The organism is Vibrio sp. 10N.222.55.A1 (assembly GCF_041473835.1).
GTDB lineage: Bacteria > Pseudomonadota > Gammaproteobacteria > Enterobacterales > Vibrionaceae > Vibrio > Vibrio crassostreae_C.
In genome coordinates this window covers 1-57,671 of sequence record NZ_JBFRSX010000083.1, presented here as the reverse complement: position 1 = coordinate 57,671, position 57,671 = coordinate 1, and the positions used below count along the sequence as shown (strand labels likewise).

The window sequence follows — 57,671 nt, the reverse complement described above, 5'->3', positions numbered from 1 at the left end:
ATCGAAGCTGACGCTGAGCACCAGTATGACCTACCAGTTCACCACTCTGGCCAGATCATCCGTACTGACTTTGATTACAACATGGAAAAAACGCTTAAGCCGCTAGGTGAAGATAACGGTTACCAACATCTATGGAACGTGGCTTCAGGCAAAGTAAACGAAGAAGGTTCTTTAGTAAGCTGGCTACATGACAGCAGCTACTACAGCCTAGTAACTAGCGCGAATGCGGGCAGCGAAGTGATTTTTGCTCGCACTGGTGCTAACGATCCAGACTTCAACCTTAAGAGTGAGCCTGCGTTCATCTTACGTCAGTCTGGTCAAAACCACGTGTTTGCTTCTGTACTAGAAACGCATGGTTACTTTAACGAGTCTATCGAAGCCTCTGTAGGCGCTCGTGGTCTAGTTAAATCAGTATCTGTTGTGGGCCATAACAGTGTCGGGACTGTTGTTCGCATTCAGACTACTTCTGGTAACACTTACCACTACGGTATCTCAAACCAAGCTGAAGACACGCAGCAAGCAACTCACACTGTTGAGTTTGCTGGTGAGACATACTCGTGGGAAGGATCATTTGCTCAACTGTAAATGATTAATACTAATCACAGTAAGTAAGTGAGCAGAAATAGCGCAGGAAAAAAGCTTGAGAACAAGGCAGAATTTTTCGATAAGTAGTTATTCTACAATCAAAAATTCTAACGAAGTTATCGAGCTTTTTAACAAGCTAGGGTGATCAGTTATTTACTACGATTGGTATCACATGCAAGTTATTTAACGATGGCTTGTGTTGATGTGGTGCTTTGCGGGAACGAAGCGTCACATTGAATTCAGTCGTGATTGCAAAATCGTTCGTTGATACCAACAACGACTGAATACATCGGGAATAAGTCAAACCGAGTAACTCATTGCGAGTTGCTCGGTTTTTTTATGCGTGTAGGAAACAGAATAGAACGTTTCAACAAACGAAAAGCCTACTCAGTGAGTAGGCTTTGATCTTAGCTAACCGTCTATTTGACGTTGTTTTTAGTATTTAGATAAGGGCTTTTCTTGCTTTGGCTGCCACCCATTCAGAGAAGATGACCGTCACTAGAATCGCACAGAAAATGACAGTCACTTGAGGCCATGCCAGCATTGCCATCGACTCTTGCAGTTTTAAGCCGATACCGCCAGCGCCCACCAAACCTAAGACGGTAGACTCACGAATATTGATATCCCAGCGGAACAAGCTCGTGCCGATGAAACTTGGCATCACTTGCGGAAGAATACCGTAGTTCAATACCTGCAGCGGAGAAGCTCTAGTCGATTGGATTGCAGACATCTGTGTTGCATTCACTTCTTCAATCGCTTCATACATTAACTTCGCCACAAAACCAATTGAACGTAGCGCTATCGCAATGATACCGGCCAACAAGCCTGGGCCGATGATTGCTACCAATAACAATGCCCAAATTAACGAGTTAATTGAACGACTTGCCGCGATGATGAACAGCGCGATAGGTCTGATAAACGTCATGCTTGGCGTTGTATTACGTGCAGCTAAGAACGCGACTGGAAACGCTAGTACTATCCCCAACAGTGTGCCAAGTGTCGCGATGTTAATGGTGTCCCACAACGGACTCCAAAGAGACTCTAAGTAGCTCCATCTTGGTGGCCACATACGTGAAGAGATATCAGTAAATTGGTTGGGTGAGTCAGTCACAAAGTACCAAATCGTATCCTTGTTCATGACTTGCCATGCGAATACTGTCAAAGCAACAAAGCAAAGCCAGCCTAGCCAAAGCATGAGGCTCTGTTTACTGTCGTAACGCTGCCATTGGGTACGATTGATGGCGCTTGTCGGTGTTTCATTTAGCGTGCTCATTGGTCGTTCCTTACTGCACATGCTTACGGATGATGGTTGAAAGGTATTCACACAACATCACAATCACGATAATAATCAATAGAATAGCGGCTGATGCGCTGTATTCGTAACGGTCCATTGCTGTGTTTAACGTTGCGCCGATACCACCTGCGCCAACAATGCCAATCACGGCTGACTCACGAAAGTTGATGTCGAGTCGGTACATCGAAAGTCCGATGAAGCGCGGCATTACCTGCGCTTGAATCGCGTAATTGACCTGTTGTAACCAACTCGCGCCCGTTGCGCCCGTTGCGCGCATTGCGCGCATTGCGGTGAGTGGTGCTGGGTCAATGGCTTCAATTTCATCAGCAAACAGTTTTGCGAGAAAGCCGATGGTGGCGAAGGTGAGCGTGACAAAGCCCGCAAACGTACCAAAGCCAAATAGAGCAACACACAGAATCGCTACGATGATTTCTTGTAAGCTACGCGCAACCGAAATAAACGCACGACAGAATAAGTAAACAGGCGTAGGGGCAAGGTTTTTCGCTGCGCCTAATCCGAATGGGATTGAAAGAAGGACACCCGCCACGGTCGATGTCAGGGTCATGGTTAAACTTTCAATCAAACCTTGTGAGATGTTGTTCCATCGGCCACCAAAATCTGGGTTCATGAAAGCCAAAATGAACTGCCAGCCGCGTTCGCTGCCTTCGTAAATTCGAGTCCAGTTGACGTGTACCGATTGAGTCGCAAAGTACAAGTAAACCGCGACAATGATGATTAAGCTCCAGCGTAGCCATGGGCTAGAAATCAGTGGAGGCTTTGTCCACTGTGTCGGGTATTGTTTGGAATTCAGTTTTCCTGACTTTAAATGTTGTTGTGCTGACTTTAAATGCTGATGAGCTTGATTTGGATATGGTTGAGTCATATTGTTGCCTCAGACAGGCGAGGGCTCGTGATGATGAGGTCATCGGCCTCTTCTTCTGCTTGTTGACTCCAGTCTTCTTCACCGTAGATTTGCGTTAAAACATCTTCAGTGAGCAGGTTTGGTTTGTCATCAAATACGACACAACCTGCATTTAATCCGACCACACGGTCAACAAACTGCTTTGCTAATTGAACATCGTGAATATTGATGATGGCAGGGAGCTGTTGCTCTGAACAAATCTCACTGATCAGTCGCATGATTTGGCGCGCTGTACGTGGATCAAGTGCGGCCGTTGGTTCATCAATCAACAGTAATTTCGGTTTCTGAGCAAGTGCACGTGCAATACCAACACGTTGACGCTGACCACCCGATAGAGCATCGGCCCTTTTATTGGCGTGTTCTAACAACCCAACACGGTCGATTAGCGCATAAGCGGCTTGGATATCCGATTCAGGGAAACGACGAGTAAAGCTCTGCCAGAAGTTCACGTAACCCAAACGCCCTGAAAGTACGTTTTCCATCACCGTTAAACGCTCAATCAGCGCGTACTCTTGGAAAATCATCCCGATTTCACGGCGTGATTGTCTCAGTTGTCGCTTAGACAGCGTTTCTAGATTGGTATTGGAAAAGATCACTTCGCCGCTGGTGGGCTCGGTGAGCCGATTAATACAACGGATAAGCGTTGATTTACCCGCACCAGATGGACCAATTAAACCAACCACTTCACCGGCATTGACCGACAAGCTAACGTTGGTAAGGGCTTTATCAGAACTGGAGTAGTGCTTGGTAAGCCCTTTAAGGGTAAGAGTAGACATAGAATTTCTATAAGAGCGGTGTACTAAGAGTTCGCCTGAGACAGGCATGGAAAGTAAACCGGAAAGAGTGGTGAATAACTGCAGGCGATTACACCTGCAGTTAGTTTTATCGGTGTGTGATTGGCTTTTTAGTTCGGTTGAACTTAGCTACACGTGTAAGAGACTTTATTGGCTGTATCGATAGTGCGGATCACTTCCCAGTGCTCTTGGTAAGTGATCGGAACGAACTTCGCTTCACCGTTACGCTCAAATTCTTCTTGAAGCTTTGTGCCTTCCCAGTCGAAAGTGAAGAACGCTTTTTGAATCTTCTCTTGAAGCTCTGGTGTTAGGTTGTGCGCTGTGCCGTAAGCTGTTGTTGGGAAGGTTTGTGACTTGTAGATGCTCTTGATTTGACCTTCTTTCACGACTTCACGTGAAAGCATACGGTTCAATACTGAGTTAGCGACGGCTGCTGCGTCATAATCTTTGTGTGCCACACCCAAAATAGAGTTGTCGTGCGCGCCAGAGAAAGCCGGTTTGAAATCACGTTTAGGTTGAAGCTGGTATTCAGCATCCAGAATCGCAGAAGGGGCTTTGAAACCAGAGTTTGACGTTTGCGATGTGAATGCTAGGTTTTTGCCTTTTAGGTCTTCAACCTTTTCGATGCCTGAACCTGGGTGCGTGATGATTTCCATTTCGTAACCGAAAGAGCCATCTTCAGCCGCCATCATGGTGAATGGAGCAAAGCCAGCACAGTTAACTGCTAGTGGCGTTGAACCTGTGTTGAAACCTGCGATATGCAGACGACCTGAACGCATTGCTTCAATTTGAGCTGCGTTATTTTGAACAGGGAAGAAACGAACCGTTTTTTCCGTTGTTTTTTCAAGGTGGCTCAAAAACTCGCTCCACACATCAGCGTATACTGCTGGATCTTCAACTGGCGTGTAAGCAAAAATTAGCGTGTTTGGATCCACCCATTGTGATTCATCTTGAGGTACATCGGCGACCAAGTTACCAGAGCGGTCTTCGTATCGTGTATCCATTGCTAATGCAGAACCAGAAAAAATCAGCGCAGCAGTAATAGCGCTCTTAAGCGTGAGATTTGTTTTTGTCGGTTTCATTATTTCAGTCCAATTGAGTGATTTTTTGGGAAGGGAGTATAGAAATCGAGGATGACAGAACCGATGCGTTTTGATGACGGATTTATGAATGGTGTAACATAATGTTTCTAGCTGTGTGGAGTTAGATGCTTTATAAGTGTTTGATTCATTGAGTAAATTAATAGAACGCGACTCGTTGCTAATTTACTCAATTGGCGCTAGGTTGAAATCCTGTTATAGTGATCCTTAAATAATACATAAACATAACATATAAAATAAGTGAACTTATGGTTAGCACTTTTAATTCAATCTCGGGCTCGAAGCGCAGCCTGCACGTGCAAGTAGCGCGTGAAATCGCTCGTGGAATCTTGTCTGGTGAACTGCCACAAGGTTCTATTATTCCTGGTGAAATGGCGTTGTGTGAACAGTTTGGTATCAGCCGAACGGCACTTCGTGAAGCAGTTAAACTATTGACCTCTAAAGGTCTATTAGAGTCCCGCCCGAAAATCGGCACTCGTGTAGTCGACCGTGCATATTGGAACTTCCTTGATCCTCAACTGATTGAATGGATGGACGGCCTAACCGACGTAGACCAATTCTGTTCACAGTTCTTAGGTCTTCGCCGTGCGATTGAACCTGAAGCGTGTGCACTGGCGGCTAAATTTGCGACCGCTGAGCAACGTATCGAGCTTTCAGAGATCTTCCAAAAGATGGTCGAAGTAGATGAAGCTGAAGTGTTTGACCAAGAAAGTTGGACAAACATCGACATTCGTTTCCACAGCTTGATCTTCAATGCAACAGGTAACGATTTCTACCTGCCATTCGGCAATATTCTGACGACCATGTTCGTTAACTTCATCGTGCACTCTTCTGAAGAGGGCAGCACATGTATCAATGAACACCGTAGAATCTATGAAGCGATTATGGCTGGCGACAGTGAAAAAGCTCGTACAATGTCAGCGGCTCACTTGCAAGATGCTAACCACCGTTTAGCCACTGCAAGCTAAACACGGTTTTCAACTTCATTTGAACCAGTCAAAAAGGTATGCCAAGTGCATGCCTTTTTTGTTTTTAGAAAGCGTGTTGCACCATGTGTGGCACTGTTTTGGTTCACCCCCGCTTAACTCCTTCTTAAGTCAGTTCCTTCTTGTATACGCCTAGCGGTCGTTCTCTTTACCATCAAAATAAAAATAATATTACGCTCGATATTCGTTTTAGACACTCGAGCTCCCCCCAAATAATTATGCGTCATCCATGATTTTTCATTTTTGTATATTTTTAATCCGCCATCGTTTGAACAGGATATGCCGCTTCAATATGGATTAATTTAAGTTGAATTCTAATGAAATTGTCCACTCTCAATAGATAAAAACACTGGTTTATTGTGTGATAAATGAGGGGGATTTAGCTCAGATTTGGCTTTTATTATTTTTGAGAATTTTATATTTATATGTGTTTGGTTGTATTTGTTAATAAGTGTGCAAAGTCTCATTTTTTTTATAAGTCTTTGATTTTAATGGGTGTGATGTTCTTTGGTCTTGGTTTTTTGAGTTTTCATCTCAAACACCAGTAATTTCCTTAATGGATTGGCCATATTCCATCCTATGTCATATATATAATTAACTTAATCAATCAAAATAAGATCGCCATCACTTATTTGGATTATTGTACTACAAATAAAGTTTGAGATTTCCTATAGTCCTCGTAACAAAATACAACGGACAAAGGATACACGATGGAACTCAACACGATTATTGTCGGCATTTATTTCCTATTCTTGATTGCGATAGGTTGGATGTTTAGAACATTTACAAGTACCACCAGTGACTACTTCCGCGGGGGCGGTAACATGTTGTGGTGGATGGTTGGTGCAACCGCCTTTATGACCCAGTTTAGTGCATGGACATTCACCGGTGCGGCAGGTAAAGCGTATAACGATGGTTTTGCAGTAGCGGTCATCTTCGTAGCCAACGCATTTGGTTACTTCATGAACTTCGCATATTTTGCTCCAAAGTTCCGTCAACTACGTGTAGTAACGGTAATCGAAGCAATTCGTATGCGTTTCGGTGCGACTAACGAACAAGTGTTCACTTGGTCTTCAATGCCAAACAGTGTTGTTTCTGCCGGTGTATGGTTAAACGCACTAGCAATCATCGCTTCTGGTATCTTCGGTTTCGACATGACAGCAACTATCTGGATTACCGGTTTGGTTGTATTGGCAATGTCTGTAACGGGTGGTTCATGGGCGGTAATTGCATCTGACTTTATGCAGATGGTTATCATCATGGCAGTAACCGTGACATGTGCTGTTGTTGCTGTTGTTCAAGGTGGCGGTGTTGGTGAAATCGTGAATAACTTCCCTGTAGCGGAAGGCGGTTCTTTCCTTTCTGGTAACAACATTAACTACTTAAGCATCTTCAGCATTTGGGCATTCTTCATCTTCGTGAAGCAGTTCTCTATTACTAACAACATGCTTAACTCTTACCGTTACCTAGCGGCTAAAGACTCAAAGAACGCGAAGAAAGCGGCGCTACTAGCGTGTGTGCTAATGCTTTGTGGTGTATTTATCTGGTTCATGCCTTCTTGGTACATTGCAGGTCAAGGTGTCGACCTAGCAGCAGCTTACCCAGATGCAGGTAAGAAAGCGGGTGACTTTGCCTACCTATACTTCGTACAAGAGTACATGCCAGCAGGTATGGTTGGCCTTCTAGTTGCGGCGATGTTTGCAGCGACAATGTCTTCAATGGATTCTGGTCTAAACCGTAACTCGGGTATCTTTGTTAAGAACTTCTATGAACCAATCGTTCGTAAAGGTACGGCTAGCGAAAAAGAACTAGTAACGGTTTCTAAGATTACTTCTGCCGTGTTTGGTATTGCTATCATCCTTATTGCACAGTTCATCAACTCGCTTAAAGGTTTGAGCCTGTTCGATACCATGATGTATGTAGGCGCACTGATCGGCTTCCCAATGACAATTCCTGCATTCCTTGGCTTCTTTATTAAGAAGACTCCGGACTGGGCTGGTTGGGGTACGCTAGTGGTTGGTGGTTTTGTTTCTTACTACGTGGGTTTCGTTGTTAACGCTGAAATGGTGTCTTCAATCTTCGGTCTAGAAGAGCTAACAAGCCGTGAATGGTCTGATGTTAAGGTTGCTATCGGTCTGATTGCTCACATTACGCTGACAGGTGGTTTCTTCATCCTATCAACTCTGTTCTACAAGCCATTAACTGAGAAGCGTCAAGCAGACGTTGATAAGTTCTTCGGTAACCTGTCTACTCCATTAGTTGCGGAGTCAGCAGAACAGAAAGTACTGGATAACAAACAGCGTGAAATGCTTGGTAAACTGATTGCGGTAGCGGGTGTCGGTATCATGCTAATGGCTCTACTCACTAACCCAATGTGGGGACGTCTAGTCTTCATACTTTGTGGTGTGATTGTTGGTGGTGTTGGTGTGCTATTGGTTAAAGCGGTCGATGACGGCGGCAAGCAAGCGAAAGCAGTAACTGAAAGCTAATACATAGAAAACGATTATAATAGAATGCGACGACTCGAAAGGGCGTCGCATTTTTTTTGCTCTGCGAAACGGAAAAACGGTCAGGTGGAAGATATCTGACCTAAATCACGAAAACTGTACAAAATGGTTCAATCGAACCGAAATAGATTTAATTGTCCTACAATAAGACGTATATTATTGCTAATTCCTTTCAATCAACTTGAAAAATAAGTGAGTTAGAATGAGCGACCAAAAATCTCTTGATGCAATCAGGAAGATGAAGCTGGAGAATGATACTTCAGCAGGTAATCTTGTAGACCTACTCCCTATCGAAGTACAGAAACGTGACTTCGACCTATCATTCCTAGACAACTTGAGCGAAGCACGTCCACGTCTTCTTGTTCAAGCAGATCAGTTAGAAGAATTCAAAGCGAAAGTGAAAGCTGATGAAGCTCACTGCATGTTTGATGATTTCTACAATAACTCGACAGTTAAGTTCCTTGAGACTGCTCCTTTCGAAGAGCCTCAAGCGTACCCAGCTGACACGGTAGGCAAAGCTTCTCTATGGCGTCCTTACTGGCGTCAAATGTACGTTGATTGCCAAATGGCACTAAACGCGACACGTAACCTAGCAATTGCTGGTGTTGTGAAAGAAGACGAAGCGCTAATTGCTAAAGCAAAAGCTTGGACTCTAAAACTGTCTACGTACGATCCAGAAGGCGTGACTTCTCGTGGCTATAACGATGAAGCGGCTTTCCGTGTTATCGCGGCTATGGCTTGGGGTTACGACTGGCTACACGGCTACTTCACAGATAAAGAACGTCAGCAAGTTCAAGATGCTTTGATTGAGCGTCTAGACGAAATCATGCACCACCTGAAAGTGACGGTTGATCTATTGAACAACCCACTGAACAGCCACGGTGTTCGTTCTATCTCTTCTGCTATCATCCCAACGTGTATCGCGCTTTACCACGATCACCCGAAAGCAGGCGAGTACATTGCATACGCACTAGAATACTACGCAGTACACTACCCACCATGGGGCGGTGTAGACGGCGGTTGGGCTGAAGGTCCTGACTACTGGAACACGCAAACGGCATTCCTAGGCGAAGCATTCGACCTATTGAAAGCATACTGTGGCGTAGACATGTTCAACAAAACATTCTACGAAAACACAGGTGATTTCCCGCTTTACTGCATGCCTGTTCACTCTAAGCGCGCGAGCTTCTGTGACCAGTCTTCAATCGGTGATTTCCCAGGTCTAAAACTGGCTTACAACATCAAGCATTACGCAGGTGTTAACCAGAAGCCTGAGTATGTTTGGTACTACAACCAACTGAAAGGCCGTGATACTGAAGCACACACCAAATTCTACAACTTCGGTTGGTGGGACTTCGGTTACGATGATCTTCGCTTTAACTTCCTTTGGGATGCACCTGAAGAGAAAGCACCATCGAATGACCCACTGTTGAAAGTATTCCCAATCACGGGTTGGGCTGCATTCCACAACAAGATGACTGAGCGTGATAACCATATTCACATGGTATTCAAATGTTCTCCGTTTGGCTCAATCAGCCACTCTCACGGTGACCAAAACGCATTCACGTTGCATGCATTCGGTGAAACGCTAGCGTCAATCACTGGCTACTACGGTGGTTTCGGTGTTGATATGCACACGAAATGGCGTCGTCAAACGTTCTCTAAGAACCTTCCACTATTTGGCGGTAAAGGTCAGTACGGCGAGAACAAGAACACGGGCTACGAAAACCACCAAGATCGCTTCTGTATCGAAGCGGGCGGCAACATCTCTGATTTCGACACTGAATCTGATGTGAAGATGGTTGAGGGTGATGCAACGGCATCTTACAAGTACTTCGTTCCTGAAATTGAATCTTACAAGCGTAAGGTCTGGTTTGTTCAAGGTAAAGTATTCGTAATGCAAGACAAGGCAACGCTTTCTGAAGAGAAAGACATGACTTGGCTAATGCACACAACTTTCGCAAACGACGTGGCAGACAAGTCTTTCACTATCCGTGGCGAAGTTGCGCACCTAGACGTAAACTTCATCAACGAGTCTGCTGATAACATCACGTCAGTTAAGAACGTTGAAGGTTTTGGCGAAGTTGACCCATACGAGTTCAAAGATCTTGAAATCCACCGTCACGTTGAAGTGGAATTCAAGCCATCAAAAGAGCACAACATCCTTACGCTTCTTGTTCCTAATAAGAACGAAGGCGAGCAAGTTGAAGTGTCTCACAAGCTTGAAGGCAACACGCTAATGCTAAATGTTGATGGTGAAACGGTTTCAATCGAACTGTAATTCGCTGAAGCAACAGAAGCTAGATACTAAAAACTCCGAGTGAAAGCTCGGAGTTTTTTTGTTTGCACAGAACAGGCAGTAGCCTACGAGGTGGGAAGAGGTTGCGTTGGTTAGTTAGAGGCTAAGTAGCAAGAGTGCCAGGCTTAGTAAGTGGCGACAAAACTTGGTTTAAAACCCGTGTTCAGTAAACCTTACTAAGGCTAGGGCAGTGACTGTCTTCCAATAATTTGTCAACTACTGACAGTGGGCAGCCTTAATCTTGTCTGAAAAAAGGGACGGCAGGTTAATAATCGTTATTGGAGTGGCTTATTCTCATTAATCGTATGACATTTAGAGTGCATTATTTCATCAATAGGTTATTTTTTGATTGGGATATCGCTCTTGTAAGTACAAAGCGTGACCATATTTTCTCGTAAAGTGAATCCCCGTCACAACTTGCGTCTAAGCATTGAAGGATTACCCTAAAACTATTGCGTAACGGAAAAGACGTCGTTATTATAATGACCATATAATCATACAATACTATATTTGGAGTTTGAACATGACTAAACCTGTAATCGGTTTCATTGGCCTAGGTCTTATGGGCGGCAACATGGTTGAAAACCTACAAAAGCGCGGCTACCACGTAAACGTAATGGATCTAAGCGCTGAAGCTGTTGCTCGCGTTACAGATCGCGGCAATGCGACTGCATTCACTTCTGCTAAAGAACTAGCTGCTGCAAGTGACATCGTTCAGTTTTGTCTTACAACTTCAGCTGTTGTTGAAAAAATCGTTTACGGCGAAGACGGCGTTCTAGCTGGTATCAAAGAAGGCGCAGTATTAGTAGACTTCGGTACTTCTATCCCTGCTTCTACTAAGAAAATCGGCGCAGCTCTAGCTGAAAAAGGCGCGGGCATGATCGACGCACCTCTAGGCCGTACTCCTGCACACGCTAAAGATGGTCTTCTGAACATCATGGCTGCTGGCGACATGGAAACTTTCAACAAAGTTAAACCTGTTCTTGAAGAGCAAGGCGAAAACGTATTCCACCTAGGTGCTCTAGGTTCTGGTCACGTTACTAAGCTTGTAAACAACTTCATGGGTATGACGACTGTTGCGACTATGTCTCAAGCTTTCGCTGTTGCTCAACGCGCTGGTGTTGATGGCCAACAACTGTTTGACATCATGTCTGCAGGTCCATCTAACTCACCATTCATGCAATTCTGTAAGTTCTACGCAGTAGACGGCGAAGAGAAGCTAGGTTTCTCTGTTGCTAACGCTAACAAAGATCTTGGTTACTTCCTTGCTCTTTGTGAAGAGCTAGGTACTGAGTCTCTAATTGCTCAAGGTACTGCAACTAGCCTACAAGCTGCTGTTGACGCAGGAATGGGTAACAACGACGTACCAGTAATCTTCGACTACTTCGCTAAACTAGAGAAGTAATCGACGTACGACCTCGCTAGGGTATTGCCTGTCTTTTTAGGCGGCGATACCTCAGCGAGGTTCGTTTTTATCTGCCATACCCAACCCTTTGTTCCCTCGTTAAACTCTTCTACTTCTACTTCTACTTCCTCAGCTACACCTACTCAAAACTCTGTTCAACTTTGTTACTGCCTCAATTCCTATTTTTGTTTCTATATCTATATCTACTTGTAAATTCAAAGCCTTCTAGCACCAACTCACTCACTTTTCCTCGCAAGCTTAAACCAGTGCACTTAACTGATTGTTGGCGATGGCTTAACACCGCTCGTATATCGGGTCTGAAAAGAAAGTAAAAAAAACCCACACAGCTGGTGACTGTATGGGCATGTTCGGACGAGCCGTCTGGAAAAACAAATGATCAATAGAAAGTGAAAAAACGAATAACGAGATCCCCCGACAGTTTCTACGTTAAACGAGTTCAATGACCTTAAAGCGGCTGCTTCAATTATCACTTTGAACTGAACAAAAGCATCCAGAAAGAACTTAAGTTATGATTCAAATACACCATAACTTAAGGCTTATTGTATTACAAATAAATTTTAAGATTGAATGCCTTGAGTGAATGGTTGGTTAGTGAAAATGTGACCTAAGGCTCACTTTCCTAGTCAGGTGACCGAAAGTGATATGAATAATTTGAGTGGAGGCATTATCGGCGAAGTTGTGAGGTAATCATCTGAAAGTTGATCATTTTTAATTGGTTAATTATTCCTTTCTAATCATGTTAAAAGTTCAAACTCATAAATGATACCTATGTCACAGGGTGATTTTAACCAGTTTTGATATGTCAAGATTGCTCACAGAAAGTGCAGTAAATTAAACATACAATATTAATTAAATTGATGGTTGTGACGATGGAACGGCATGAACAAGTTTTGCTTCCCGTATCTTCGAATATCTAAAAAATGACCATTTCATTCGGATAAAAATAATAGACATAGGTTGATATGGATTATGAGTTTTATGAATTCAAAATTGTCTCTAGGGTTTAAAGGAAAATTGATTTTAATGGTGGCGATCGTCAGTTCCAGTGCCTTGGCATTTACGAACTGGTTCACGCTTAACTTGGCGACTGATCAAGTAAACCAAACGATTTATAACGAGATTGATCACTCGTTAACGATAGAAATTAATCAGATTGAAAGCACCGTCCAGCGCACCATCGATACGGTCAATTCCGTTGCACAAGAGTTCATGAAATCCCCATACCAAGTACCAAACGAAGCGCTGATGCATTTTGCCGCTAAGCTCGGTGGTATTGACAAGATTGTAGTGGGTTTTGATGATGGTCGTTCTTACACTTCTCGTCCTTCAGAGTCTTTCCCAAACGGTGTTGGAATCAAAGAAAAATACAACCCAACGACTCGTCCTTGGTATCAACAAGCGAAATTGAAATCAGGTTTATCTTTTAGTGATCTGTTTTTCACCAAGAGTACTCAAGTACCTATGATTGGTGTGACTTACACCTATCAAGATCGCGTCATCATGGCAGACATTCGATTTGATGATTTGGAAACTCAGCTCAAACAGCTAGATAGCATCTACGAAGCCAAAGGTATCATCGTGGATGAGAGAGGGATGGTAATTGCATCCACAATAGAAAACGTGCTTCCACAGAGCAATATATCTTCTGCTGACGCCTTAATGAAACTCAATGAAGCTATTGAACTACCTGACCAATTCATTGAAGGTATGATTGATGGTAATCAGCGAATCTTGATGGCTAAGAAGGTCGATATTGGCAGCCAGAAAGAGTGGTACATGATTTCTAGTATTGATCCTGAACTTGCGCTCGATCAGCTGAATGGTGTGATGTCGGATGCTCGAATGCTGATTATTGCCTGTGTGTTGGGGTCGGTCATATTGATGACTTTACTCCTGAATCGTTTCTACCGCCCAATCGTGTCATTGCGTAAGATTGTTCACGACCTTTCTCAAGGTAATGGCGACCTGACCCAAAGGCTCGCAGAGAAAAGTAATGACGACCTAGGACACATCGCCAAAGACATCAACTTGTTCATCATTGGCTTGCAAGAGATGGTTAAAGACGTGAAATTCAAGAACTCAGATCTTGATACCAAGGTATTAAGTATTCGAGAAGGCTGCAAGGAAACCAGCGATGTACTGAAAGTTCATACCGATGAAACGGTTCAGGTGGTCTCTGCGATTAATGGATTGTCCGAGGCTTCAAGTGAAGTCGAGAAGAACTCACAGTTTGCGGCAGAAGCAGCGCAAGATGCGGCCGTGTCCAGTGACGAGACTAAGCAAATTAACACTGTGACCGAAACGTACATCAGTGATCTTGAGAAGCAAGTTTGTACGACGTCGGATGATATTCGTTCTATGGCCAATGAAACACAGAGCATCCAGTCGATAGTGTCTGTGATTGGTGGTATTGCTGAGCAAACCAACTTGCTTGCGCTGAATGCATCCATTGAGGCGGCGAGAGCAGGCGAGCATGGTCGAGGTTTTGCTGTCGTGGCTGACGAAGTCCGTGCGCTAGCAAACCGAACTCAAATCAGCACCTCTGAAATCGAAGAGGCGTTATCTGGGTTGCAATCTAAATCGGATGGCTTGGTTAAATCGATCGAGTTAACGAAGAGCAATTGTGAGATGACTCGTGCTCAAGTTGTGCAAGCGGTAAACATGCTAGCGAAGCTGACGGAACAGATGAAAACCGTGAGTCGTTTCAACAACGATATCTCTGCTTCTTCTGTCGAGCAAAATGCCTTGATTCATAGTATCGCTAAGAACATGCATAAGATTGAAAGCTTCGTTGAGGAACTCAATAAGCTAAGCCAAGATCAACTGACAGAGTCGGCTGAAATCAAAACACTGAATGGCAGCGTTAGCGAGCTAATGAGTAGCTTTAAAGTCTAACGTTTCTATTAATAAACACTAAAAATCAATGTTTTAATTGTGGCTTTTAGCCTGAGAGCCACTCCAAACCTGTCGAGTTTAGAGTGGCCTTTCTGCGTTGTTTTTGTCTCTAAATCCTCGGTAGCGCCACCTCATATCACCTCATTTGTCGCATCTCACATTATGATAAATAGATAATTGACATAAAATAGTACAAATATATCTTATCACTCTACTCTTATGGATAAGTGAGATAAATGTGAATAAGCCAACCCTCATCGTCGCTCTCGCTTCACTCACCTATGGCTGCGGTTGAAGCAGTTCAAATAGCTCAAGTGATAGCGATGACCCTTCTGATAACACCAGTCCAGGAACGTCTTATGGCGTTGTTGCGCCTTATGATATTGCTAAGTATCAAAACATCCTCTCCAGTTCTGACCTTCAGGTATCGGATCCTAACGGCACAGAGGGCAACAAAACCTCTGAAGTGAAAGATGGCGATTTCGATGGTTACATCAGTAATTACTTTTACGCAGATGAAGAGACGGAAAACCTAATTTTTAAAATGGCGAACTATAAGATGCGTTCTGAGGTTCGTGAGGGAGAAAACTTCGATATCAATGAAACGGGCGTAAGACGAAGCTTGTATGCGGAAATAAGCTTACCTGATATCGAGCATGCAATGGCGAGTTCACCTGCCGACCATGATGAAGTGACGTTGCTGCAGATACACAATAAGGGGACTGATGAGAGTGGCACCGGTTACATTCCTCATCCATTATTGCGTGTGGTTTGGGAGCAGGAGAGGGACGGCCTTACCGGTCATTATTGGGCGGTCATGAAGAGCAATGCGATTGATTGTAGCAGTGCGGCTGACTCTTCGGATTGTTATGCCACGTCATACAATCGCTACGATTTAGGTGAGGCGGAATTGGACAGTTTTACCAAATTTGATCTTTCTGTTTATGAGAACACACTGTCGCTCAAAGTGAATGATGAAGTAAAAGTGAATCAAGACATCGCTTACTGGCAGCATTTATTGAGCTACTTCAAAGCGGGTATCTATAACCAATTTGAGAATGGTGAAGCGATTGCTTACTATCAGGCGTTGAGATACACCACGACTCAAATCGATGGATCAAACGATTGGGACATTAATGATTGGAAGCTGACTATTCCACCGAGTAAGAATGATTGGTATGGAAGCGGTGGTGACAGTGCTGCTGAGTTAGAACCAGAACGTTGTGAATCGAGTAAAGATCTTCTTTCAAATGACAGCGATGTGTACGACAGTGATATTGATCTTTCTTACTTCAATACTGATGAAGGAAGAATGCACTTTAGAGCGGATATGGGATACGGCACCTCTACCCAAAACTCTAGCTATATTCGCTCTGAGCTCAGGGAGTTGTATCAAAGCAGTGTTCAACCGGATTGTAGCACTAGCGATGAAGATACAAGTTGGTATTTGGACGACACTAGAACGAACGCTACCAGTCACGAGTTAACCGCAAGCTTGCGAATTGAAGATTACCCGAACATCAACAATCAAGATCCAAAAGTGGTACTTGGACAAATTCATGGTTGGAAGATCAATCAAGCATTGGTGAAACTGTTATGGGAAGGCGAGAGTAAGCCAGTAAGAGTGATACTGAACTCTGATTTTGAGCGCAACAACCAAGACTGTGATCATTGTGACCCGTTCAGTGTCGAGTTAGGGACTTATTCGGCAAGTGAAGAGTGGCGATATACGATTCGAGCCAATCCAGAAGGTATCTACTTGGCGACTCATGATTTAGATGGAACCAACACCGTTTCTCATTTAATCCCTTGGGGACAAGATTATACAGACAAAGATGGCGACACTGTGTTGTTAACCTCCGATTGGACATCGACAGATATTGCTTTCTATTTCAAAGCGGGCATTTACCCTCAATTTAAACCTGATAGCGGCTATGCTGGTGAGGTGTTCGATGTCAGCTTTAGTTCTCTTAGAGCGGCACACTATTGATTGAGTCGAGATTTAAGCCGTTCCTACATTAAATTAAAAGATCACATTAATGTGGTCTTTTCGGTTTTTAGGGAGAGATAAATCGGCGTTTTCTGATTGCTGGGAACTCGTCTTATTGAGTTTATAGCTCGCACATTCAGTGGAGGAGAGCCGTAGATGACGAGCTTATTTTGTATTCTAAATTTCTATATATTGTCTTTTATCAATAGGAAGTGTGATCCAGTTAAAGCATAGAAAAATCGGAAAGTGTTCCCAGTCTCATTTATTCAATGAAATATTTTATTTGTATTATAAGATTACGTAATATTTTCATGTTATCGCAAATACTGAGAGGGGAACCGCCTTATAGCTCGTGTTTGCTGATTTAGCTTTCACTTACGAACGCTGTCTTTGTATTATAATAATGGATTAAATATGAAACAAATTACTCTAAAAACCTTACTCGCTTCTTCTATTCTACTTGCGGTTGGTTGTGCGAGCACGAGCACGACGACTGCTGATTTTCCAAATAACAAAGAAACGGGTGAAGCGCTTCTAACGCCAGTTTCAGTTGCCGCTAGTAGCCATGATGGTAACGGCCCAGATCGTCTTATTGACCAAGATCTAACCACACGTTGGTCTTCAGCGGGTGACGGTGAGTGGGCAATGCTAGATTATGGTTCAGTTCAAGAATTTGACGCTGTTCAAGCATCTTTCAGTAAAGGTAATGAGCGCCAATCTAAGTTTGATATCCAAGTGAGTGTCGATGGTGAAACCTGGACGACGGTACTTGAGAACCAACTGAGTTCTGGTAAAGCTATCGGTCTTGAGCGTTTCCAATTTGAGCCTGCGGTAAAAGCACGTTACGTAAGATATGTTGGTCACGGCAACACCAAAAACGGTTGGAACAGTGTGACAGGATTAGCCGCAGTTAACTGTAGCATTAACGCATGTCCTGCTAGCCATATCATCACTTCAGACGTGGTAGCAGCAGAAGCAGTTATTATCGCTGAAATGAAAGCGGCAGAAAAAGCACGTAAAGCAGCGCGTAAAGATCTACGCTCTGGTAACTTCGGCGTAGCAGCGGTTTACCCTTGTGAGACGTCAGTTGAATGTGATACTCGCAGCGCACTACCTGTTCCGACAGGCCTACCAGCAACACCAGTTGCAGGTAATGCACCGAGCGAAAACTTCGACATGACTCATTGGTACCTGTCTCAGCCATTCGATCATGACAAAAACGGCAAGCCTGATGATGTGTCTGAGTGGAACCTTGCAAACGGTTACCAGCACCCAGAAATCTTCTACACAGCGGACGATGGCGGCCTAGTATTCAAGGCTTATGTGAAAGGTGTACGTACCTCTAAAAACACTAAGTACGCACGTACTGAGCTTCGTGAGATGATGCGTCGTGGTGACCAGTCTATCAGTACGAAAGGTGTTAACAAGAACAACTGGGTATTCTCAAGTGCACCTGAATCTGATTTAGAAGCTGCGGCAGGTATCGATGGCGTTCTAGAAGCGACATTGAAAATTGACCACGCGACAACAACGGGTAATGCGAATGAAGTAGGTCGCTTTATCATTGGTCAGATTCACGATCAAAACGATGAGCCGATTCGTTTGTACTACCGTAAATTGCCAAACCAACCAACGGGCGCAGTTTACTTTGCACACGAAAGCCAAGACGCAACAAAAGAGGATTTCTACCCTCTAGTGGGCGATATGACGGCTGAAGTGGGCGAAGATGGTATCGCGCTTGGTGAAGTGTTCAGCTACCGCATTGATGTTAAAGGCAACACGATGACGGTAACGCTAATGCGTGAAGGCAAAGACGATGTTGTACAAGTGGTTGATATGAGCAACAGCGGCTATGACGTTGGCGGCAAGTACATGTATTTCAAAGCGGGTGTTTACAACCAAAATATCAGCGGCGACCTAGACGATTACTCTCAAGCGACTTTCTACCAGCTAGACGTATCGCACGATCAGTATCAGGAATAATGAATAAGTTGAATTTACAACTAAAATGGCAGCTATTATTAGCTGCCATTTTTTCATTACCGATAGGACTACTTTTATTTAATCCTAAGGCTTCGCTCTACAAGTTTTGGGTTTTAGGATACTTCGTCAATAAAAAAGGTTCAACGCGGATTAGCGGGAACTAAAAAAAACGGCAGTAAGTGATATGGTTTAGTCGCCAAACAAAAACCATACACAAACGACCGTTTTCATGCCGAATCATACTTTCCTACCTTCATTCTGGGAAGGTTTTCAAATAATAAAGTCTCATCAGACAGCATCACTTATTACCCTGACTCTTAAACCTAACTCTGAGGCTAAGTGCCTTTGTGGTCTTGAAGCCGAGGCTATTCATGAGTATCAATGGCGTCATGTAAAAGAGGCCATGTTGCTCGGTGTTCCTGTTGAACTTTCCGTTCAAACACGAAGAATTAAGTGTCGTGACTGCGGCATAAAAACAGAATCTCTATCTTGGTTGGAGCTTTAAGCTCGTATAACGGAGTGCCTAAAAAGATATATAGAACAAATGCTTACTGAAGATAAAAGCGGCTTTCCCCGGAAAGCCGCGATGAACCATAAAAAAGGCTTAGAAATTTATAAGCCTTTTTAAAGAATGGATAGTCACCATGTTTAAAATGAGTATGTAACACCAACGCGTGTTTTTAACTGACGTTCATTCTCTTCCGCTGAGCCGTAATCTGATGTCCAAAATTCAACATAAGGTCTTAGGTTATCGAATTTATAGCCGATTTTTACACCTAAATCCCATTCCCAATCTTCACCATTCGCTTTGACTTGATCTTCGTAGCTTTTGACGTAGTTCGCCTCATAACTTAATTGAAGGTTTTTTAAATCTTCGTCTTGGAATTTATAAGCGCCAGTCAATGTAAATTTACCTTGCTGAACAGTCTCACCAGCTAATGCTATTTTGTCGCCGTTAACTTTTGTGAGAGAACTGCTTGAACTGTCTGTGTAGTTTTGGAATTCATGACGGTAACGAAGAGCCGTTGTTAGACCGAAGTCAGCTTTATACCCAACACGAAACTGTGGTTTAAATGTTGTTTTTTCATCGCCGAACGTAATAGGCATACCTGGCTGCAAATACCACTTTTCATCTAACGCATAACGAACACCCCAATCAAACTCAGAATCTCCGCGTTCCAATTGGTTATATATATCGCCTTCTGCATTTGGAGCGAACTTTTGTTCAACGCTAAAATATAGCTTTGTCTCGTCTGCTATTTTCGTACTTCCGCCAATTTTAATACGATGCGCGTATTTATCGTCTTCATGCTTATGTTCTGCACGGTAATCAAGAGTTGCGCCAGTCGCTGTGCCTGCAAGAAGAGTTGTAGCAACAATTGCAGCAATTTTTGTAACAGAGTTCATACCTTTGTCTCACTATTATTTTTTATTTTGGATACATCCAATATACCCATGGCTCACAATTTAACACTATAAATGGTATTAAATTAATGTATGACAAATATGGTATTTATTACCGCTTAGTATTTCTGTGATATCTATCAAGAAGTTCTGAATAATGGAGTGAATATATAGTTAAATGTAATGAATGTCCCAGTTTTGCGCCTATTTATTAGGTTGAGCATGACTCGCTTCTCATATTTATAATGCTTGAGAATATACGAAATTAAAAATGTTAAAATAAGACAAATATTCGATTTATCTTTGGGGTTTGGTGGTGATGGCAACCTTGGTTGTTACGAGTGGCTGCTTTATCCAAGAGATCTTGTTCGAAAAGATAAGAGCTGTATTTGAGTGTGTTTAACAAGCTGTTAACCCTAATTTTTGTGGTTGGACTATTTAAATTGAAGAAAATATTTAGTACTAATTCGTGTTCAAAAGTGGTTTCTGTACTGAGTGTGTACTCGGTATCTGTTAACAATAAAGGATGAGTCATGTTTAAGAAAAACATATTAGCAGTGGCGCTATTAGCGACTGTACCAATGGTTACTTTCGCAAATAACGGTGTTTCTTACCCCGTACCTGCCGATAAATTCGATATGCACAATTGGAAAATAACCATACCTTCAGATATCAATGAAGATGGTCGTGTTGATGAAATAGAAGGGGTGGCAATGATGAGCTACTCACATAGCGACTTCTTCCATCTGGATAAAGATGGCAATCTTGTATTTGAAGTGCAGAACCAAGCGATTACGACTAAGAACTCGAAGAATGCACGTTCTGAACTGCGTCAGATGCCACGTGGTGCAAACTTTTCGATTGATACTGCTGATAAAGGAAACCAATGGGCACTGTCTAGCCACCCATCTGCCTCAGAGTACAGTGCGGTTGGTGGAACGCTGGAAGCGACATTAAAAGTCAATCATGTCTCTGTGAACGCTAAATTCCCAGAGAGATATCCAGCTCATTCAGTCGTTGTTGGCCAAATACACGCTAAGAAACACAATGAACTGATTAAAGCGGGAACAGGGTATGGACATGGTAATGAACCACTGAAGATCTTTTATAAGAAGTTTCCTGATCAAGATATGGGTTCAGTATTTTGGAACTATGAACGTAACCTAGAGAAGAAAGATCCTAACCGTGCTGATATTGCTTACCCTGTTTGGGGTAACACATGGGAAAATCCAGCTGAGCCGGGTAAAGCGGGCATTGCACTAGGCGAAGAGTTTAGTTACAAAGTGGAAGTAAAAGGTACCATGATGTATCTAACGTTTGAAACAGAGCGTCACGATACGGTTAAGTATGAAATCGACCTGAGTAAAGGTGTCGATGAACTTGACTCACCAACGGGCTATGCTGAAGATGATTTTTACTACAAAGCTGGCGCATATGGCCAGTGTAGCGTAAATGACACTCACCCTGTTTGGGGCCCAGGTTGTGCTGGCACTGGCGATTTTGCGGTCGATAAAAAGAATGGCGACTACAACAGTGTTACTTTCTCTGCTCTAAAGTTGAACGGCAAATAGTACATAAGGCTAGTTAGAAACAGGCCTTAAGGAATGTTTTCGAAGACCACTGAACCGAATGTTGAGTGGTCTTTTTGTTTTCTATGAGATTTAAGATGAGCCGGGTATCAGCGAGAGTACAATGAAGCTTACCAATGAACGGTACAGCTGAAACAATACAACCTTGTCAAAAGACAAGGTTGTAATCAGAAAGCGTAGAAAGATTTTAGGACGGCGACTCGATACCGGACTTAGTCATACATCAACTCTTTAGCTTTGTCGGCATCAAACTCCTTTAGAGACTTTCGAGCTAAGTGACGGAATGGGAAAGCTTTAACGACTTCTTCGAATGGTTGGATAGCAAAGGCCCAAAAGATAGAGCCATCTAAACCAAAGATGATCAATGCACACAATGGAATTGAAATTACCCATTGACCAGTAAAGTTGATTTTGAAGACTGCGGTCGTTTTTCCTAGTGCTCTTAGTACATTCCCATGAACCGTGTTGTAGCCACGAACAATTGGCAAGAATATGTAGAGTGGGGCGATAACGGCCAATGCTTGATAGGTAGATTCATCCAAGTTCGGGTAAATGTCACCAATGACCAGACTTAATCCTGCGAATAAGAGTGCACAAACGAAAGAAATGACGACTGCAATATCGATACTGGTATCGACGTTTTTGACTAGGTCATCCATCTTTTTGGAGCCAATCGCTTGGCTGATAGTAATCGCGGAAGAGTGAGCCCAAGCGGTAATAAATTGAGAGACAGCCCTGATCCAAGGCATCACCAAAGTAATCGCTACGTAAGCGTTGATGTTAAGTTGCGAATACAACAATTGATATATCGTTGCGCCAATCAAAAGCATGGTCACGTTCGCTGCTACAGGGAATATTTCGATAAAGTGACGGCGAACGTTGGTAAAGAATTCAGAGCGCTGAGCGTCTAATTTGAGTGAAATCGCTGAGCTTAAATGCACGCACAAAACCAAATACAGCAAGCGGATCGTTATTGCAATAATGCTGCCTAATGCAGCGCCTTGTACTCCAATCCCTTCAAAATTAGAAAAACCATGAATCAGCACATATGAGAGTACAGCATTGATAGGCAGTTCAATTAAGTAACCTTTGAATGGGACTTTAGTTCTGCCTAGCGCATTAAATAAAGCAATGATCACCTGCGTTAACGCGGTAAAAATAACGATGTATTTCGAGATGTCTAGATAGCGGCTGATTTCTAAGTGAAGGGAAGCGTCATCTGTTAAAGCTTGAATCAAGGGTTGTTCGAAAAAAGTAAGTAGAAGCCAAAATAGTGTTGCTACGCCAAGGTTGATAAATAACCCTGCCCAAAATGCTTTAGATAATGATGCGGCGATGCCAGAGCCCACTGCGCGGCTTAATACTAACTGAGTACCGTTTGCCAGCGCCATTTGAATTCCCAGTACAAAGGCAACGATAGTCGTCGCAATCCCCATTGCAGCTAAAGGGATTTCACCAAGAGGAGAGACAAGCAGTGTGTCGATCATCAACATCGACTGCATCAAGATACCGTTTAAGGCGAGGGGCCAGGCGAGAGAGAAATTTTTCCTTACGTACGATTGTGAAGACACAAACAACACCTTATGTGTATAACCGTAAGCTTTCTCTGAGGTGGCGGAGTAGAGCGTTTAAAGAAGAAAACACTACGGTAGTTGATGGTTAAAAAATGGGTGCTAAAACAAGACTGACTTGTGTCTTTGAAAAACAAGTCAGTTTGGTTAATCTCGGTTATGCGATGGCTAATTCAACCCTAGAGAGCTTTTGGTTCTCATCGTCTAGCAGGACTTGAGAAGCAATTCGAGCTTGCTTGGCATCGCCAGACATTATTGCGTCGTAAATCGCTTTGTGTTCTTCTAAACAGAAGCGACCGCCTTCAGCGGAGTGGTCGATAAACTGCTTGAAGATAGTCGACAGAATGTTCGCGAATGGAATGTAAAATTGATTACCTGTCGATAAGAAAATCGTTTGGTGAAACAGGTGATCGTTGGTCGTCCACTCTTCATAATCGAAGCTATTTGCTGCGATGGTCATTTTCTGGAAAAGAATCGAAAGCTCTTTGCGTTGCTCTACAGTTGCATTGGTTGCAGCGAGCGCACACGCTTCCGGGTCAATCGCTTTTCTTAAGCCTAAAAATTGAGACAAGAAGGGTTTAGTATCTTCTAAATCTTGGATCCAGTACAGCAATTGCGGGTCCAAGAAGTGCCACTGTGTTCTCGGTTTGATACGAGTGCCCACTTTTGGCTTCGACTCGATTAAACCTTTTGCCGAAAGTAGCTTAGTTGATTCTCGAAGGGCAGTTCTGCTCACTCCAAAGATTTCGCACAGCTCCATTTCGCTGGGTAACTTTTGATTTTCTTCTAACTCGCCTGACAAGATCTTGCGAGCAATTTGTCTCGCCACTTGAACATGAATTCGGCGGCTTGAATCTTCCACCAATGTAAATATTGACATTTAAACCACCTGAAATTGAAACTTTGAAAACACTAAAAGCCAGACGAATCTGGTGTTTAGTGTCAGTGTATACGTCGAATTTAGTGTGAGGTTTTCCCTCATCTACTCGGGTCTGTTAACCTTATATAGTGTGGCGAACTTAAATCGCTGAGTGAGCTTATATAAACCAGCTAACTAGGGCGTTATTTGTCCGCCGTTAACATCTAGGATTTGACCTGTGATGTAACCGCTGCAAGCGTGCGATGCAAAGAAAGCGAATGAAGGGGCAACTTCATCAATATGGCCAAAGCGTCCCATTGGAATGTTGTTAGCAATGGTCGCTTTCAAATCGTCGCTCTTGCCATCGTGAAATGCGGTGTCGATAGTGCCCGGTGAAACAATGTTGAAACGGATATTGTCTTGCGCGAACTCTTTCACCCAATTGCGGTGAATGTCGTGTAACCAAGCCTTAGACGCGGCATAGATGCCTGCACCAACACCACCGCCTTCGCGAGCGGCGATAGATCCTGTGCTAATCACACAAGATGTTTGCCCGGACTCAGCAGCAGAGGCGCGTAAGTGCGGGATAGAGAACTTGGTTGTCATCAGCGCAGAGCGAACATTAAGGTTCATTACGCGCTCATAAAACTCATCATCGATATTTTCTAGATTGGCGCGACCACCAAGGCCACCGGCGTTGTTAATCAACACGTCCATGCCACCAAAATGATCAGTGAACTCTTTGACTAACCTTTCGCACTCTAATGTGTCCATTAGGTTTGCAGGAAAAAAGGCAACATCGCCACCCAGTGCGGTAAGTTCAGATAGAACGTCATCGACTTTTGGGCTGAAAGCACGACTATTGATGCCGATTTTTGCGCCGTATTTTGCAAAGACACGTGCGGTAGCTAAACCCATACCAGCAGTAGAGCCAGTAATTAGAATGCGTTTGCCTTTTAAATCGTTAAACATCAGAGCCGCCTATATTGTAGATTATTCACACCAATAAATCATACAATAACACTTGCTATATTCAAGGGTGTTTATCTAAAAACGGGTTATTACCGACATAAATAGTGAGAGTAAGGGTGGTTTTGTGAGTTCACGCATACATTGAAATAGTAAATGAGAACTATTTGTATGAATTAATAGGTTGAATTGGTTTTATAAACCTAAAGATGAGCAGGTTTGTGAAATATTGCTCCAACTTTTACTGGTAGTGACCTCACGTTATTCTGATGCTGTGTTGGTGAAGATATAAATCAGTGCTATAGTCCGAGAAAAATAATACATATCTAATCGGTAAGTAGACACATGGCTGGCTCTTTCAATTCTATTTCAGGCTCTAAGCGAAGCCTTCATGTGCAAGTTGCACGTGAAATCGCCCGTGGTATTTTGTCGGGCAATTTGCCTCAAGGTTCTATTATCCCTGGTGAAATGGCTCTGTGTGAGCAATTTGGTATCAGTAGAACAGCATTAAGAGAAGCGGTTAAGCTTCTGACTTCAAAAGGTCTATTAGAATCTCGTCCTAAGATTGGTACTCGCGTTGTTAACCGCGCGTTCTGGAACTTCTTAGATCCACAATTGATCGAATGGATGGACGGTTTGGCCGATACAGACCAATTCTGTCATCAGTTTTTGGGTTTACGCCGCGCAATTGAGCCAGAAGCGTGTGCTTTAGCTGCTCAGTTCGCGAGTGCAGAACAACGTATTGAGCTGTCTAGTATTTTCCAACAAATGGTAGAAATCTCTAGCGAAGAAACGCTTGATCAAGAGCGTTGGCTAGATATTGATATGAAATTCCATAGCCTGATCTTCAATGCAACAGGTAACGACTTCTACCTTCCATTTGGTAACATCTTGACGACCATGTTTGTTAACTTTATTTCTCACTCTTCTGAAGAGGGAAGTACTTGTATTAACGAACACCGCCAGATTTATGAAGCAATCATGGCAGGTAATAGTGACAAAGCACGCCACGCGTCAGCAAGTCACCTGTTAGAAACAAATCACAGATTACCAGCCGTTAGTTAATTGTTTTCACTGTTATTTTAGCTTTGATCGTTTTGCATTATCGACGAGAGGTCATTCTCGCAAAACTAGGGTAGTCAAAGTTAAAATTACGGTTGTACAAAAGCTAACTTCAGCAGTGACCTCTAAAAAGCACGTTCCATACGTGCTTTTTTTGCATCCAAATTTGATGAAAACCTGACTGGTGTCCAATATTTAATCTATTATTTGCTGTTTCGTTAAAAGCACTAGTAACCAGTATTTTAAGTTATATAATAATACTAATTAAATTATTGTGAGTGTGATTATGCCCCAGTCTCTACTGCCAAATATTCTTCAATTCATAGGTCAAATCGACCCATTCGATAAGATCCCTAAACAAGCACTTCGCGAACTTGCCTCTAACGTGCAAATTACTTATCTCGGCAAGGGAGATGTGGTCGATTTGTGTGAGTCTGGGAAGGAAAAATCGCTCTATATCATTCGAACGGGCTCTATGGAGCAACGAAAATCGGATGGTGTGCTTCGTGCCCGTCTAGGCAGTGAAGATTTGTTTGGCTTTACGTTCTTAGATTCTGAAGTCAACGACGAAAAAGGCTATAGAGCTGTCGCAATCGAAAACACCTTACTTTATGTGATTCCACACTCGGCACTTCAAACGCTTTTCAAAGCCTTTCCAAGTTGCGCAGAACACTTTGCTTCACAGGCGCAGGTTCGCTTGAAGTCGGCACTGGATGTGGTCTGGTCGAATAAAGAGAAAGGCCTGTTCATTCGTAAAGTTGAGGAAGTGGCAAGCGGGCAGGTGGCAATTGTTAAGTCTGAGCAAACCATCCAGTCGGTTGCGGTTGAAATGCTTCATCAACGCTCACCGTGTGCCGTGATCTATGAAGGTGAAACCATTGTTGGTTTGATCACCGACCGAGACATGACTAAGCGAGTGATTGCCCACGGCGTGAGTACTGATAGCCTGATCTCAGAGGTAATGACGCACTCTCCACTTACTGTAAAACCGGATGATCTGGTGCTGCATGCGGCCTCTATCATGATGCAATTTAATATCCGTAACTTGCCCGTTGTGAAAGAGAATAAGGTCGTTGGTCTTCTTACTACGTCTCATTTGGTTCAAAACCACCGTGTTCAAGCGATATTCTTGATCGAGAAAATCAAATACGCGGGCAGCGTGAAAACCATGTCTTCGTTCACCTCAGAGCGACAAGCTATTTTTGAAGCGCTGGTGGAAGGTAAAGTGGCGCCTGAAACCGTCGGCAAGGTAATGACCATGATTATGGACGCCTACACCCGTCGATTGATTCAAATAGCGATTGATAAGTTAGGCCCACCACCGTGTGATTTCTCTTGGATCGTAGCCGGATCGCACGCACGTAATGAAGTGCACATGTTGTCGGACCAAGACAGCGCGATTGTTCTTGCTGACGATGCAACCGACAGTGACCGTATTTACTTCAAACACTTAGCGATGATGGTGACCAACGGCTTAGCAAGCTGTCACTACCCATTATGTCCAGGTAAATTCATGGCTGCGACGCCAAAATGGTGTCAGCCACTCAGTGTATGGAAGCACTACTACAAGAAGTGGGTGGCTAACCCAGAGTACGAACGCTTGCTTAATATCAGTGTGTTCCTAGAAATTCGTACTATCTACGGCAACAGTGAGTTCGAAGGTATTCTGCGCGATGAGCTGCATAGCAATATTCGCGGTAACCGTGAGTTTTTAAGCACGCTAGTGAAAGACGCGGTCAATACCAACCCGCCACTTGGCATCTTCAATAGCTTAGTGCTAGAGAAGTCAGGTGAGAATAAGAAAACGTTGAACGTGAAGAAGTACGCGATCAACTTGATTATCGACTTAGCGCGTATTTATGGCCTTGCTGTGGAGTGCGATTTGTCGGCGACTGACGAACGTTTCGCTGCTGCCAATGAAAAAGGCATGCTGAGCGACGATGCATTCAAGAACATTCTGGGTGCTTACCAGTTCATTCTCTCTTTCCGTTTTGGCCATCAACTTGAAGCGCTGAAGAACGGGGATGTGCCTGACAACAACATCAACCCAGATAGCTTTGGTAGCTTTGAGCGTAAACACTTGAAAGATGCCTTTAGGATCATTGCTGACCTTCAAGAAGCGGCGAAAATTCGTTTCGGAGCACGTTAATGAAGCTATGTTCAACTAATAAATGTTTAAAACGAATGCTAAACTATTTTCACCCGCTTGAACGAATTAAACGCAAGCGTAAGCAATATTTGGGTACGGTTAAGCTGCCAGAAGCGTTACATGATCTGGTAGAACAGCCTTGTCCTGAAATGACGGATTTGGCCAAAGACAGCGACTATATCGTGTTGGATCTCGAAACCACAGGCTTAGACAGCGAACAAGATCTTATCTTGTCTATGGGATGGGTCGATGTGGTGAAAGGACGAATCGATTTGGCTTCTGCCAAGCATATCTACCTGAACAATGATTCTCAGATTAACGCTGAAACTGCGGTGATTAACCACATCACACCACAGATGCTGGAAGAGGGCGCATCTATTCATGATGCGATGCTCGCTTTCTTCGAAGCAGCGAAAGGCAAGATTATCGTCGCGCACGCGTGTGTAGTCGAAGAGAAGTTCATTAGCCAATACCTTCTTCGCTGCTACGGTTTAAGAGCGATTCCTCTGCTTTGGCTTGATACCTTGTGTATTGAGAAAAGCATGGAGAAAGCGATCAGCAATCATGAAGAAGTCGATTTAACCTTGGCAGGGACTCGCGAAAGGTACGGGCTTCCTGAGTACAACAGCCACAATGCATTAGCCGATGCCGTTTCGACAGCGGAATTGTTTTTGGCTCAGCAGAAGCGAGTTGTGCCTAACGATAATGTGACCGTTGCCTTTCTCTATCGGATTAGTCACTAGGAAAAAGAGCTGCAAGTGCGCGGCTCTTATTTTACTGATTTTAAAGGAAAAAAAGCCAGCGATTAAGCTGGCTTTTGTTTAGGTCTTAGAAAATTAGGACAGTAATTATCTTAGATTATTTATGTAGCTATCGATTAGAAGCTGTAAGTTAGACCAACACGGCTACGCAGTTCACGAGTCGCTTTAGTTGATGAAGTGCTCACATCACCAAACTCTACATATGGTGCCCATTGACCCATAATATGGCGAATGCTTGCGTTCAACTCGTAGTTGGTATCGTCGTTGTCGTAGATGTCATAGCCATCCGCTTTGTAGTAGTTACCTTCTAGACCAAAGCGCCAGTTTTCCATTGAGTAGTTAACGTTTGCCGTTAGACGGTGACGACGTTGATTAGAAACATTTTTATCAACCGTGATTGGAACACCGTCACTATCAACAATAACATCACCATTGTCATCGAATTGATACTCTGAGCTGCTAGTGTTCTGTCTCATATCGTAACGGTAACGAGCACTTAGGCTTAGACCATCAACGCTATCCACTTTGTATGTTGCACGAACTTGAGGCTTGTATGTAACGCCAGATTCACGACCTTCAATTGGCATACCGTAAGTCATTGTCCAGTTATCGTTTAGTACATGACGGTAGTTTAGACCAAGCTCCCAACCATTGTTCTTCAAATCTTCCATGAATTTACCGTCTTCTCCCTTGAATTTCGCTTCGATATCTACAAGGAAGTTGCCAATGCTATCGCCAAGTTTTACACGAGTAGCGTGTTGATCTGTATGACTCTTGTATTCGTGTCTCATATCGAAAGACGCAGCAGATACAGAGCCAGCAGCGAGTACAGATGCCACAGCAATCACGATTTTAGTTTTATTCATGGTATTAATTCCATATTTATAGGTTGAGTATTGGCCATAATTACAAGCCAAATAGAGTAGTTCTTGTCTTAAATGCATTTTGTTTTTGAAATTATTTCTTGGTTATTTCAAATTTATTTTGCATTTAAATAATACAAATATGGTAGCGATCCGAGGCGTGATGATCTGTGAACTTGATCGTGTTGTTAGGACAAAACCACTATTTACAAAGGGTTACAAAATCGAGTTGTTTCGTTAAGTTGATGTTTTTTAGTGATTTGTTTGGATGTTGATAATGGTTTTGAAGAGTTTTGTTCATCAATAAATGTGCGCTACAGCAAAAAATTGAACCTTTAGATATCATTTTTATTTGTAATACATTATTATTTACTAACTTTCTGTAGCAATACATAACTTTGCTGTGTTGATTGCATGAACAGACGGTGTGAAGCCGAATAAGTAAGAGTGGTCTTGAAGCTAAATGGATTAAATCCACCGCTTTAAGAACATGAGACATTTACTTGAGGTGATTTAAAGCTCAATCAGAGAAGGTTTGAAATGTAGTAGGCAAGGTAGTGACATAGCCTGCTATATAAGTATGAACTTGATAGGAATGAACTGGGTTCGAATCGTTACCCGTTGTTCTCATCAGCGACAAAGAAGAAATCGTTGAAGTGCTTGCGAAAGCATTTTGATTATTGCTCCCAACTATTCTAATTATAACTTCTGCTTTCATCTAGAAAGGTAGGAGGTGGTAGTCGAAGATCTACCCTTGCGCTCATGTTGATACAGGCAACATGAGCGTTTTTTTATTTGAAATTTGAGTAGAGAGTCGTGTGCGGCTCAATAAGCGTGTAAACCGCGGCTTAAGAATAGGCTTTTAGGTTGATGACAACACGCTCAAGTGAGTCTGTTACAGCATCAAAGCCACGAACATTCACGCTTAATCACATGAATGTTCGTTTCCCTTCTCTTCTCTTCTCTTGTCTCTTAGTTGCAGACGTGTAGCTGCAAACTTTAACAGCAGGCGTTTAGTTATATCAAAGAGCTCCGTGAGAGCTGTTCTTGAGGCTTAGCTTTCTGTAGGCATCCACACCTGTTTAGAGGTGACTTTGTGATCTTTAAAGGTCAGTTCTTCAACTTTGTCACCGTTAGTATTCCAGCGAGTAAGTTTTCCGTTCGCGACTTCACCTTCATCAAACTTCGCTTGGCTGGCCTTATTGCCATTAGGGTAGTAGTCCGTTACCAATCCATCTTTTTGCCCGTCACTGAATTCGGCTGTTAGGCTTTGTTCGCCATTGGGATACCAGCGAGAGGCAACACCAGACAACTCATTGTCTTTATAGTTGAGCTCTGCTTTTTTCTGTCCGTTTGGATACCAGGTTTCAGCTTTGCCTTGCAGTTCACCTTTTACGTAATTCACTTTAGAAGCGACTTGGCCATTCGGATACCAGTTAGTTTCTAGCCCAAGTTCTAAGCCATCGGCAAACTGAGCTTGGGTCGCGACTTGGCCGTTATCGAACTTCTCTTCAAATTGACCAGTGAAAGGTTTTGAATGGTTTACTTGGTAAGCCACGCCTTTACGCATCTGTAAGTAGTCAACAGCATCTTCACGCGGTGTTGCTGCATAGCTCATAGAAGATACCGTACTAAGAGCAATTAAGATTGGAACGTATTTCTTCATAATGACACCTTTTTATTGGACGGGGAAAGTGTAACGGGTGTGTTAAAAGCATTTCACTTCCGTGTATCCCTGTCAGTATCTAATAGTGGTTTTCAAGTTTTCATTATTGGCTGCCTAATATAGGGAACTTTTAAAAGCAAATTATCGATCTTATTTGTAATACAAATATGTTGGTTTAATTCATTTTTATAAATTATATCTAACGATATTTTTGCTGCTCTTCTTTAAGCTTTGATCGTCAAGAATAATAGTTTTTAACGATGAATCTTCGATTTTTAGAGACTTTGTTCATGTTTTTCGGGGTTTTGGTCGAAATTTAGTGCGGATAACTGCACTGACTTGAGGAATTGCGCTCCTAGGTGGTGCAACTTTGAACTCGATCACTTGTATGATTAATTGAGTGTCAGACTGTAAGATCACTGTCACGCATTTGGATTATTGTAGTACAAATATACTTGCCATTTATTTATAGTGACCTCAACAAAAAAACATAAATAAAAGGTCTAACGATGGAACTCAATACCCTGATAGTTGGCATCTACTTCCTATTCTTAATTGCGATAGGGTGGATGTTTCGAACGTTTACAAGTACGACAAGTGATTACTTCCGTGGGGGAGGTAATATGCTGTGGTGGATGGTAGGTGCAACCGCATTTATGACCCAGTTCAGTGCTTGGACATTTACTGGTGCAGCAGGTAAAGCCTTTACCGATGGCTTTGCCGTAGCGATTATCTTCATCGCGAACGCATTCGGTTACCTAATGAACTACCTTTACTTCGCTCCGAAGTTCCGTCAACTGCGTGTTGTGACGGTAATTGAAGCGATTCGTATGCGTTTTGGTAAGGTGAATGAGCAAGTATTTACTTGGTCTGGTATGCCAAACAGCGTTATCTCTGCAGGTATTTGGTTGAATGGTCTAGCAATCATCGCATCGGGTATCTTCGGCTTTGATATGACAACGACGATTGTCCTAACGGGTCTGGTTGTACTGGTGATGTCAGTGACGGGCGGCTCTTGGGCGGTAATCGCATCTGACTTTATGCAGATGGTTATCATCATGGCAGTAACGGTGACATGTGCAGTCGTTGCTATTTACCACGGTGGCGGTGTTACGCAGATCATTAGCGACTTCCCAACGGATTCGTTCATCACGGGTGACAACCTTAACTACATGAGCATCTTCAGCATCTGGGCTGTGTTCATCTTCTTAAAGCAGTTCAGCATTACCAACAACATGCTTAACTCTTACCGTTACCTTGCTGCAAAAGATTCAAACAACGCACGTAAAGCAGCACTGCTTGCTTGTGTACTAATGACGCTTGGTCCAATCATCTGGTTCATGCCTTCTTGGTTCATGGCTGGTCAAGGTGTTGATTTAGCAGCTGCTTACCCAGAAGCTGGCAGCAAAGCCGCTGACTTCGCTTACCTTTACTTCGTTCAAGAATACATGCCTGCAGGTATGGTTGGCCTTCTGATTGCCGCTATGTTCGCAGCAACAATGTCTTCAATGGACTCAGGTCTAAACCGTAACTCAGGTATCTTCGTTAAGAACTTCTACGAGCCGATTCTTCGTCCTAAAGCGACAGAGAAAGAGCTAATGGTTGTTTCTAAACTAACGTCTACCTTCTTCGGTATCGCGATCATCTTGGTTGCTCTGTTCATCAACTCTCTTAAAGGTCTGAGCCTTTTCGACACCATGATGTACGTGGGCGCATTGATCGGCTTCCCAATGACAATTCCAGCATTCTGTGGCTTCTTCATCCGTAAAACACCGGATTGGGCAGGTTGGGGCACGCTAGTTGTAGGTGGTGTGGTTTCTTACTTCGTTGGTTTCGTTATCACTGCGGACATGATTCAAAACTGGTTCGGTCTAAATGAACTAACTGGCCGTGAGTGGGCTGACCTGAAAGTGGCTATCGGCCTTATCGGTCACATCATATTTACTGCTGGCTTCTTTGTTCTTTCAACACTGTTCTACAAGCCTCTTGCTGAGCACCGTGAGAAAGACGTAGACAAGTTCTTCAACAACCTAGCGACGCCACTAGTTGCTGAAAGTAATGAACAGAAGAAACTGGATAACAAGCAACGTCGTATGTTGGGTTCACTTATCGCGGTAGCGGGTGTGGGCGTAATGACTATGTTCGTACTGCCAAACCCAATGTGGGGACGCATGGTATTCGTTCTGTGTGGCTTGATTGTGTTCTCTGTTGGTCTGTTACTTGTTAAAGCAGTCGATGACAAAGTCGAGCAACAAGACGAAGTGACTCCAGCCGAAGGCTAATTTAATACGCATCCTAAATAACATCACGGCCACCTGAACGGGTGGTCGTCATTTTTATAATCCAAACTTTAATGTGAGATGTACGATGAACAAAAAACTATTATCGGTAAGCATTATTAGCGCGTTCACACTCGCTTTTGCAACAGGCTGTACAACACAAGAAAAAACAGCACCCGTAGTCAGTGTCGCTGAACAAGCTACGCCTGCTGTTAGCGAAATTGACCGTAGTTACCTATTGAGCAGTGACCGCTTAACAGAGGTAGATGGCGACACTTTAGCCGTTGCTTCGGAAGAGCAAGTGGCTGCGCTTAAAGCACAATTTGAAAACCTAAAAGATGGCGACGAAGTGGTTATCCCTGCCGGTAAATACGCGAACTTAGGTCAAGTGACGATCACGGCGAATGACATCACTATCAAGGCAGAGCAAGCAGGTTCTGCGTGGATCACGGGGTTGATTCAGTTTGAACTGAAAGGCGATGACATCACGCTTGATGGCTTGGTATTTACTGAAGGCGGCCCTAAAGAACGCTTTGGTGCAGTTCGTATGATGGGTAATGGCAATACGCTTCAAAACTCAACATTCTACTACTTCAACCACGATTACACGTACGAGCCAGACGAGCGTCGTTCTGAGTATCCAAAGTACCTTTGGGTATCTCTATGGGGTAAAGACGGCAAAGTCATCAACAACCGTTTCGAAGGTAAGCAAAAACGCGGCACTTTGATTGGTGTACAAAAAGATGACACAGCTGACAACCACCTGATCGCAAATAACATCTTCATGGATCAAAAGCCTAACCAGTTCAACGAATTCGACATCAAAGAAGCGATTCGTTACAACGGCAACAGCTGGGAAGCGATCCGTATTGGTGATTCTAAATCTTCACAGTGGGATTCAAGTTCTAAGTTCGTGAACAACCTAATGATCGATATGGATGGTGAGCGTGAGCTTATCTCGATTAAGTCGGGCGACAACACGATCTCAGGCAACACGATCTTCCAAAGTGCAGCTCTTATTTCACTGCGCCACGGTAAAGGCAACACAGTTGAGAACAACATGATTCTTGGCAATGGAAAGCGCCTAACGGGCGGCATTCGTATCTACGATGAAGATCATGTAATTCGCAATAACTACATTGCCAACACTCGTGGTCGTGATGGTGTGATTGAAGGCAACGCTGACCTACGTGGCGGCATTGTTATTAACACGGGCATCATCGACGTAGCGAATGGTGAGCAGCTAGATCAATCGGTGAAAGGCAAAGAGCTTAATAAGCAGTGGACACCGAAAAACATCACGATCGAGAATAACTCTCTAGTTGATACTGAGTGGGGCATTGTTTACGGCAACCAAAGTCACCGTGTAAGCCTGTTCAACAACGCAGAAGTGGAAGGCATTTATGCGGGTGTTGATGTGGCGTTTAAACACAATGTGGTTGATAACTCGCAGTCACCTGAATTTGTAAGTGTCCGTGCAACGCAAGACTTCCCATTAGTTGGCGCAACCTACACAGACGAAACTTACGTAGGTCAAGTAACGGATTCTGAACTGATCGAAGGCTACTCGGTTGAGCTACCAAAAGTCGTTGTAGAAAATGGCATTAACGCTTACCAAGGTGAAGGCGCAGACGTGTCTAAACTTGCGGTCGTGACGGCTGAAACAGCGGGTCCGGACTACGTGCTTGAGAATACGACTAAGTAAGTTATTGGTTATGGGTTATTGCTTAATGGCTAATGGCTAATGCTTAATGGTTTGAGTTATCAAATCAATTCACGATAACTGTCTTGACCATTAACACCTAAAAAGCCTCAACAGATAATGTCTGTTGAGGCTTTATCGATCTTAGGTCGTGATCATCTCAATCTTACGTCGAGACTACTGTGATTTATACTTATGCAGTAGATCCCAAGGGATATGACATAAGTGGTGATCTTCAGGGAAGTGACTTAAGTGATGCTGGTGGATGTCGTCGCTGGCAACATAATTGGTCAACGGCAACACCTCAACAGCGATACGGTCGGCATCATCTCTTGAAGAAATATAGTGCTTAGCTTCGGTTAAGTGTTCTGCATTAGTGCTGTATACACCTGTGCGGTATTTCTCTCCGACATCGACACCTTGTTTATTCAAGCTGTAAGGGTCGATAATCTCAAACAAGTGTTCCATCAAAATCGTGACTGACGTGATGTTTGGATCAAATTCAATTTGTACGCACTCCGCGTAGCCATTGTAATCGCTTTGTGTGCCGTCGCTTTGTGTCGTTTTGTTCTCTGTTGGCTGGGCGCTTCCATTAGCACGGCCTGCTTCTGTGCTGATAACACCAGGAACGTACTTAATAAATTCTTGTACACCCCACAAGCAGCCGCCAGCTAAATAAATTTGTTCCATACTTCTCTTTGAGCTCTCTGTGTTTGTTGATGTTCGTTAGGTACCCGAATCAATACGATGATACCCGTACGTATAAAAAAGCGTCTATAAAAATGAGCGCGCAAATAAAAACAAGCGTTTAGGCATTGTAAACCTGTGCGACTGAACAAACATAAGTTTAATATGATTTGTGATTATATAAGTCAGTATTGCTTTGTCATCAACTCGAATCTCAACATCAAGTGAGCGTTACTCTAAACATGTTTGATCAAATAAAAGACTTCATCAATCCGAGCAAGAACCCAGATCTTACTCAGGCCCATGAATACCAGCGTCAGCATCTGCCGACATTGTGGCTGTTGGGCAAAACGGGGGCGGGCAAGTCATCGTTTATTCAAGCGGTCACGGGCGACTCTTCTGTAGAAGTGGGCAATGGTTTTGCGCCTTGTACCATGACGGCGATGTCGTATGAGATTCCGCAAGACAAACCCGTGATGAGGTTTCTTGATACCAGAGGACTCAGCGAAGCGAATTACGATGCGAAAGAGGATTTGGAAGAGATTGGTCAGGCAGGTAATGCGTTAGTCGTTGTAATGAAAGCCGACGAACCTGAACAATCCGCTGTGCTTACGGCTCTAAAACAGATTAAGAAACAGAAGAAGATTAAACACTTGTTGCTGCTTCATACGGCGGTGTTGTCTTCCAGTGAACCAGATCGAGCAAGGCAAATTCAGTTCAACAGCAACCAAGTAGAGAAGGCTTGGGGTAAAGAGTTTGAATCGGTAGCGGTCGATTTCGAAACGGATGACAACGCTATGTCTAACAGCGAAGCGGTTTACAACTATGACATCTTGTTAGAAAAGCTGAGCAGTATTCTTCCGGTGATAGGAATGATGGTGCAAGACAAAGAACATTCCACGCAAGAAGAAGCCAACTTTGATCAAGTAGAAAACGAAGTGCTTTGGTTTGCAGGAAGTGCCGCAGCGAGTGACCTGATTCCGGGTGTTGGTTTGGTGTCGGTACCTGCGATTCAAGCCAAAATGCTTCACAGCTTGGCCAATCAATATGGGGTCGAATGGAATAAGAGAGTCTTTAGTGAGTTGATAGGCACTCTGGGAAGCAGCTTTGCTTTGCAATACGGAATGAAGCTGGGCACTCGACAGTTGATAAAGCTGATTCCAGTTTATGGTCAAACGGTAGGTGCGGTGGCTGCAGCGGCAATGAGTTTCGGCACCTCTTATGGTTTAGGTCGCGCGGCTTGTTTTTACTTCTATCATAAGAACAAAGGTGAAGAAGTGTCTGAACAAGAGATGCAGAAGATCTACAAAGAATCTCTGAAAAAAGGAAAGGCGGCGTCGGGTTATGAAGAAAATTAGAAACCTATTTCGATTACTGGCGGTGCTATCGAGCGGACGCTGGGGCATTGCCCTGATTTCGGCGATCTTCCCAAGCATTATCATGATGGGTTTTGGTGTCTTCTTGGCGATCAAATACGGTTATCTACTCGAAATGTCGATTGCCATTGCCGTGAGTACCTTGGTGTTCACCATTCCTTTATTCATTTCTAGCCGTTCTTCAAGCCGCTCTTCAAATAAAGAGTCTTTCTCGAATAAAGAGAGTGGCGGCCTTGGCGAGGATACTGCTGAAGCTGAATCACAGCATAAAAAAGCTGATATGGTTAAGGCTTCGGCTGATTGGTCTCAAAAAGAACTGTCGATCTGGAATGATTCAAAACACCATGTACGCCAACAATTAATGGGCGACATAGAGTGGGGTAACCTAGACCAAACCGGTTTAGAGGTACTTGAATTTGTTGCGAAAAAGTTTGATAAGAAATCACTCGATTTTTCGATTCCTGAAGGGCTAAAGCTGTTCGAAGAGGTCAGCCGACGCTACAAATTGGTAGTGCGAGAGCATATCCTCGGCATTGAGTATCTCAAGGTTTCTTACATCAAAGCGGGCTACGAAGCCTACGATAAATACGGTGAGCTAGGACAGAAGATCTTCAAAGCGGCTATTTGGGGTAACCACCTTAAAAACTTGTATTTGAATCCACTCAAGGTGATTTCTGATTTAGGACGAGAACAAGCGACAGCAACGATGACAAGGGGTGTGGTTGATGACATGCAATACGCCGCCAAACAAGCCTTGTTAGATGAAGTTGCGGCGGTGGCGATTGACCTCTACAGCGGACGTTTCAGCATTGAAGATGAGGCACTTAAAGTGTCTGATGTTTCTGAACTCGACGAACAACGCTTTGCTCCAGAGCTAGAGCCTGTGCGAATCGTGCTGGTGGGACAAACCAGTTCGGGTAAATCTTCACTTATCAATGCACTCAAGCAAGAGTTGGTTGCAGAAGTGGATGTGCTGCCATCAACCGACACTTCAACGGTGTATAACGCGTTTGTCGACGACAATGATGTTCGCGTTGTTGATCTTCAGGGGCTTGATGGCAATCCTAAAACCGAAGCCTTAATGCTGAAAGAGATGACCCAAGCGGATGTGGTGCTATGGGTGCTTAAAGCCAATCAGTCTGCACGTGATTTGGATAAGCAATTGAAAGATAAATTTGATGCTTTCTATGACGATCCTAAGAACATCTCACGCAAGAAACCGATTGTGGTGTCGGTTGTGAATCAGGTAGACAGATTAAAGCCTGTAGACGATTGGCAGCCACCGTATGACTTAGAGAATCCAACATCGACCAAAGCGAAGATCATTGCTCAAGCGCTCGAATACAATCATATATTGCTGCAAACCGATATCGTGTTACCGCTGGCGATTGCGCCAGAAAAGGTACAGTTTGGTTTAGATACTTTAAGGCAGACGTTGATAGAGCGTATCGCTGACGCAAATAACGTTCAGAGAAACCGCCAACGTTTAGAAGCCATGAAAAGAGGCTCGTCGGTTAAAGGCCAACTGAATAAAGCAGTCAAAGTGGGTAAGAAGGTGGCACCCAGCGTATTGAAAGCGGCGACACCAAAACTGGCTGAAATGGCCATCAAGCAAGCCGTGAAGAAGAAGTAAGTCATTCACTGCGAATACGGTTCTGGTGAGGTTTGAGCCTCATCAGAATTTATCTTTTCTAGATCGGCGAGTTTTGGATCTTGGCTTTATTAGATGATGGCTTTTTTAGAAAACAGCTATCTTCTCCCCTTATTAGAGAGGTGTTGATTTCAAAAGAGATTTGATATTATTAAGGTTCTCGCTGAACTAGTTTAATAGTATGTAAACGGCTGTGATTCACAGTTTATATAACATGCTATCGTATTTAATTACCATTCTAAATATTGATCACATTTATACTTTTCTAAGCTGTATTTATAAAACAATTACACTATATTTAAATTTCGGATCATCTTGATTTCAACGTAGGGATATATTGTGAACATGTATCTGAAATGGCAATCAACAACATGGCTAACCTTGTTAGCTTGGTATACCTTAGATCACCAGCTCTCGTTCCGCCTTTCTTCAGAGTAGTACCCTCTAGGCGTCACGCGCCAGCAAAGCAGCGTGCTTTGTTTACCTATTAGCAGCTTTGATAACCTTTGAACGCATGAATGTCGCACTTATTATTTCGTGCAGAATATTCGTTGTTTTGTCGTTCTCGCTAATTATCTCAGCCTCTGTTTAGGTTCGATTAATAACTAATTATTTAACTTGTTTATTTTCATTGTTAATTTCCGTCTATCTTTATGCGGAGCTATTAAATTAATGGTGAGGATTCGTGACATCTAAAGAAAATAGATTTCGACCTGATCGGAATGTATTGAAAGGTACTATTATGGAAAATTTCAAACATCTACCAGAACCGTTTCGTATTCGTGTTGTAGAACCAGTAAAAAGAACAACCTCTGCATATCGTGAGCAAGCCATTGTTGAAGCGGGCATGAACCCATTCTTACTGGATAGTGATGATGTGTTTATCGACTTACTGACAGACAGTGGTACAGGTTCTATTACTCAGCGTATGCAAGCCGCGATGTTAATGGGTGATGAAGCTTACAGTGGTAGCCGCAGTTACTACGCATTGTCGAATGCGGTGAAAGATATCTTTGGCTATGAGTTGACGATTCCAACACACCAAGGGCGCGGCGCAGAGCAGATCTACATTCCTGTTCTTATCAAGAAGCGTGAAATGGAAAAGGGACTCGATCGCAGCAAAATGGTCGCCTTGTCGAACTACTTCTTCGATACAACACAAGGTCACACCCAAGTGAATTGCTGTGTGGCGAAGAACGTTTATACCAAAGAAGCGTTCGATACATCAGTGAATGCGGACTTCAAAGGCAACTTCGATGTGGTGAAGCTGGAAGAAGCGATCTTAGAAGCGGGCGCGGCCAATGTTCCTTACATTGTGAGTACCATTACTTGTAACTCTGCTGGTGGACAGCCAGTGTCCATCGCCAATCTAAAAGCCGTTTATGAAATCGCTCAGAAGTACGATATTCCTGTGATCATGGACTCGGCACGCTACGCTGAAAATGCTTACTTCATTCAACAACGTGAATCGGGTTATCAAGATTGGACAATAGAACAGATCACGCGTGAATCCTACAAATACGCGGATGGCTTAGCCATGTCTGCCAAGAAAGATGCCATGGTACAAATGGGCGGCTTGTTGTGCTTTAAAGACGACTCTTTCATGGATGTGTACACAGAGTGTCGAACCTTGTGTGTCGTGCAAGAAGGCTTCCCAACCTATGGTGGTTTAGAAGGTGGCGCGATGGAGCGTTTGGCGGTTGGTCTGTATGACGGTATGCGCCAAGACTGGTTGGAGTACCGTATTGGTCAGGTTCAATACCTTGTTGATGGCTTAGAAGCGATGGGCATCGTGTGCCAGCAAGCAGGCGGTCATGCTGCGTTTGTGGATGCGGGTAAACTGCTTCCTCATATTCCAGCAGGTCAGTTCCCAGCACATGCTTTGGCGTGCGAACTCTATAAAGTCGCGGGTATCAGAGCGGTTTAGATTGGGTCTTTGCTGCAAGGACGCGACCCAGCAACAGGTGAACAACACCCATGTCCTGCTGAGTTGTTGCGCCTTACCATTCCTCGCGCGACCTACACACAAACACACATGGACTTCATTATCGAAGCATTCGAAAAAGTGAAAGAGAATGCAGGACAAGTGAAAGGGCTCGATTTTACCTACGAGCCGCCGGTGTTAAGACACTTCACTGCGCGCTTGAAAGAGGTAGAGACCAGCGAGAAACAAACAGAAAAAAAGAACGAACAAACGCTCGAAGAAGCATTTTAAAATAAAAACATAAGCGAATAGTCACTAGAACCCTAATCAAAGGCTCCCTCGGGAGCCTTTTCTTTTTTTGGATGGTAGGGGAGTTAGGCAGTTAAGCCTTTAAGTAGTTAACCCGTTAAAAGCTGAACTACGCTTGTTTGTTTTTCAGGGTAGACTTCAACATTTGGAATAACCACTGATTCAAAGGTGCGTCTTTTTGCGAGCGGCGGCAGCTCATCACATAGCTCACATCTATGGTTCATGTTCGATTGTTAAAGTTACTCCAACAAAAACACAGATACCAAACGAACAAAGAATTAGAAATACAACGAGGTGATGTATGAACAAGTTAATCGCACTTGGATTGATGGCTTTATCTATGAACACGGCTTTCGCGGCTGACGGTACTTATGCGAGTACTCTCGATATGACGAGAAGCGAAGGTAATCAAGTAAAGGCTGAGCGTGTTGAATCTGAGCCAGTGCTTGAAGGAAGAAATGACGCCGCTAATGGCGGAATAAAATTCCACAAGAGCGTCGATCAAGACCAAACGATCCAGCTTACAGGTCGTCGTGATTAACGTTAAAACGTGCTTACCATTGTCATGAGAAATGCTGCGCCCTTGGGTGCAGCATTTTTGTGTTGGGATTTGGGTTATTTTATAAAATCCAGCGTTCTAGCCTTGGCATGTTGTGTAACGTGTGGCATTTTGTTCTCCTCTAACTTAAGAACGCGACTCGGTGTTGGTTAAGCATGACAAACGAGCAAGCGAACGATTCGAAAAGGGATAGGAATGACTCGAAAAGAAACGGGAATGATTCGTCACATTTTACTGATTAAGTTTAAAGAAAACGCTGAGGCTTCAGAGGTTCAAAAACTAAAGATGTTGTTCGAAGCGATGCCAAACAAAGTTGAAGGGGTCACTTCAGTCGAGTGGGGGCTAAATGACAGCCCTGAAAACAAGAATCAAGGTTATACCCACTCAGTGTTAATGACATTCGCCGATGAACAAGGCCGTCAGAATTACCTTCCGCACCCAGAGCATGATGCGCTGAAAGATGTGTTTCGTCCGTTGCTAGACGACATTATCGTGTTTGATTACTCCCTGTAATTAGGTTCTGAGTAGGCCTCTTGTGTTTTACTTAGCTTCAATAATGAAGGGTTAGGGCCTAGCAATTAAGCCCTAACTCAATAAGAAACGTCTTACTCTGTTGGCGAAATAGTGACTGGTGCAAACGATGCGACAGCATTCCCGCCTGCGCCCCAGCGGTAGCGAGGCCAGAAGATAACTGTCTGATTGGGGTAGTACGTCTGTTTGTCGTAGTCCAGATAAGGCATCTCAACGAGGTCTATCTGTGGTTCTAAACGACCTTTATGTCATCTACTGTTTACGCTCATTTTTATTCCGTTAACCTGCCAATAGGCAGTAAAGTTAACGCAAAGCGTGAATAAGAATGGCATTACTTTTAAATAATGCCGTTGTGCCACGGTTAAGCTCTAGTCAATTTGATAGCCACTTCTGATTCCAGTTCACTTAATGGTCGAGGTTTACTGAAGTAATAACCTTGCAGCAGATCTATCCCCAGTCCGTTTAGGCGTTGGTTATGATCAGCAGTTTCCACCCCTTCAGCTACAACACGATAGCCCAAGCTTTTACCCATCATGATCATAGTGTTGACGAAGTCTAAGTTGGTCTGCCCTTGAGTTATGTCAGAGATAAATGAACGGTCGATCTTTACTTCACTTAGTGGAAGTTGCTTTAGTAGAGATAGAGAAGAGAATCCCGTGCCAAAATCGTCAAGAGAGATAGAAATTCCTACATCGTGTAGTTCTTTAAGTGAGTTTATGCATAACTCGTAATCGACAATTGCTGCTGACTCGGTTATCTCAATACAGAATAACGTCAAAGGAAGCTGGTATTGGCGAATAGTTCGAATGATTTCTTGAGCGAAGTGAGGCTGTATCAGCTGTTTTGCACTGATATTAATGGAAATATGGCTCATGGTTTGTAGCCATTCAGATCCTTCAACATCCTTACAAACTCGATGAATGATACATTCACCAAGCTTGCTGATTAGGCCAGCTGATTCAGCAACCTCGATAAACTGGTCAGGAGGGACATCCCCCAATGTTGGAGATTCCCATCTTGCTAGTGCTTCAACAGCAGTAATCTTTTCATCTTGCCCACAATATTGAGGTTGGTAGTGCACCTTTATTTCTTGTTGAGCGATGGCACGACTGAGTTGGTGCTCTATTTCGATTATGTTTTCCGTCTCTTTTGCCATTGACCTTTGAAAGTTGAGATAGCTTTGTCCTCCCAGCTTTTTAGCTTGATACATGGCAATGTCGGCCTGCTTAATTAATTCTTCGGCACTTACTCCATCATAAGGATACATAGCGATGCCTAGGCTTCCTTGGCTGATAATCTCAATATCATCAACGATCAATGGGTTTTGAACGGCATTTAAAATCTGCGTGGCGAGTGCGTTGATGTCTGCTTCGGAACTGACATTACACAAAAACAAGAATTCGTCACCTCCCAAACGTGCGACAAGGTGTTCACTTGATAGCACGTTCTGAATATGTTTGGTCACGTGGCAAAGAAGTGCATCACCGACGTGATGACCAAAAGAGTCGTTGATAATCTTAAAACGGTTAAGATCCATCAACATGACCGCGCGTTTTTGGTTAGGTCGATTCACAATGTGTTGCGCGATGCTTTCCATTATTTTCCGGCGATTAGCGATGCCAGTAAGCGCATCATAATACGCCATGTGTTGAATCTTTTCCGCATCTTCTCGCTCTTGAGTTACATCCGTCATTGAGCCAATGAAGCGCACAGCCTGCCCTTCTGCATTATGAACCGCTGAGCCATTGGCATGAACCCAGATATATCCGCGATGTTGCGTCTTCATCCTGAATTCACATTTGAACGGTACTTCTTCGTTTAAGTGGTTATGAATGGCGGACTCGAGAAGTTCTAAGTCTTCTGAGTGTATATATTGGAACAGATGGTCACATCCTAACTTACGATCAGAAAAGGTATCTTGACAGCCAATCATTTTGGTTAACCGACTGTTCCAGACAAGAGTATTGGTTAGTAAGTCCCAATCCCAGATACCATCGTTTGAGCTGTTAGATACTACTTTGAGCTGTTGCAACAACTGTTGGGAGTTCTTCTGACGATTGTTACTTGTATTGATAAGCTCGTCGCGCTCGATGAACAGTGCGAGCATATCTAAATAATTGTTGAATACCGATTGTGTACCGATATCTTGGTGATCTTGCAATGAATCAACAACAGCGACGAGCTTCCAGTGATCTTCTTGCCCTGAGTTGATAGGAAGAATGGAAGCAACGAAATGATCATAGCGTTCGAAAAATGGGAAATTGCGAATATCGTCTTGAATATCTGTTTGTTGCGGTAGGGTAGTTGGCTGAGTCATGCCTTTTTCTACCCATTTCCTAATAGTGTATTGCTCCGAATTACACTCAGCGAGACAGGCCCAGTCAAGATTGTTTCCGTAAAGGCTTTGAGCATCTCTAATTGAGTCAAAACCTCCTTGTGCTTGTGAATAGAAATTTTCGAATATCTCAGCGGGAGAACGCCCTTGCACATTTAAGAGGATTTGGCGAGTTGAGTTGATATCTTCTTTATGTTCGAGATCTGGGTTTGTGTTACCGCAAGACTGATGAACGATGAGCTTTTGCGGGACACTATTATTGGCATTATTAAAAGGCTTCCCAGAAATACGTTCCAACACGCGGTGAAATACTTGCGTCGCTAGAAGCTCAAGCTGTTGGTCTACTGTTGTTAACTTGGGATTGAATTGTTGACCGACGAAAATATTATCAATGCCTACGATGGCGACATCGTCAGGTACCGAGATATTGCTGTGAGACAGTTGCTCCATCATACCTACAGCATTGTGGTCAGTTGCGCAGATAACCGCAGTGCATTTGGATTTACGCTGTATAAATTCTATTGCGGCTTCTCGTCCCCCAGATAGAGAACAATTCGACACGCGGAAGAAATGGCGTTGGTTGAATGAGCCTTTATGATCAATCACCGTGCGTTGATACGCTTTGAAGCGAGACCTGATATCATTAACAGTGAGATCGCCACAAAAGCCGATTTCTTCGTGTCCTTGACTTTGTAACCATTCATAGAGCTTAGTGACACCATCGCTTTGCACACTATAATACTGCTCAACGGGCAGCGGCGCATAGCTTGCTCCAATAGAAATGACTGGAATGTTTGCGTTTATAGCTTCTTCGATCAACTTTACTGTCGCTGCATGGAGAACGACCACAAGGGCATCGAGATGATTAAAATATATAGGAAGTTTAAAATCTCTTCGCTCACCCGAGCGGATGAAGATCAGATTGACTTTATGGTTTTTCGCAAGCCTTCTAAGGGTTGCATTTAGCTCGCCCATGTAGAAGCCACTGAGCATAGGCAGCACAATGCCAACGGTAGGACGTTTTTTAGATGTAACAATAGTCATGTTATTAGCCGGTCGAAAGTTGTGTTGAGTAGAACTGTTTTCGGGGGAGAATAGGTATCTTTTTATTATTTCTTCCATGCTCTACTAAGCGAGCTTGAAAATAAACTTACGGCAAAAGGAAATGCAAAACCACGCACAATCCGAGTAATTCTAACTCATATATTTGAGAGGTTACTCAGAAGCGGTCCTCAATTTATGGACATGACTTAAGCGACTGATCTGTTCTGACAGTACCTAGAATAACCGGAACGGATTATGAATAGAAACGCAGAAACCACTCTCCTGAATTTAATTGCAACAATAAATGGCATACAAACGTAGAGGTAGCGCACAGAATCGAAAAAGGGGATATCGTGATCACATAATCATTGATCTAGCCGAGAGTGAGATAGTGGCGAGAGTTCGATAATTCGTTGTCGGATCTAAATTAGAACTGTAAATCTAATTTCTAAGTAGTTGTTATCTCAGGAAGAGTTTTTGTGCTATGCGCCCCTATATTAAATACATTATCCCTATTTTAATTCCTTTCATTATCCTCGTCATGCCGCTATCAGCGTTTCCATTTGAAGGCCTTACGATTATTCAACAACGCGTTATTGCGATCTTTTTGTTAGCGGCATTGTGCTGGGTGTTCGAGCCCATCCCGATCTACGCGACGTCTGTTGTTATTATCGTTCTGCAATTATTGATGTTGTCGGATAAAGGGCTGATCTTTTTAAGGTTTGAGCATGGGGAGGAACATTTTGGTGAGCTGTTAAAATACAGCGATATCATGGCGACATTCGCTAGCCCAATCATCATGCTGTTTTTGGGTGGTTTCTTCTTAGCAATGGCCGCCACTAAATATCGATTAGACGTAAACTTAGCTCGCGTGTTGTTGAAGCCATTTGGACAAGACCCAAAGTTTGTGATGCTCGGCTTAATGTTGATCACTGGTATCTTTTCGATGTTTATGTCTAACACGGCAACAACGGCAATGATGCTCTCTATTTTAACGCCGGTACTGGCTGTGTTTGGTCCGAAAGACCCCGGTCGTGTAGCGTTTGCGCTTTGTATCCCGGTTGCCGCTAACATCGGTGGCATTGGTACTCCGATCGGTACCCCTCCGAACGCTATCGCACTTAAATATTTAGTTGGCGATAACCTCATTACGTTCGGTGAATGGATGGCATTTGGTGTGCCGTTTGTTGTGATTATGATGGCGTTAGCGTGGTTTTTAATAGGCTTTATGTACAAAGCTGACCAAAAGAAAATCGAGCTAAGCATCAAAGGTAAATTCCTTAAAACGCCTAAAGCCATTGCGGTGTACGTCACTTTTGCGCTGACCATCATTCTTTGGTTAATGGGTTCAAGCCATGGCATGAACTCTTACACCGTCGCTCTGATTCCTGTCGCTGTGTTCTCACTCACAGGGATCATCAATAAAGAAGACCTGAAGAAAATTTCTTGGGACGTATTGTGGCTTGTATCAGGTGGTATTGCGCTTGGTTTAGCGCTCGATAAAACTGGCTTAGCAAAGCTCGTGGTACACAGTATTCCGTTTGATAGCTACTCACCCTATGTGGTGTTGTTCGGAGCGGCGTTCTTGTGTTTGGTAATGGCAAACTTTATGTCTCATACCGCAACGGCTAACTTGTTAATGCCAATTATGGCGGCATTAGGTTCGTCTATGGCTTCACTCACGCCACTAGGCGGTGAGCTAACGTTAATTTTGGTTGTGACTTTTGCCGCTTCATTAGGTATGTCGCTGCCAATCAGTACGCCACCGAATGCGTTGGCTCATGCCACTGGTCATGTGCAAAGTAATCAAATGGCCAGAATCGGTATTATTTTGGGTGTGGTTGGTGTGCTACTGAGTTTTGTTATGGTGTGGGTGCTACATTCAATTGGTCACATAGGATAACGATACGTGTATCAACAAAAGCTAGAAGCACTGATCGAGCGCTATTTTAACCAAACAGAACGTCGGGTGACGTGCTGTGCCGGTAACACCATTATTGAACAATCAGCGTTAAACACTCGTTTATATTATGTGTTTAGTGGAGAACTGGAAGGGTTTTATACCGATGCGAATACACCGCAAGTGCGAGTATTTAGCGCGGGTAGTGGGGCTTTTATAGGCGTTCATAGCTTCTTTTCAGGTAATTGGACAGCATCTTCAACGGTTGTTGCTAAAACCGATGTTGAGTTAGCGTGGATCGATAAAGACACGCCTGCAGAAGATGAACGTAAATTTGGTCCTCTTACCGCACAGTTCACACCTGTAATTGTCAATGAGTTGTCGCGTCGTCAACGCCGCGCAACACAAGAAGCGATAGCGAAACAAAAAGCGCTAGAGAAGTTACATACTGCTGAGCAAATGACGACCTTGGGTCAATTGGCTGCAGGGATTGCTCATGAGCTTAACAACGCTATTGGTGTCGTAAATAGTAAATCTGGTCGACTTGAAACGGTCATCATGGATCTGCTTGAAGAAGTGCATCCAGAAGCCAGTCAATTTTTCGATTTTGGGTTAATGCATGGTCAGAAAACGTCGTCGTCAGAAGCACGAACACGTGGGCGACAATTTGAAAGAAAATATGGTTTAGACAAAAACATTGCTCGCTCTCTTGCAAAGGCGATTCCAATTGATGCTTTATCTGCAACAGACGTTATTTCAAAGCATTGGCTGAAAAAACCAGAAGAAGCGATTCGTTTTTGGCAGATGGGCTGTGATTTACATGATTTGCGTTTGGCATCTAGACACACCGTCGGCATCGTAAAATCGGTTAAACAACTTGGCAGAGTTGATATCGACACCGAAGAAGCGGTTGATATTAACGACTCCATTAACCATGCCTTATCGTTGCTACAAAGTGAGTTACGTAGAGTGTCTGTGCGATTGAGCCCTGCGGATTTACCGTCTTTTAAAGGCTCGAAAACAGAGCTCGTTCAGATTTGGGTCAACATTGTAAAGAATGCTTGTGATGCAATGTCGAATTCAGACGATGCCGCAATAGAGATTCAAACCAGATTAAGTAAGAAAAGGATATTAGTTACGATCGCGAATAACGGCCCTGAGATAGACGAGGCGACTCGTAGAAAGGTATTTCAGCCCAACTTCACCACTAAAAAAGGTGGTTTATCGTTTGGATTGGGCTTGGGTTTATCAGTAGTTAAGCGGATTGTGGCGGGTTATGGCGGAAGTATCATTGTGAAAAGTGATGCTTCTAAAACTGTATTTAGAATCAAGTTACCAGTAGAGGGTGAACATGGAGAAGCTTAATTTAATCTGTGTCGATGACCAGAGAGAAGTACTGAGCGCAGTGGTACAAGATTTAGAGCCGCTGGCGAGTTGGCTGAATATTGAAGATTGTGAATCAGCACAAGAAGTGCTTGATCTCATTGATGAACTTGACGCAGAAGGCGAACACATTACCGTCATCGTGTCTGATCATGTGATGCCAGGGAAAACGGGTGTGGAGTTACTCACTGACGTGTTCCATGACAGCCGCTTTCCGAATACAAAGAAAATTCTTCTTACAGGGCAGGCCACTCATACCGATACCATCAATGCGATTAATGCAGCAGGCATCGACCGTTACTTTGAAAAGCCTTGGCAAGCAAGCACATTAGTTGAGTGCATTCGCACTCTTGTCACTGAGTACATATTTGATCAAGGGCTTGATTACACGGACTATCAGAATGAGCTCGACCAGCAGGTTGTGTTGAGACGCTTACGTTAGTCTCTTATGTTAGCGACTTACATTATTCACTAGTGTAAGTCGCTTGAAATTCTATGCACCGAAGGACGCTTTCTGAAGGGTTTTTCTTTGAAAGATGTAATCTTTCGCTGCTTATTTTACCTACCTCTTTTAGTCGTTCAGGTTTTGGTACTCAGTTATTAACACACTGGTTGCTGGCTTTAGTCTAAAACTCATACGCTACGCCAACGCCAACGCCAACGCCAACGGATGCATTGTGTTTTCTTCAGGAACGATTCCCTGAACATACAGCAGAGCTAAAATGTGTCGCAGAGTTCCCGTGTCGTTTGTTAGAAAAGTAAGTCGAAATTATTCAAAAGTGATTCCTAACGCGTGGGACGTGGAGTTCTAAGCCAAATCGGTACTTACAACGTAAAGGACTAGGCTTTTGACGGCTTACTGCGTAATAATGCATTCGCCCACAAGTGGGGGTTTATAGTCAGTAGGATTTTAAAATGAGTGAGATTGCTCGCTTTATATCTGGTGAAGCGCCGGACAAATTTGGTCGAAATATAGAACAGTTATTGGCTTACAATCATTTTTGGTTGGAGCATGACCATAAGTACATTCAAGTGTTCTTCCCAATAGATGAGGGGACTAAGTTTAATCAACATGCCCCGTTGGTTACTCAAGAAGATAAGGTGCTTTTTGCTAATTCAGAAGCGCTCCGCACAGCTCATCTACAAGTGCTTGACCTGATGCTTGAGTTTTGGGGTATGCAGCGAAACGGGAGTGAAATATCTTCATCGTTACCACTTAGCCCGGCTAATCACGTATGGTTAAAGAATCATGACCATAACCAGCTAAGGTTAACGCGAGCCATTCGCAGTTTATACTTGTTGGGTAATGAAGAGGTTGCGGCTCGGTTATGTGACTTTTTAGTATCAGCGGCGACCGAGACAGGGTTGGTGTCGGATAAAACCGTTCAGTATTGGCGCAATGCCTTGGAAGGTTAGGGTTTTTCTGTGCAGAGCTTCCGGCACTGCTCATAATTGATTCTCAATGCGCGGTATTTTGTACGATGCCGCTTTCTCTATATTCAACATTTGAATGCAATTTGTGGAATATATCAAAGTTAATTAAACTGATGGTAAGTTATTACTTTTCATTATGTTAGGGTTCTTTTCTTAAGGTCAGCGGATTAGGAAGAGGCTAATGAAAAAGGGATTTGTGATAGCGATATCAATCGGCTTTGTTGTCTTCTTCCTTGTTGGTCGTGAGCTTCAGTGGTTCGGGTCCAGTAATTCCGAGTCGTTTCCTAAACTTCCGGATAGTCCCCAATTTGTTCCTTCTATCGATTTCGACGGTGAGTGGCTAGGCCGCCGTATTAACACCACTGGCAATAATATGTGTGAACGCACAACCATCACCGGAACTATTCGTGAGGGTAAGGCTACTCTAAGGCTTACCTACAATGGAACACCGTTAGAGGGTTGGGTGACGGAAAACGGCGACTTACGTTTATATGCTAAACATCGCCAATGGGATTATCGTTTTTCCGCACGTGGCAGTGGCAGTAGATTTGACGGCCGATGGCACTTAACCAATGGGCCGTGCCAAGGAAGTTGGTTTCTAGAAAAGGTCGATGGCAAGTAGGGTTGTTACTACAAGACGCCGTTTAAAATTAACCAGCACAAGGTTCTTTTAGGAGAGATAAGTGATCAGATTAATCGCCGTGTTCATTGTGGCTTTCGGGCTAGGTGCATATGCGAGCTTACATGTTTTGACAGACTATGTTGTGAGCATTGAAGACAGTCATAAAGCTGCGGTGCGGCAAGGTTTTGAAACCTATAAATATGCAAATACAAAAGACCTTGCCCCATTAATTAAAACATCGAACTTGTTAGCTCGTTATAGTGCTTGTGAATTAGAGGGAGATGAAGGCGATGCGATTGCATTAGCCCTGTCTATTAACGCTATTTCCTTTGGGATGTTATCGAAGCAAGCGTCTGACCTCGATCAAGACACCTTTAGGACTGGTTTGATGATGTACGGAAAACTCAAAGACAACGAAAAAGCGTCTGGTCAGTTAACTGAAATACTTACTGCGTACTGTAAAGATAGTCTTCGCTATCTATACGACTGTGAAAAACTTTCTAATTTGTTAGGCGAAGAATGGAATACACAATGGAAGGAAGTGAAACCAGTATGTACCTAAAAATGATTCAACATATACGGCATTTTGCTATGCCGTATTCAGATGTGATTTGAAAACAAAGGACACAATATGGAAGTAAGGTTGGTCAAAGGTTCAGAGCCTAAGTTCGCTGAATCGATCACCAAAACGAATATGGCGAGTTACTATCAAGCTCGTGGAATCGCTTGGGGTCATAGCCAGTTTTTACGCAGCTGGGATGAGCTGGATAACTATGAAATTTATGTGGGGGATCGCCGTATTGGTGTTGTTCGCTTCAGTTACGCTAGTGGTACAACGTTTCTTAGGGACTTGCAGATATTAGCTGACTGTCAAGGTCAAGGTTTTGGCTCTAAGTGTCTCGATTTGGCTATTGAACATGCGAACAATCAAGCATCGGCTCAGTTAGTGTTGCGCGTGTTCAGTGAGAACCCCGCCATTAAGCTTTATCAATCAAAAGGTTTTACTCAGTTGTCTGAAGTGAAAGGGCTCGTTGAAATGGAGCTGCCTTTAGGGTCATCATTGAGAGAGTGTCATGGATAACCGTATCCAACTAAATTTTGTTAAATACTTATTTTCAGAGTTGCTGTTTATTGTTATTGCACTAGGTCTTGTCTATTGGATATCAGACGGTGATCGTTCATCGCTGCTAACCATAGGGCTGATAATTTGTGTTCCTCCATTAATAAAAATTCTAATGTTGTGGTGGAAGCTTCGCGATAGCTCGTTTGAAATCACGAACGGTCATGTACGTTTAAATGGCGTTGCTTGTGATGTGACTTTACAGCGTAGCTTTCTTCCGTTTGAAATTGGCTCATTCATCAAGCTTTCATACACGAAAGGTGCAATGCAGAAACACAATATTTACCTTTCTAAAGGCGCAATGAGCAAAGAAGAATGGAGCCGTATGTTAGCGTGTCGAACTAGGTCGCCATAAAGAAGCGACATCGCTGTTACTTGAGCTTTTAGTTTCCACGACGAATAGCGATGCGATTAAAGAGTACCAACGAGCGATCTCTTTATATGCTCAAGACCTAGATAAAACCTGGTAAGCAGCGCGTAAAGCTCATTAACTCACATAACAAAAAGCCTAAGCATCAATATGATACTTAGGCTTAAAGGCATAGTTTTTGTTCTTTAGGAAAGCGTTACGCTGAAAGCTCTTTACGAACGATCTCTGCGCCAGCACTTAGCGCATTAAGCTTCGCTGAGGCTATCTCGCGAGGTAGGGGAGCCATGCCGCAGTTGGTGCAAGGGTAGAGCTTGTCGGCATCAACGTACTTAAGTGTTTCACGTAGAGTGCTAGCCACTTCTTCCGGTGTTTCAATCGAATCGGTTGCAACATCAATCGCACCGACCATTACTTTCTTGCCTCGTACGAGCTCAAGCAGCTCAAGAGGTACATGAGAGTTGTGACACTCTAAAGAGATAATGTCGATATTCGATTGCTGCAGCTTAGGGAAGACTTCTTCGTATTGGCGCCACTCGGTGCCTAATGTCTTTTTCCAATCCGTATTCGCTTTAATGCCGTAGCCATAACAAATATGGACTGCTGTTTCGCACTTAAGCCCTTCAATGGCTCTTTCCAAACAAGCGATGCCCCAATTGTTCACTTCATCAAAAAACACGTTAAACGCAGGTTCATCGAACTGAATAATATCCACGCCTGCCGCTTCAAGTTCTTTGGCTTCTTCGTTGAGGATCTTTGCAAATTCCCACGCCAGTTTTTCACGGCTTTGGTAATGCGCATCGTAAAGTGTATCAATCATGGTCATAGGCCCCGGCAGAGCCCATTTGATCGGTTGGTCGGTTTGCTGACGTAAGAACTTCGCATCTTCAACAAACACAGATTTCTGACGAGAAACTGGGCCTACAACCGTCGGTACACTCGCATCGTAACGGTCGCGGATTTTAACGGTTTCACGCTTTTCAAAATCAACGCCATTCAGGTGTTCAATGAAGGTCGTTACAAAGTGTTGACGTGTTTGTTCGCCGTCACTCACAATATCAATGCCTGCTTGCTGTTGCTCGTGCAGAGAGACACGCAGCGCATCTTGTTTGCCGTCTGTGAGTTCATCGCCTTGAAGTTTCCATGGCGACCAAAGCGTCTCTGGTTGTGCAAGCCAAGACGGTTTCGGCAAGCTGCCCGCTGTTGAAGTCGGTAATAGTGTTTTCATAATAATATTGCCTATCCTTGGGTGGTTTGAGAGCGCAATAGACGATTAAAGTGCGTAATTTGCCGACCAGTTCTCTAGAACTGATTGGTATGGCTTAATGAACTTCTCTTCTGCGAATTTACCTTGTTCAACAGCTAGCTGGCTTCGTTCTTCACGGTCGTACACGATTTGAGTCAGCGAGTGATCCAAGTTTTTCAAGTTTGGTTGGTAACAGTTACCCGCAACCGCGTTCGCGTTGTAAATCTCAGGTCGGTAGATTTTCTGGAACGTACCCATGGTACTGATGGTGCTGATAAGCTCTAGGTTAGAGTAATCGTTCAGCAGATCACCAAAGAAATAGAAGGCCAAAGGTGCAACACTGTTAGGCGGCATGAAATAACGAACCTGTAAGCCCATCTTTTTGAAATATTGTTCAGTTAAAGAAGACTCATTCGGTTGGTATTCAAAACCTAATACTGGGTGTTGGTTTTCAGTGCGGTAATAGGTTTTATTATCTGACACGCTTAAGCAAATAACAGGTCGTTTATTAAAGTTCTTTTTGTAAGCGTCAGAGTTAACGAAATATTTAAAAAGCTTACCGTGTAAGTCACCAAAATCTTCTGGAATGCTGAATTTATCTTGGCCTTTATTATGATCCAATAGACGTACGCTAAAGTCATAATCTCGAACATAAGAAGAGAAGTTATTTCCGATAATGCCTTCAATACGCTCGTTAGTTTTACGGTCTACAATATTGGTTTTCAGCACTTCAATTGAAGGGAATGCTTCGCCGTTGCTTTCAATATCCATATCAACAGAAATGATTTCAAGCTCAACAGAGTAGCGGTCGCCCTTAGGGTTATCCCAGTGCGCTAACGCGTTGAAACTGTTATCGATCATTTGTAGTGCATTGCGTAAGTTCGCTTGACGGCTGTCACCGCGAGCCAGGTTAGCAAAGTTGGTAGTGATACGCGTGCTGTCTGCAGGCTGGTAGTTTTCGTCGAGGCTAATGCTCTTAATCGTAAAATTAAATTCTTTATTCATGCTGATTTGGTATCCCAATTTTTTTTCTGATTCTCTCGGTCTTTAGTATTAAAACGGCTTTTATTTTTTGCTTGTGACCGGATTAAGAATCGAAGGCTATGCTGTCTGAAATTAATGCTTAGTAGAATTAATGTCGTATAAAGTTAATCGCTTAAGGTTTTTATACGTTGATAGGTTGACCATTAACAATGGTATTACTTCACATTCAACATGAGGAATATTCATGATCTATTCTGTTTGAATATTTTAGTCGGTGTCAGTTATATTAATTAGCTTGATGGAAATATAACCGCATTAATAGTGCGTTATTTAAGACGATTAATTTAATTAAGAGATGGATGAAATGAGTGAATTGCTGTTGTTGATTTTCTACTGTGCGTTACTGGGCAGTGGTGTTGGGTTTCTAGCCGGTTTGTTAGGTATTGGCGGAGGGCTGATCATTGTTCCTGTGTTAAGCAGCATTTTACTGTATTTAGAAGTTCTACCTTCCGACCAAGTTGTTGTCGCTGCGATTGCTACCTCGTTGGCATCGATACTGTTCACTTCCACATCTTCTGCACTCGCTCACCACAAGAATGGCAACGTGCCTTGGGATCTGGCGCCTTGGATCATGCTTGGTGTTGCTCTGGGTGCATTGGTTAGTGGTTTTATGGCGGCGTTGTTACCGGAAAAAGTCGTTCGTATTGTGTTTGCTGTGAGTGTGGTTCTGATTGCGATCAAGATGTTCTTAAGCAGCAAAAATGATGCGCCTAAGGAACGAAAACTGCCGAACAAAGGCGTGCTCACTGTGCTGACAACCATTACGGGTGGCTTATCTGCCATGATAGGTATTGGTGGCGGAGCATTGCTGGTTCCGCTATTAACGTTCTTCTCTGTCGGTATGAAAAAGGCCATCGGTTGTGCCTCGGCTTGTGGCATTGTGATCGCGTTGTTTGGCTCGATAGGTTACATCAGTTCAGGCAGCAGCCACTTTGCTCTATCAGATGGCTTTGCTGGCTTTGTTTATCTGCCTGCGCTGTTGGGTATTGTGTGCACGTCTTGGTTTACGGCTCCGTTAGGCGCAAAAGCCACCAACCATTTACCGGTTCCAACGATTAAGAAAATCTTCTCAGTACTGCTGGTGGTTATCGCAGCAAGCATGGTTGCTCGTTAATAAAAGATCGTTCAAGTGTGAATATACAGAACAAAAACGAATAAATTGATCAACCACCAATAATTAGAAAAGGGCAGTTTCATAACTGCTCTTTTTTTGTTTATCGGTCTATGCTTATACAACTATGTACATGAGTATATTGATAAAACCGTTTAGTTGTGAACAGTTCACCGCTATAGCTAAATGTATTTTGTTTGATTCAACGGAATGCTATCAATGAGTGATTTATGGATCCTTTAACGCAGGGCGTGTTAGGCGTTTCTTTGTCACAATCTGCCAGCAAAAAACAACATTTGGTTGTTGCTGGGGTATTAGGGCTGCTCTCCGGGTTAGCACCAGATTTGGATGCACTGATTAAGTCTCAAAGTGACCCTTTGTTGGCTTTGGAATTTCATCGACAATTTACCCATTCACTCTTCTTTATTCCCATTGGCAGTTTGATCTGCGCTTTGGTTCTGCATCACCTGATTGCAAAAAAACGTGGGCTTTCTTTCAAACAAAGTTGGCTGTTTTGTGCTCTGGGCTATGGTACTCATGCACTGTTAGACGCTTGTACCACCTATGGCACGCAGTTACTTTGGCCTTTCACCAACGCGCGTTTTTCTTGGAATACCATATCAATCATCGATCCTGTTTATACGCTTCCCATTCTAGTGTTGCTTGTGTTTGCGACGTTAAAACGAGCGCCTTGGCTAGCGCGTGTTGCGTTTACTTGGGCGCTAATTTATCCAACATTAGGGATGATTCAGCGAGACAGGGCAGAGGCGATTGGGTGGCAATTAGCGCAAGAAAGGCAACACACACCGATTCGATTAGAGGCAAAACCAAGCTTTGCGAATATCTTGGTTTGGAAAGTGGTGTACGAAACAGAGGCTCATTACCATGTAGACGCAGTGCGGGTTGGCACATCGGTAAGCACGTATCCCGGAGAGTCGATTGCGAAGCTGAATGTTAGCAGGGATTTACCTTGGCTTGACCCGGACTCTCAACAAGCCAAAGACATAGAACGTTTCCGCTGGTTTTCAAATGGTTATATCGCTCAGGACCCAACAGACGAGCTGCGTATTATCGATGTCCGATATTCAATTGTACCAAATCAAATGAAAGCACTATGGAGCATCAAGCTATCAAAAGCAGTTGATGCAAACGCGCATGTAAAATACGAAACTCATAGAGACAACACGCCAGAGTCGAGACAGATCTTCTTCGGTATGCTCACTGGCGATAAATGAGCTAGTTTTAAACTGATCTGCACCGTCAATACTGGATGCTACGTTAAGCGACTTTCCATACGTTTAGTTATCTCTGAATTGTTAATTTAGGGGAAGCTATAGCTCATTTATGCCCCATTCCGTATATGGAATCCACGT

Annotated in this window: 42 protein-coding genes and 4 pseudogenes (1 of these 46 running past the window's edge); 30 read left to right on the top strand and 16 right to left on the bottom strand. The window is 43.4% G+C overall.

The window, feature by feature from the left end:
* A protein-coding gene (locus AB4493_RS20520) for a heparinase II/III family protein (protein WP_372155718.1) crosses the window boundary here: on the top strand, nucleotides 1-585 show its 3' portion. It extends 1,569 nt beyond the left edge of the window; 585 of the gene's 2,154 nt are visible here — the last part of the coding sequence; its start codon lies off the left edge, out of view; its stop codon occupies nucleotides 583-585.
* 442 nt (nucleotides 586-1,027) lie between these two features.
* On the opposite strand, the gene phnE (AB4493_RS20515) is transcribed toward AB4493_RS20520, so the two are convergent.
* From phnE (AB4493_RS20515) to phnD, 4 genes are all read right to left on the bottom strand, one after another.
* Nucleotides 1,028-1,858: a phosphonate ABC transporter, permease protein PhnE gene (gene phnE, locus AB4493_RS20515; RefSeq protein WP_372155717.1), complete on the bottom strand. Its 831-nt coding sequence runs from the start codon at nucleotides 1,856-1,858 to the stop codon at nucleotides 1,028-1,030.
* 10 nt (nucleotides 1,859-1,868) lie between these two features.
* On the bottom strand, nucleotides 1,869-2,762 hold the full coding sequence (gene phnE / locus AB4493_RS20510; protein WP_372155715.1) for a phosphonate ABC transporter, permease protein PhnE: 894 nt from the start codon (nucleotides 2,760-2,762) through the stop codon (nucleotides 1,869-1,871).
* Nucleotides 2,759-3,577 carry a phosphonate ABC transporter ATP-binding protein gene (gene phnC, locus AB4493_RS20505; RefSeq protein ID WP_372123529.1) on the bottom strand — a complete coding sequence of 273 codons (819 nt, stop codon included), beginning with the start codon at nucleotides 3,575-3,577 and terminating at the stop codon, nucleotides 2,759-2,761. The genes phnE (AB4493_RS20510) and phnC overlap by 4 nt, the downstream gene beginning before the upstream one ends.
* Nucleotides 3,578-3,720: 143 nt before the next feature.
* Nucleotides 3,721-4,677, bottom strand: coding sequence for a phosphate/phosphite/phosphonate ABC transporter substrate-binding protein (gene phnD / locus AB4493_RS20500; RefSeq protein WP_372155714.1), 957 nt, complete (start codon nucleotides 4,675-4,677; stop codon nucleotides 3,721-3,723).
* A gap of 266 nt (nucleotides 4,678-4,943) precedes the next feature.
* Here phnD and AB4493_RS20495 point away from each other — a divergent pair, with 266 nt between their 5' ends.
* The 8 genes and pseudogenes from AB4493_RS20495 (at nucleotide 4,944) to AB4493_RS20460 (ending at nucleotide 19,286) form a co-directional block, all read left to right on the top strand.
* Nucleotides 4,944-5,663: a FadR/GntR family transcriptional regulator gene (locus AB4493_RS20495; RefSeq protein WP_017066445.1), complete on the top strand. Its 720-nt coding sequence runs from the start codon at nucleotides 4,944-4,946 to the stop codon at nucleotides 5,661-5,663.
* Between the two features lie 728 nt (nucleotides 5,664-6,391).
* On the top strand, nucleotides 6,392-8,170 hold the full coding sequence (locus AB4493_RS20490; protein ID WP_102332117.1) for a sodium:solute symporter family transporter: 1,779 nt from the start codon (nucleotides 6,392-6,394) through the stop codon (nucleotides 8,168-8,170).
* 220 nt (nucleotides 8,171-8,390) lie between these two features.
* Nucleotides 8,391-10,469, top strand: a complete 2,079-nt coding sequence (locus tag AB4493_RS20485) for a DUF4962 domain-containing protein (protein ID WP_372155713.1) — start codon at nucleotides 8,391-8,393, stop codon at nucleotides 10,467-10,469.
* A 541-nt stretch (nucleotides 10,470-11,010) separates the two neighbouring features.
* The gene (locus AB4493_RS20480) at nucleotides 11,011-11,892 is read left to right on the top strand and encodes an NAD(P)-dependent oxidoreductase (RefSeq protein ID WP_004733521.1); all 882 of its coding nucleotides are present in this window, start codon (nucleotides 11,011-11,013) and stop codon (nucleotides 11,890-11,892) included.
* Between the two features lie 1,044 nt (nucleotides 11,893-12,936).
* Nucleotides 12,937-14,808 carry a methyl-accepting chemotaxis protein gene (locus AB4493_RS20475; protein WP_372112272.1) on the top strand — a complete coding sequence of 624 codons (1,872 nt, stop codon included), beginning with the start codon at nucleotides 12,937-12,939 and terminating at the stop codon, nucleotides 14,806-14,808.
* 238 nt (nucleotides 14,809-15,046) lie between these two features.
* Nucleotides 15,047-16,798, top strand: a pseudogene (locus tag AB4493_RS20470) (polysaccharide lyase family 7 protein).
* 414 nt (nucleotides 16,799-17,212) lie between these two features.
* Nucleotides 17,213-18,781: a polysaccharide lyase family 7 protein gene (locus AB4493_RS20465; RefSeq protein WP_372155712.1), complete on the top strand. Its 1,569-nt coding sequence runs from the start codon at nucleotides 17,213-17,215 to the stop codon at nucleotides 18,779-18,781.
* Between the two features lie 229 nt (nucleotides 18,782-19,010).
* Nucleotides 19,011-19,286, top strand: a complete 276-nt coding sequence (locus AB4493_RS20460; RefSeq protein WP_372155710.1) for a hypothetical protein — start codon at nucleotides 19,011-19,013, stop codon at nucleotides 19,284-19,286.
* A gap of 143 nt (nucleotides 19,287-19,429) precedes the next feature.
* Here the strand turns inward: AB4493_RS20460 and AB4493_RS20455 are convergent, their stop codons facing one another.
* Nucleotides 19,430-20,188, bottom strand: coding sequence for an oligogalacturonate-specific porin KdgM family protein (locus AB4493_RS20455; protein WP_114633649.1), 759 nt, complete (start codon nucleotides 20,186-20,188; stop codon nucleotides 19,430-19,432).
* A gap of 530 nt (nucleotides 20,189-20,718) precedes the next feature.
* Between AB4493_RS20455 and AB4493_RS20450 the strand changes: the two genes are divergently transcribed.
* Entirely contained in the window at nucleotides 20,719-21,756 is a 1,038-nt protein-coding gene (locus AB4493_RS20450; protein ID WP_010438377.1) for a polysaccharide lyase family 7 protein, read from the top strand.
* A gap of 230 nt (nucleotides 21,757-21,986) precedes the next feature.
* On the opposite strand, the gene AB4493_RS20445 is transcribed toward AB4493_RS20450, so the two are convergent.
* The 3 genes from AB4493_RS20445 to AB4493_RS20435 all read right to left on the bottom strand — a co-directional run bounded on the left by AB4493_RS20445 (nucleotide 21,987) and on the right by AB4493_RS20435 (nucleotide 25,176).
* A complete protein-coding gene (locus AB4493_RS20445; RefSeq protein ID WP_081322222.1) occupies nucleotides 21,987-23,354 on the bottom strand; it encodes an MATE family efflux transporter in 1,368 nt (455 codons plus the stop codon).
* 148 nt (nucleotides 23,355-23,502) lie between these two features.
* Nucleotides 23,503-24,225 (bottom strand): FadR/GntR family transcriptional regulator, encoded by a 723-nt coding sequence (locus AB4493_RS20440; RefSeq protein ID WP_017063624.1) that lies wholly within the window; start codon nucleotides 24,223-24,225, stop codon nucleotides 23,503-23,505.
* A 174-nt stretch (nucleotides 24,226-24,399) separates the two neighbouring features.
* Nucleotides 24,400-25,176, bottom strand: coding sequence for an SDR family NAD(P)-dependent oxidoreductase (locus AB4493_RS20435; protein ID WP_017072470.1), 777 nt, complete (start codon nucleotides 25,174-25,176; stop codon nucleotides 24,400-24,402).
* A 342-nt stretch (nucleotides 25,177-25,518) separates the two neighbouring features.
* Here AB4493_RS20435 and AB4493_RS20430 point away from each other — a divergent pair, with 342 nt between their 5' ends.
* The 3 genes from AB4493_RS20430 (at nucleotide 25,519) to AB4493_RS20420 (ending at nucleotide 29,127) form a co-directional block, all read left to right on the top strand.
* Nucleotides 25,519-26,238: a FadR/GntR family transcriptional regulator gene (locus AB4493_RS20430; protein WP_136981708.1), complete on the top strand. Its 720-nt coding sequence runs from the start codon at nucleotides 25,519-25,521 to the stop codon at nucleotides 26,236-26,238.
* Nucleotides 26,239-26,521: 283 nt separating this feature from the next.
* Nucleotides 26,522-28,384: a DUF294 nucleotidyltransferase-like domain-containing protein gene (locus AB4493_RS20425; RefSeq protein ID WP_017069961.1), complete on the top strand. Its 1,863-nt coding sequence runs from the start codon at nucleotides 26,522-26,524 to the stop codon at nucleotides 28,382-28,384.
* Nucleotides 28,384-29,127, top strand: coding sequence for a 3'-5' exonuclease (locus AB4493_RS20420; protein ID WP_102394492.1), 744 nt, complete (start codon nucleotides 28,384-28,386; stop codon nucleotides 29,125-29,127). The genes AB4493_RS20425 and AB4493_RS20420 overlap by 1 nt, the downstream gene beginning before the upstream one ends.
* A gap of 134 nt (nucleotides 29,128-29,261) precedes the next feature.
* Here the strand turns inward: AB4493_RS20420 and AB4493_RS20415 are convergent, their stop codons facing one another.
* Nucleotides 29,262-30,011 (bottom strand): oligogalacturonate-specific porin KdgM family protein, encoded by a 750-nt coding sequence (locus AB4493_RS20415; protein WP_048616477.1) that lies wholly within the window; start codon nucleotides 30,009-30,011, stop codon nucleotides 29,262-29,264.
* A 1,051-nt stretch (nucleotides 30,012-31,062) separates the two neighbouring features.
* Entirely contained in the window at nucleotides 31,063-31,674 is a 612-nt protein-coding gene (locus tag AB4493_RS20410; RefSeq protein ID WP_372155709.1) for a toxin-antitoxin system YwqK family antitoxin, read from the bottom strand.
* 509 nt (nucleotides 31,675-32,183) lie between these two features.
* On the opposite strand from AB4493_RS20410, the gene AB4493_RS20405 reads away from it, so the two are divergent.
* Nucleotides 32,184-33,956 carry a sodium:solute symporter family transporter gene (locus tag AB4493_RS20405; protein WP_017067389.1) on the top strand — a complete coding sequence of 591 codons (1,773 nt, stop codon included), beginning with the start codon at nucleotides 32,184-32,186 and terminating at the stop codon, nucleotides 33,954-33,956.
* 85 nt (nucleotides 33,957-34,041) lie between these two features.
* Entirely contained in the window at nucleotides 34,042-35,658 is a 1,617-nt protein-coding gene (locus tag AB4493_RS20400; RefSeq protein ID WP_372146844.1) for a polysaccharide lyase 6 family protein, read from the top strand.
* 174 nt (nucleotides 35,659-35,832) lie between these two features.
* Here the strand turns inward: AB4493_RS20400 and AB4493_RS20395 are convergent, their stop codons facing one another.
* Nucleotides 35,833-36,345 carry a peptide-methionine (S)-S-oxide reductase gene (locus tag AB4493_RS20395; protein WP_017063632.1) on the bottom strand — a complete coding sequence of 171 codons (513 nt, stop codon included), beginning with the start codon at nucleotides 36,343-36,345 and terminating at the stop codon, nucleotides 35,833-35,835.
* 239 nt (nucleotides 36,346-36,584) lie between these two features.
* Between AB4493_RS20395 and AB4493_RS20390 the strand changes: the two genes are divergently transcribed.
* From AB4493_RS20390 to tnaA, 3 genes and pseudogenes are all read left to right on the top strand, one after another.
* The gene (locus tag AB4493_RS20390; protein ID WP_372155708.1) at nucleotides 36,585-37,700 is read left to right on the top strand and encodes a YcjF family protein; all 1,116 of its coding nucleotides are present in this window, start codon (nucleotides 36,585-36,587) and stop codon (nucleotides 37,698-37,700) included.
* Nucleotides 37,687-39,351 carry a GTPase family protein gene (locus tag AB4493_RS20385; RefSeq protein WP_372155707.1) on the top strand — a complete coding sequence of 555 codons (1,665 nt, stop codon included), beginning with the start codon at nucleotides 37,687-37,689 and terminating at the stop codon, nucleotides 39,349-39,351. Before AB4493_RS20390 ends, AB4493_RS20385 begins: the two co-directional genes overlap by 14 nt.
* A 760-nt stretch (nucleotides 39,352-40,111) precedes the next feature.
* Nucleotides 40,112-41,584 (top strand): annotated as a pseudogene (tnaA, locus tag AB4493_RS20380) (tryptophanase).
* A 127-nt stretch (nucleotides 41,585-41,711) separates the two neighbouring features.
* Here tnaA and AB4493_RS20375 read toward each other — a convergent pair.
* Nucleotides 41,712-41,822, bottom strand: a pseudogene (locus tag AB4493_RS20375) (LysR family transcriptional regulator); the annotation flags it as partial.
* 81 nt (nucleotides 41,823-41,903) lie between these two features.
* On the opposite strand from AB4493_RS20375, the gene AB4493_RS20370 reads away from it, so the two are divergent.
* Together AB4493_RS20370 and AB4493_RS20365 are read left to right on the top strand one after the other, a co-directional pair.
* Nucleotides 41,904-42,143, top strand: a complete 240-nt coding sequence (locus AB4493_RS20370) for a hypothetical protein (protein WP_017101685.1) — start codon at nucleotides 41,904-41,906, stop codon at nucleotides 42,141-42,143.
* Nucleotides 42,144-42,356: 213 nt separating this feature from the next.
* Nucleotides 42,357-42,674, top strand: a complete 318-nt coding sequence (locus AB4493_RS20365) for a Dabb family protein (protein ID WP_372112135.1) — start codon at nucleotides 42,357-42,359, stop codon at nucleotides 42,672-42,674.
* A 146-nt stretch (nucleotides 42,675-42,820) separates the two neighbouring features.
* On the opposite strand, the pseudogene AB4493_RS20360 reads toward AB4493_RS20365, so the two are convergent.
* Together AB4493_RS20360 and AB4493_RS20355 are read right to left on the bottom strand one after the other, a co-directional pair.
* A pseudogene (locus tag AB4493_RS20360) lies at nucleotides 42,821-42,931 on the bottom strand (DUF3103 family protein); the annotation flags it as partial.
* A gap of 122 nt (nucleotides 42,932-43,053) precedes the next feature.
* On the bottom strand, nucleotides 43,054-46,071 hold the full coding sequence (locus AB4493_RS20355; protein ID WP_017069971.1) for an EAL domain-containing protein: 3,018 nt from the start codon (nucleotides 46,069-46,071) through the stop codon (nucleotides 43,054-43,056).
* Between the two features lie 484 nt (nucleotides 46,072-46,555).
* On the opposite strand from AB4493_RS20355, the gene AB4493_RS20350 reads away from it, so the two are divergent.
* The 8 genes from AB4493_RS20350 (at nucleotide 46,556) to AB4493_RS20315 (ending at nucleotide 52,885) form a co-directional block, all read left to right on the top strand.
* Nucleotides 46,556-47,974, top strand: coding sequence for a DASS family sodium-coupled anion symporter (locus AB4493_RS20350; protein ID WP_102332139.1), 1,419 nt, complete (start codon nucleotides 46,556-46,558; stop codon nucleotides 47,972-47,974).
* A 6-nt stretch (nucleotides 47,975-47,980) separates the two neighbouring features.
* Nucleotides 47,981-49,336 carry an ATP-binding protein gene (locus AB4493_RS20345; RefSeq protein ID WP_372104791.1) on the top strand — a complete coding sequence of 452 codons (1,356 nt, stop codon included), beginning with the start codon at nucleotides 47,981-47,983 and terminating at the stop codon, nucleotides 49,334-49,336.
* Nucleotides 49,323-49,796 (top strand): response regulator, encoded by a 474-nt coding sequence (locus tag AB4493_RS20340; protein ID WP_010438444.1) that lies wholly within the window; start codon nucleotides 49,323-49,325, stop codon nucleotides 49,794-49,796. Before AB4493_RS20345 ends, AB4493_RS20340 begins: the two co-directional genes overlap by 14 nt.
* A gap of 473 nt (nucleotides 49,797-50,269) precedes the next feature.
* Nucleotides 50,270-50,770 (top strand): opioid growth factor receptor-related protein, encoded by a 501-nt coding sequence (locus tag AB4493_RS20335; RefSeq protein WP_017062405.1) that lies wholly within the window; start codon nucleotides 50,270-50,272, stop codon nucleotides 50,768-50,770.
* Nucleotides 50,771-50,969: 199 nt separating this feature from the next.
* The gene (locus AB4493_RS20330) at nucleotides 50,970-51,410 is read left to right on the top strand and encodes a hypothetical protein (RefSeq protein ID WP_017062406.1); all 441 of its coding nucleotides are present in this window, start codon (nucleotides 50,970-50,972) and stop codon (nucleotides 51,408-51,410) included.
* 61 nt (nucleotides 51,411-51,471) lie between these two features.
* Nucleotides 51,472-51,972 carry a hypothetical protein gene (locus AB4493_RS20325; RefSeq protein ID WP_372155706.1) on the top strand — a complete coding sequence of 167 codons (501 nt, stop codon included), beginning with the start codon at nucleotides 51,472-51,474 and terminating at the stop codon, nucleotides 51,970-51,972.
* Nucleotides 51,973-52,041: 69 nt separating this feature from the next.
* On the top strand, nucleotides 52,042-52,491 hold the full coding sequence (locus AB4493_RS20320; RefSeq protein ID WP_136973884.1) for an N-acetyltransferase: 450 nt from the start codon (nucleotides 52,042-52,044) through the stop codon (nucleotides 52,489-52,491).
* Nucleotides 52,484-52,885, top strand: coding sequence for a hypothetical protein (locus AB4493_RS20315; protein ID WP_017062409.1), 402 nt, complete (start codon nucleotides 52,484-52,486; stop codon nucleotides 52,883-52,885). Before AB4493_RS20320 ends, AB4493_RS20315 begins: the two co-directional genes overlap by 8 nt.
* Nucleotides 52,886-53,096: 211 nt before the next feature.
* Here AB4493_RS20315 and AB4493_RS20310 read toward each other — a convergent pair whose 3' ends face one another.
* Both AB4493_RS20310 and AB4493_RS20305 read right to left on the bottom strand, forming a co-directional pair.
* Nucleotides 53,097-54,125, bottom strand: a complete 1,029-nt coding sequence (locus AB4493_RS20310; protein ID WP_017062410.1) for a methionine synthase — start codon at nucleotides 54,123-54,125, stop codon at nucleotides 53,097-53,099.
* A gap of 45 nt (nucleotides 54,126-54,170) precedes the next feature.
* Nucleotides 54,171-55,148, bottom strand: coding sequence for a DUF1852 domain-containing protein (locus AB4493_RS20305; protein ID WP_017064213.1), 978 nt, complete (start codon nucleotides 55,146-55,148; stop codon nucleotides 54,171-54,173).
* Between the two features lie 343 nt (nucleotides 55,149-55,491).
* Between AB4493_RS20305 and AB4493_RS20300 the strand changes: the two genes are divergently transcribed.
* Nucleotides 55,492-56,301 (top strand): sulfite exporter TauE/SafE family protein, encoded by an 810-nt coding sequence (locus AB4493_RS20300; RefSeq protein WP_017066225.1) that lies wholly within the window; start codon nucleotides 55,492-55,494, stop codon nucleotides 56,299-56,301.
* Nucleotides 56,302-56,528: 227 nt separating this feature from the next.
* Entirely contained in the window at nucleotides 56,529-57,533 is a 1,005-nt protein-coding gene (locus AB4493_RS20295) for a metal-dependent hydrolase (protein ID WP_372052197.1), read from the top strand.
* Nucleotides 57,534-57,671 lie beyond the last annotated feature (138 nt).

Bases quoted from the DNA above. Each gene is read 5' to 3' on its own strand.
- phnE (WP_372155717.1), bottom strand. From the start codon at position 1,858: ATGAGCACGCTAAATGAAACACCGACAAGCGCCATCAATCGTACCCAA.
- phnE (WP_372155715.1), bottom strand. From the start codon at position 2,762: ATGACTCAACCATATCCAAATCAAGCTCATCAGCATTTAAAGTCAGCA.
- phnC (WP_372123529.1), bottom strand. From the start codon at position 3,577: ATGTCTACTCTTACCCTTAAAGGGCTTACCAAGCACTACTCCAGTTCT.
- phnD (WP_372155714.1), bottom strand. From the start codon at position 4,677: ATGAAACCGACAAAAACAAATCTCACGCTTAAGAGCGCTATTACTGCT.
- AB4493_RS20495 (WP_017066445.1), top strand. From the start codon at position 4,944: ATGGTTAGCACTTTTAATTCAATCTCGGGCTCGAAGCGCAGCCTGCAC.
- AB4493_RS20490 (WP_102332117.1), top strand. From the start codon at position 6,392: ATGGAACTCAACACGATTATTGTCGGCATTTATTTCCTATTCTTGATT.
- AB4493_RS20485 (WP_372155713.1), top strand. From the start codon at position 8,391: ATGAGCGACCAAAAATCTCTTGATGCAATCAGGAAGATGAAGCTGGAG.
- AB4493_RS20480 (WP_004733521.1), top strand. From the start codon at position 11,011: ATGACTAAACCTGTAATCGGTTTCATTGGCCTAGGTCTTATGGGCGGC.
- AB4493_RS20475 (WP_372112272.1), top strand. From the start codon at position 12,937: ATGGTGGCGATCGTCAGTTCCAGTGCCTTGGCATTTACGAACTGGTTC.
- AB4493_RS20465 (WP_372155712.1), top strand. From the start codon at position 17,213: ATGAAACAAATTACTCTAAAAACCTTACTCGCTTCTTCTATTCTACTT.
- AB4493_RS20460 (WP_372155710.1), top strand. From the start codon at position 19,011: ATGCCGAATCATACTTTCCTACCTTCATTCTGGGAAGGTTTTCAAATA.
- AB4493_RS20455 (WP_114633649.1), bottom strand. From the start codon at position 20,188: ATGAACTCTGTTACAAAAATTGCTGCAATTGTTGCTACAACTCTTCTT.
- AB4493_RS20450 (WP_010438377.1), top strand. From the start codon at position 20,719: ATGTTTAAGAAAAACATATTAGCAGTGGCGCTATTAGCGACTGTACCA.
- AB4493_RS20440 (WP_017063624.1), bottom strand. From the start codon at position 24,225: ATGTCAATATTTACATTGGTGGAAGATTCAAGCCGCCGAATTCATGTT.
- AB4493_RS20435 (WP_017072470.1), bottom strand. From the start codon at position 25,176: ATGTTTAACGATTTAAAAGGCAAACGCATTCTAATTACTGGCTCTACT.
- AB4493_RS20430 (WP_136981708.1), top strand. From the start codon at position 25,519: ATGGCTGGCTCTTTCAATTCTATTTCAGGCTCTAAGCGAAGCCTTCAT.
- AB4493_RS20425 (WP_017069961.1), top strand. From the start codon at position 26,522: ATGCCCCAGTCTCTACTGCCAAATATTCTTCAATTCATAGGTCAAATC.
- AB4493_RS20420 (WP_102394492.1), top strand. From the start codon at position 28,384: ATGAAGCTATGTTCAACTAATAAATGTTTAAAACGAATGCTAAACTAT.
- AB4493_RS20415 (WP_048616477.1), bottom strand. From the start codon at position 30,011: ATGAATAAAACTAAAATCGTGATTGCTGTGGCATCTGTACTCGCTGCT.
- AB4493_RS20410 (WP_372155709.1), bottom strand. From the start codon at position 31,674: ATGAAGAAATACGTTCCAATCTTAATTGCTCTTAGTACGGTATCTTCT.
- AB4493_RS20405 (WP_017067389.1), top strand. From the start codon at position 32,184: ATGGAACTCAATACCCTGATAGTTGGCATCTACTTCCTATTCTTAATT.
- AB4493_RS20400 (WP_372146844.1), top strand. From the start codon at position 34,042: ATGAACAAAAAACTATTATCGGTAAGCATTATTAGCGCGTTCACACTC.
- AB4493_RS20395 (WP_017063632.1), bottom strand. From the start codon at position 36,345: ATGGAACAAATTTATTTAGCTGGCGGCTGCTTGTGGGGTGTACAAGAA.
- AB4493_RS20390 (WP_372155708.1), top strand. From the start codon at position 36,585: ATGTTTGATCAAATAAAAGACTTCATCAATCCGAGCAAGAACCCAGAT.
- AB4493_RS20385 (WP_372155707.1), top strand. From the start codon at position 37,687: ATGAAGAAAATTAGAAACCTATTTCGATTACTGGCGGTGCTATCGAGC.
- AB4493_RS20370 (WP_017101685.1), top strand. From the start codon at position 41,904: ATGAACAAGTTAATCGCACTTGGATTGATGGCTTTATCTATGAACACG.
- AB4493_RS20365 (WP_372112135.1), top strand. From the start codon at position 42,357: ATGACTCGAAAAGAAACGGGAATGATTCGTCACATTTTACTGATTAAG.
- AB4493_RS20355 (WP_017069971.1), bottom strand. From the start codon at position 46,071: ATGACTATTGTTACATCTAAAAAACGTCCTACCGTTGGCATTGTGCTG.
- AB4493_RS20350 (WP_102332139.1), top strand. From the start codon at position 46,556: ATGCGCCCCTATATTAAATACATTATCCCTATTTTAATTCCTTTCATT.
- AB4493_RS20340 (WP_010438444.1), top strand. From the start codon at position 49,323: ATGGAGAAGCTTAATTTAATCTGTGTCGATGACCAGAGAGAAGTACTG.
- AB4493_RS20335 (WP_017062405.1), top strand. From the start codon at position 50,270: ATGAGTGAGATTGCTCGCTTTATATCTGGTGAAGCGCCGGACAAATTT.
- AB4493_RS20330 (WP_017062406.1), top strand. From the start codon at position 50,970: ATGAAAAAGGGATTTGTGATAGCGATATCAATCGGCTTTGTTGTCTTC.
- AB4493_RS20320 (WP_136973884.1), top strand. From the start codon at position 52,042: ATGGAAGTAAGGTTGGTCAAAGGTTCAGAGCCTAAGTTCGCTGAATCG.
- AB4493_RS20315 (WP_017062409.1), top strand. From the start codon at position 52,484: ATGGATAACCGTATCCAACTAAATTTTGTTAAATACTTATTTTCAGAG.
- AB4493_RS20310 (WP_017062410.1), bottom strand. From the start codon at position 54,125: ATGAAAACACTATTACCGACTTCAACAGCGGGCAGCTTGCCGAAACCG.
- AB4493_RS20305 (WP_017064213.1), bottom strand. From the start codon at position 55,148: ATGAATAAAGAATTTAATTTTACGATTAAGAGCATTAGCCTCGACGAA.
- AB4493_RS20300 (WP_017066225.1), top strand. From the start codon at position 55,492: ATGAGTGAATTGCTGTTGTTGATTTTCTACTGTGCGTTACTGGGCAGT.
- AB4493_RS20295 (WP_372052197.1), top strand. From the start codon at position 56,529: ATGGATCCTTTAACGCAGGGCGTGTTAGGCGTTTCTTTGTCACAATCT.